Below are 57671 nucleotides of genomic sequence, written 5' to 3'. Positions count from 1 at the left end.
TAGAAGACAATTTTTCACAAAAATTAAAACGCAATAGCCGTGGTATTAAACAAGCAAGTTTATGGGTTATGCATAATACTTATATGCCAAGTGTTTTGGTAGAACTAGGCTTTCTAACGGCAAAAAGTGAAGGCGCTTACCTAAATAGTAAAAAAGGTCAAAGTGAAATGGCCAAGGCTTTAGAAACAGCGTTATTAGAGTATAAGAAAACCCTAGACATTAACGTTGGCACCAATATTTCAAATAGCATACAAAAGGCTAAAGAAGTAACGAAAGAGAGAATTGCTGCCAATAGCGGTATAGAATTTAAAGTTCAAATAGCGGCGAGCTCAAAAAATTTAGACATCAAACCTTATAATTTTAAAGGGCTCGATAAAATTAGTAAAGATAAAATAGGAAACTTATACAAGTATTATTACGGCACAGCAATCGAGCATTCAGATGCTGAAAAGTTATTAAAGATAGCACATTCAAAAGGTTATAAATCAGCATTTATTGTAGCATTTAAAGACGGTAATCAGATGAGTTTGGACGAAGCTTTAAAATCAACTTTAAATTAAAGATTCTTTATTATTTTATTCCTAAATTTGTCTCAAATCATTAAAAAATAATCAACATTGAAAATCTCACGAGAAATTAAAGCCGCCATTCTGGTAATTTCAGGTATTTTTCTTTTCATATATTTATTCAGCTTTTTAAAAGGTGAAGATTTATTTTCATCTTCAAACACTTACTACACCGAATTTGATTACAATGCGTTAAGCACTGCCTCATCAGTAACCATAAAAGGAAATAGTGTAGGTAAGGTTACCGAAATAAAGTATATGTTTGAAACCGGTAAAACACGGGTTGCCTTTACTGTCGATCCGAAATTACAATTTTCTAAAAACAGTATTATTAGACTTTATGAAACTGGTTTAATGGGTGGCAATGCATTAGCCGTTATTACGGCAAACGATTATGATTATGCCAAGGATGGCGACATTCTTGAATCGGAAATACAACCAGGCTTAATAACGTCATTAAAACAAAATTTTACGGGCCTGAGTTCCGATTTGGATAGCTCAATTAGGTCGGCAGATACGTTATTTGTAAATTTAAATGAATTAATATCTGATAATTCTGAAAGAGGAATTAAACAAACCATCGCTGAATTAAACACTACCTTAAAGTCTTTTAGAGCTTTATCAGAATCAATTCAATCAGTAGTTCGACAAAATGACGATAAAATCACATTGTTGGTTGATAATTTTGGGACCACTAGTGAAAATTTAAAACTACTGTCTGAAGATTTACAAAACGTCCAAATTTCTAAGACAATCAATAATCTAGACAGTACATTAGTTGCCATGAATGCCATCATTTCCTCCCTGGAACGCGGTGAAGGATCGGTAGGTAAATTGCTAAAAGACGATAACTTGTACGATAATTTACAAGGTGCATCTTTGCAATTGGAACAGCTTCTTGAAGATATGAAACTCAACCCCAAACGTTATGTGCATTTTTCTTTATTCGGAAAGAGAGCTAAACAATATGATGCGCAAGGAAATGAGGTTCAAGAATCCGATAATTAATATATAATGCAGTATTTACCCAATATTTTATTTGCAATTGCGCTCCTTTTAGGGCTTGGCTATTTTGGAAACAACGTTAAAAAACTTATCCGAAATATCAAATTAGGTCGCGATGTGGATGTTAGTGACCATAAAAAACAGCGTTTCAATAACATGGCTCGTATTGCTTTAGGTCAAAGTAAAATGGTTGTACGACCTGTAGCCGGAATAATGCATATCATTGTTTATGTTGGTTTTGTAATTATAAATCTTGAGGTTTTAGAAATTATAATAGATGGACTTTTCGGAACGCATCGTATTTTTTTAGGTGTTTTGGGCGAAACGCTTTACGGGGTGTTTATAGCCTCGTTTGAGGTACTTGCCGTATTAGTCTTATTAGCGGTGATTGTATTTTGGCTTAGAAGAAACATTATAAAACTAAAACGTTTTATGAGTGCCGAAATGAAGGGTTGGCCTGAAAACGACGGCAATATCATTTTATATTTTGAAGTTGTATTAATGTGTTTATTTCTTACAATGAATGCAACAGATATTCCTTTTCAGGAAATGAATTCAGGTAACCTTGTAAGTCAATTTATAGCACATTGGTTTAGCGGTTTTTCTGAAGGTACCATTCATATAATCGAACGCTCTGCTTGGTGGCTGCACATCATAGGTATTTTAATCTTTTTAAATTATCTATACTTTTCAAAACACTTGCACATTTTGTTAGCGTTTCCTAATACTTATTTTGGAAACTTAAAACCAAAAGGAGAGCTCGACAATTTAGAGTCAGTAACTGCCGAAGTAAAGTTAATGATGGATCCTAATGCCGATCCATTTGCCGCACCAGCAAATCCAGACGCCGTACCTGCAAAATTTGGCGCAAGTGATGTTTCCGACTTGAACTGGGTACAATTACTCAATGCATACACCTGCACTGAATGTGGCCGATGCACCAGTGAATGTCCGGCTAACCAAACTGGTAAAAAATTATCGCCTAGAAAAATAATGATGGATACGCGTGATAGGCTAGAGGAAGTAGGTAAGAATATCGATGCCAATGGTGGTACATTTAAAGACGATGGTAAACAATTACTCAACGATTATATTACACCTGAAGAATTATGGGCTTGCACCAGTTGCAATGCCTGCGTCGAAGCTTGTCCGGTAAGTATTAATCCGTTATCTATAATTATAGACATGCGCAGATATTTAGTGATGGAACAAAGTGCGGCACCAATGGAATTAAACAATATGATGACCAATGTTGAGAACAACGGTGCTCCATGGCCATACAACCAAATGGACAGGCTGAATTGGGCAAACGAAAATTAGAAAATTAAAAAACCAACCTAAAATCATTACAAGAGCAAGCGATTATGAAAAGAGAAGAAGCAGACAAATTATTACACGAAAAAGTTGAAAAAGGCGAAAAGGTAAGTCCGGTTTTACCTAAAGGCATCAAAAATTATCTAATTGATATCGATGGTACAATTGGAGAAGACATTCCAAATGAGGAACCAGAACGCATGCTTACCGCCGAAGTTTATCCAGATGCTTTAGCAACCTGCAACAAGTGGTACGACGAAGGTCACATGATTTGTTTCTTCACCTCAAGAACAGAAGCACATCGAGAGTACACTGAAATTTGGTTGAACAAACACGGTTTTAAATATCATAGTTTGTTAATGGGTAAACCGAGAGGTGGCAATTACCATTGGATTGATAATCACCTAGTGAAAGCAACGAGATATAAAGGAAAATTCACAGATTTAGTAGATAAAAATGTGACCATTCAAGTGTTTGATGATGGTCAGCACGATTAAATAAAATTACGCATGAGCGAACAATTAAAAGTGCCAACTATGGCGCAACTTATGGCCGAAGGTAAGCAACCTGAAGTCCTTTTTTGGGTTGGTTGCGCAGGAAGTTTTGATGATAGAGCTAAAAAAATTACCAAAGCATTTGTGAAGTTACTCAATCGCGCCAATGTAAATTTCGCGGTACTCGGTACTGAGGAAAGTTGCACTGGAGATCCAGCCAAACGTTCTGGCAACGAGTTTTTATTCCAAATGCAAGCCGTCACCAATATTGAAGTGTTAAACGCTTACAAAATTAAAACTGTTGTAACTACCTGTCCGCATTGTTTTAATACCTTAAAAAACGAATATCCTTCGCTTGGTGGTGAATACAAGGTGATGCACCACACGCAATTTTTAAAGAATTTGTTAGACGAAGGCAGACTAACCATAGAAGGTGGCCAATTTAAAGGCAAGCGCATTACTTTTCACGATCCGTGTTATTTGGGTCGAGCCAACAATGTTTATGAAGCACCACGCGATTTAATAAGAAAGTTAGATGCCGAATTGGTTGAAATGAAATCCTGCAAAAGTCGCGGTTTGTGCTGTGGCGCTGGCGGAGCTCAAATGTTTAAAGATGCCGAACCTGGTAATAAAGAAGTCAATATAGAACGAACCGAACAAGCTTTAGAAATTCAACCTGATATTATTGCCGCTGGTTGCCCATTTTGCAACACCATGATGACCGATGGTGTAAAAAACAAGGAAAAAGAAGGCCAAATTAAAGTGATGGATGTTGCGGAGTTAATTGCGAATGCGCAGGATTTATGAAAACCCAAGAACAAAAAGATATTATTAAAAAATCCCTGTTGTCTGAAATTATCACTGGATTAGTCGCAACCATAGTTCTAATGTTTTTTGATTATTTAATTTATGAAGATTTTAAATTTTTAAATATTAAATATCTTATTTTTTTATTTGTAATGGGATTTGTATTCTTCTTTCTCTCAAAAAGGAAATTGACAGCTAAAAAGAATTGAAAATCTCATATTTTCAATTCATAACATGACAATTGCTTTGCAAGTAAACTTTTGTTGAGTAAAAAATTTTTAACAACACCTATGTTTAACAATCCACAAATAGATGCCCTTTCGATACCAAATATTGATAACCTCAATTTAGAAAAGGTTGAACGTTCGTATTTGTATATCTTATTATTTAATAGATTACTTGGGTTTTTGTTTCCTTTAATTGCAGTAATCACTATCGGTTTTATAACCAATTTCGAAGGTTGGATGTTTTATTTCTGGACAGCCATCGCGACTTTGATAGCACTTCTTGTTATTAGTTGTATATATACGTTTTTGAGTTTTCCTAAACGGCGTTACGCATTGCGTGAACACGATATCATATACACCGAGGGTTTATTGCTGAATTCTTTTACAACCGTACCTTTTGTTAGAATTCAACACACCGAGATTTCCTGTAGCTTTTTAGAACGAAAACTACAACTATCTACCCTTAAAATTTACACCGCTGGTGCCACAGGTAGCGATTTGTTTATAAGTGGCTTATCTAAAGAAACTGCACAAAAAATTAATGCGTTTTTAACTACAAAGATCAATGACCAACTTTGATTTTTCAACGCCAATAAGACAATCTGTTAAAGGAATTGTTATAATTTTTGGGTTTCAATTATTTAAATTTTTAAGGCAAAGTTTTGCGCTCTTTATTGTAATCGGCGTTGGAATTGTAAGGAAAGGTAGTATTTTGGGGTTGAGTGCAGTTCAGCTTATTTTATACTTATTGGCCTTACTGCTGTTCTTTCTAGTATTTTCAATTTTAAAGTATTGGTATTTTAAATTTTATGTGTCTTCAGAAGGCTTTCATCTGGACAAAGGAATTCTTAATAAAGAAAGCATTTTAATACCAAATTCTAAAATTCAGAACATTCACATAAAACAAAATTTACTGCAACAATTTATTAACGTGGTTTCATTTTCAATAGAAACGGCTGGCGATGACCAATCCGAAATCGAGATAAAAGCACTCAGCAGACCTATGGCTTTGGCATTAAAAAAAGCATTGTTATCTGAGATTTCCGAAACCTTTGAAAGCATTCCAGAATCTCGTGTTTACTACAAAGTATCAGCAAAAAAATTACTTTTGGAAGGCATCGGGCAAAACCACCTAAAAAGTCTGGCTATTATTTTAGCCTTTATATCAGGTATTTATTTTCAGTTTAAAGACCTTTTTAACGATTTGGAAATAGAAAATGAATTTATTGACAATATAGAGACGCAATCCGCAGCTGTTTTTTCCATCATTCTATTTAATATTTTAATTCTGATAGTTTTTCTGTTGTTAGCTTTTTTCTTTTCGCTGCTAAAAACACTTGTTGTCAACTTCAATTTACAAGTGATTGAACACGACAAAACAATAGAAATATCCAAAGGTTTACTCAACAAAATTTCGCTCAACCTTTCACCAAGCAGAATTCAAAAAGTTATCATCACCAACAACCGACTAAAGCGGTATTTTGGATTGAATACATTGGAGGTAAAGCAAGCTATGATTGATAAAAAAAAGGCACAGAACCTTTCTATTATTGCCTTAGATAAAACCCAGCTCTGGTATTTGGTCAATAAAATTTACACGAGCTATTCCACGATTGCCGATCAATTTAAACCAACATTTTACTTCGTGCGAGTTAAAGCAATCAGAAGTGTTATCATTTTGTTGATTTTAAACTTACTAGTGTATTTCGCTGAATTCCTTAATTTATGGTTCGTGAACATTTTAGGAGCTTTAATCGTATTAGCCTTTTTAAAAATTTCATACAGAAAGGCTTTTTATAGTATTGACGACCAATATTTAGTAGTGGGTAGCGGATTTATTGAAACCAAAACTGAGATCGTTCAACACCATAAAATCCAGTCGGTTGAAATGAGGCAGTCCATATTTATGAAACGGCGTAAAGTGGCTAGTGTGCTTGTTTATACTGCATCAGGAAAGATTTCAATTTCCTATATTGAACAAGAGCGCGCCAAAGCAATATTAAATTATTTGATTTACAGAGTTGAAACGAGTGGTAAAAATTGGATGTAGTTTCTGCAGGTATGTATATTGGATTTAGGCCGGCATGTTACCATTCGATATTGACGGTGGCAGGGTCAAAATTATTTGTTTAATGAGTTCACAATTTTTGTCAGGATATTTTTTATAGCACGACTTTTGATTAATTTAATAATAGTATAAAACCATCCTATATGTTAGTAGAATTTAGTTCCCTTCCAGAAACATCACGAGTTTGGATTTACCAAGCCAACCGATCATTTAATGAACAAGAGATTGAAGAAATATCGCTCAAACTGAATGATTTCATCACCCAATGGACTGCGCATGGCAGTGACTTGCATTCGGGCTATACTATTAAATATAAAAGATTTATAGTTATTGGTTTAAACCAAAACTTCAATAAAGCAACTGGTTGTTCAATCGATGCATCCATTAAATTTATACAACAATTAGAACAAGACTATCAAGTAGATTTATTAGATAAAATGAATGTGTCGTATAAACAAGGTGAATTTGTGGCTTACAAATCGTTAATCGATTTTAGGCAAATGGCAAAAGATAAAGCTGTTGGTCCAAACACCATTGTGTTTAATAATTTAGTAAACAATATTGCAGAGTTTAACGACAGTTGGGAAGTGCCAGCCAAGGAGAGTTGGCATAACCGTTTTATCAAGTAGTTTGTTGATGAAGTTCTTTATAAATCTATCATAAATGTCATATTAATAACTCTCATTTATACTAATTTGCAAGTATTATTAGTTAATTCATCAAAAGCCATTTATACAGTGATAAATCATAAACCCCTTATTTTATTTATAACTTTTTTCTTTTCAATTATCGCCTTTAGTCAAAACAATCCATTGTTTGCAAAAGATATTGAAGCGCAAAGGACTTGGGTAGATAGCACATATAAATCTATGACCTTAGAAGAAAAAATTGGCCAACTATTCATGGTTCAAGTCTTTTCTGATAAGAATGAATCGCATAAATCTGAAATTTTAAAGCAAATAAAAGAACAGCATATTGGTGGCGTTATTTTTTCAAAAGGCGGACCAATGCGTCAGGCAAAACTCAATAATGAATTGCAAGCGGCTTCAAAAATTCCCTTATTAGTTGGTATGGATGCCGAATGGGGTTTGAGCATGCGTTTAGATTCAACTTACGCCTTTCCATGGAATATGACCTTAGGAGCCATTAAAGACGATGCCTTAATAGAACAAACTGGAAAACATATTGGAGAACACTGTAAACGTTTAGGTGTACATTTCAATTTTGCTCCGGTGGTTGATATCAATACCAATCCAAATAATCCTATTATAGGAAACCGATCTTTTGGTGAAGATCGCGATAGAATCACCAAGCAGTCTTTAGCCTTTATGAAAGGTATGCAAGGCGCTGGAGTTATGGCCAATGCCAAACATTTTCCTGGTCATGGCGATACTGATACCGATTCACATAAAACCTTACCAACTATAAATTTTAGTGCACAACGTATCGATTCTGTTGAGCTGTATCCCTATAGAAAACTTATAAAAGAAGGCTTGTCGAGTGTTATGGTAGCACATTTAAATGTGCCGGCTTTGGAAGCGCGTTCGGGTTATCCATCATCTATATCGAAACATATTGTCACCAACATTCTTAAAGATACCTTAGGATTTGAGGGGTTGATTTTTACCGATGCCCTTAATATGAAAGGCGCTTCTAATTTTAGCGCTCCGGGAGATATTGATTTGGCAGCGTTTTTGGCAGGAAATGACGTTTTATTGATTTCAGAAAACGTGAAATTAGCAGTCACTAAAATAGCCGAGGCTTTAAATAATAAATTATTTACCGAAGAACGACTAGCGCATTCAGTTAAAAAGATTTTGAGTTCTAAATATAAACTAGGTTTAAATGACTACAAACCAGTAGATACCAAAAATTTGATTGGTGATTTAAACCGAATAGAAGACGACTTACTTTATGAAAAGTTGATGGAGAACGCCATCACTGTTGTAAAAAACACCAATCAGAATCTACCCATTCGTCAATTGGAAACAAAAAAAATCGCCTATATAAAATTTGGTAATGATGATGGAACCCCATTTTTGGAAACCTTAAAAAAATACACAAAAATTCACGAAATAAAAGCAGATAAGTTAGATGAACTTCTTCTTCAGCTTAAAAACTACAATATAGTTATTATAAGTCTACATAAAACTAGCGATAATCCTTGGCGCAGTTATAAATTTACAGACCGAGAATTGGTTTGGTTGTATGAAATTTCGCGTACTAATAACGTTATTCTTAATGTGTTTTCTAATCCTTACAGCTTATTGGACCTAAAAACTACTGAAAATATTGAAAGTATTGTGGTAAGTTATCAAAATAGTAAAATAGCACAAGAAAAATCAGCACAACTTATTTTTGGTGCTATCCCGGCAAAAGGCACCTTGCCAGTGAGCAGCGGAATCCAGTTTCCTATGGGTATTGGTTTTCAATATAATGCCTTAAGTAGTTTAAGTTACGGTTTGGCAGAAAGTGTTGGGATGGATTCTAAAAAATTACATAAAATTGATTCATTAGCAAGAGTAGCAATTGCGAAAGGCACAACGCCTGGAATTCAAATAGTAGTTGCCCGTAAAGGCAAAGTGTTTTACAATAAAAGTTTTGGCTTTCATACCTATAATAATAAAATCCCTGTAAAAGATTCGGATTTATTTGATATCGCTTCATTAACCAAAATAATGGCAACGGTACCGCTCATCATGGAATTACATGAAGAGGGAATTATAACTCTAGACACAAAAATTTCAGAATTACTTCCTGAATACAAAGGCACCAATAAGGCCAATATAACATTGAAAACAATGTTATCGCATTTTGCGCAATTAAAACCTTGGATTCCTTTTTACACGGCTACTCTCGATGCCAATAAGAAACCTTCACAGAAGTATTACAGAAATCAAAAGGATGATGTTTTTAATGTTGAAATAAGTCAAGATCTATTTATGCGTGGTGATTATCAAGATACCATATATGATATTGTTAGAAATACCGATTTATTAGGCAGGGTTCAATACCGATATAGCGACTTACCATATTTTATTCTGAAAAAATATTTAGAAAAACATTACGAAAAATCTATGGCAGTTGTTATTCAGGATCGTTTTTATCGACCTTTAGGTGCTAATTTTACCACTTATAACCCAACCGAAAAATTTAGCAAAAGCATGATTTTACCAACCGAAGAAGACGACTATTATCGATACCAAACTGTTCATGGTTATGTTCACGATATGGGTGCTGCAATGCAGAATGGCGTTGGCGGTCATGCTGGTGTATTTAGCAATGCCAATGATATGGCAAAAATTATGCAGATGTATTTACAAAAGGGCTTTTACGGTGGGAGAAGGTACTTTACACCTGAAACGATGGACGAATTTAACAAATGTCATTTTTGCATTAATAATAACCGACGCGGTATTGGATTCGACAAGCCACAACTTGGCGATGCTGGTCCAACCTGTGGATGTTTGTCAATGACAAGTTTTGGTCATTCTGGATTTACAGGTACTTACGCTTGGGCGGATCCAGATGAGGAAATAGTTTATATTTTTATGGCCAATAGAACCTATCCTAAAGCAACAACCAATTTACTGTTAAAAGAAAACATAAGAACCAATATTCAACAGTATATTTACGATGCGATAATTAAATAATTAAAAAAATTAAAATGCGGGTAGGTATTGTATGTTATCCAACCTTTGGCGGTAGTGGTGTTGTGGCAACTGAGTTAGGTTTGGAACTTTCAAAAAAAGGTCACGAAATTCATTTTATTACCTATAATTTACCAGTACGTCTAGACTTATTAAACAAGAATGTGCATTTTCACGAAGTTCACGTTCCTGAATATCCCTTATTTCATTACCAGCCTTATGAATTGGCTTTATCGAGTAAGATAGTGGATATGGTGAAATTACATGGAATTGAATTATTACACGTGCATTATGCCATACCGCATGCCTATGCAGCCTATATGGCCAAACAAATGCTTAAAGAAGAAGGTATTCAATTACCCATTGTTACCACATTACATGGCACCGATATAACCTTGGTTGGAAGTCATCCATTTTACAAACCCGCTGTGACATTCAGCATTAATAAATCCGATGCTGTCACCTCAGTTTCAGATGATTTAAAAGCCCATACGCTGAGAATTTTCGATATAAAAAACGACATTGATGTGATTCCGAATTTTATCGATTTAGAAAAACACAAACACGTTTATACAGATTGTCAGCGCGGTTTAATGGCAGAAGATCATGAACGCATCATAACGCACATCAGTAATTTTAGAGAAGTAAAACAAATACCTGACGTTATTAAAATATTTAATAATATTCAAAAAGTATTGCCTGCGAAATTAATGATGGTAGGCGAAGGTCCAGAGAAAGAAAAGGCTGAAAATCTTTGTGATAAGTTAGGTATCAGCGACCGAGTTATTTTTCTAGGTAATAGTAACGAGATTGATAAAATTCTTTGTTTCAGTGATCTGTTCCTATTACCATCAAGAAGCGAGAGTTTTGGTTTGGCTGCTTTAGAAGCAATGGCTTCTGGTGTTCCAGTTATTTCAACTAATACAGGTGGTTTACCTGAGGTTAATAAGCATAAGTTTTCAGGTTTTTTAAGCAATGTAAATGATGTAGAAGATATGAGTAACAACGCTTTGAAAATTTTAAGTGATCTTAAAAATTTAGAAAAATTCAAGCAAAATGCCATAATTCAAGCTCAGCAATTTGACATACATCAAATAGTTCCAATGTATGAACGTGTTTATGGAAAAGCGCTTGGCAAAGTAAAATCTTTAAAATAAAAAAAGCCTGCAAATTCATGCAGGCTTTTACTCATAAGAATGTACAGCCTAAAATTGATATCTTACCCCTAAGGCAATATCAAAGTTTACGTCGTCATTAAAATTTCCAAAACCAAGTTCAGGTCTAAAATCTAATGAAATCATTAATGGTATATCGAAATTGTATTCAATACCTATATTACCAGCGGCAACTGCAAAAGTTTCACTATTATTATCGTTGCGATCATTGTCATATGATCCTAAACCGCCACCAACACCAGCATACCAATTGAAATTTCCTTCAATCGCCCAAACCCATTGGTATAGGCCAATAAGCTTAAAACCGTCGAAATCATTTCCACTTCTCCAGCCAAGATCAAGTTCCAATCTGTTATTTCCACCTAAGGCACGTTGATAAGATACCTCAGTACCAAAGCCGTTACCGCCACCAAGTCTCAAACCTAGAGCATTATCAGCAATTTCCTGTGAATTTGCAGAAAAAGAAAACCCAATTACAATTAGGCTCAATAAAATTAGTTTTTTCATAATGTAAATTTAAAAATTAAGTTAGCATAGTTAATTTAACGCACTGTAATGCGTTTCTATTATATATAAGTCAATTATAGTGCCAGTAAATTAATATCTTTAAAGCGTACAAAATTAAAATATCATTTTGCATGAGAATAAACCTTAACCAGTTAAAATTACAGCTAGAAGGTGAACTATTTTTTGATGAATTATTTAAAGCAATTTATGCTACAGATGCCTCTGTTTACAGACAGTTACCGCTAGCAATTGCCTATCCCAAGAATAAAAAGGACATTCAGATTCTAATCAATTTTGCAAATAATAACAATACGTCATTAATCCCCAGAACAGCTGGAACATCTTTGTCAGGTCAGTGCGTTGGTGAGGGTATTATTGTAGATGTTTCTAAATATTTTAATAAGATAGTTCATTTTGATTTAATAGAAAAAACAGTAACTGTAGAACCTGGTGTGGTTAGAGATGTACTAAATATTTTTTTAAAACCGCACGGCCTATTTTTTGGCCCCAACACATCAACCTCTAATCGCTGCATGATTGGGGGTATGGTTGGAAATAATTCTTCAGGAACAACTTCTATAAAGTATGGCGTTACCAGAGATAAAGTAATAAAACTTGAAACCATTTTAAGTGATGGTTCTGAAGTGATTTTCGAAGCATTGACCTCAGACGCATTTCAAAATAAACGACATCTACCAACCTTGGAAGGTGAAATTTACCGTACTATTTATCAACAACTGCATTCCAAAGAAGTACAAAATCAAATCAAAGATAATTTTCCCAAAGCTCAAATTCACCGGCGCAATACGGGCTATGCTATAGACCAACTTATCGATTGCCAGGAGTTTGATCAAAGTTCTTTCAAACCTTTTAATATGTGTGAATTGCTCAGTGGTAGCGAAGGTACTTTGGCTTTTACAACGCAAATAACTCTAAAACTAGATGACTTACCACCAATTGAGCAAGCAATTATCGCTTTGCATTTTAAGAGTATAGAAGACTGTATGAATGCGGTAACCACGGTTATGCAGCACGACTTATACAGTTGTGAAATGATGGATGACACCATTTTAAATCTTACCATTCACAACAAAGCCCAACAAGAAAACAGATTCTTTATTGAAGGTAACCCGAAAGCTATTTTACTTTGTGAGCTAAGATCATCTTCTAAAGAAGATTTAAACATTCAAATTAACAATTTTTTAAATAGCGTTAAGAATCTCAATATTTGCTATGCTTTTCCTGTATTAATGGGTGAAGCCATTGATAGCGCTTTTGAATTGCGCAAAGCAGGTTTAGGTTTACTCGGCAACATAATTGGTGATAATAAAACTGTTGCTTGTATTGAAGATACAGCGGTGGCAGTTGAGGATTTAGCTGGTTACATTCGTGAATTTACAGCACTAATGGCGACGTATAATCAAAATGCCGTTTATTATGCCCATGCTGGTGCCGGAGAGTTGCATTTACGTCCTATTCTAAATTTGAAAGAGAAAAAAGATGTTCAATTATTCCGAAAAATCACAACTGATGTTGCCAAATTAGTTAAAAAATATCAAGGTTCGATGAGTGGTGAACATGGCGATGGAATTGTAAGATCAGAATTTATCCCATTAATGATTGGTGAGTCCAATTACAAAATTCTTAAAGCCGTTAAAACTGCATTCGACCCGAATAACATTTTTAATCCAGGTAAAATTGTAGATCCAATTCCAATGGATATTAACTTAAGGTATTCATCCGAAATAAAGCACCCCGAAATTAAGACGCTTCTTAGCTTTGATAATTCGCAAGGTATTCTTCGCGAAGCAGAGAAGTGCAATGGTAGTGGTGATTGCAGGAAACTCCCTGAATTTGGCGGTACTATGTGTCCTAGTTACCGTGCGCCCCGTAATGAAAAGGACAGCACTCGGGCACGTGCCAATGCCTTGAGAGAAATTCTAACCCATTCCACCGAAACAAATAGATTTAACAACGAGGCACTTAAAGAAGTTTTCGATTTATGCTTAAGTTGTAAAGCTTGCGCCAGTGAATGCCCAAGTAGTGTGGATGTGGCAGCATTAAAAGCCGAGTTCCAATATCAATATCAAAAAGAAAATGGTGTACCCTTTAGAGCTAAATTGTTTGCTTATAACAATGCCATCAATAAATATTTAAGTAAAGCGCCAAGTGTCTCAAACTTCATTTTATCAAATAGAACTAGTTCAAGTATTATAAAAAAATTCAGCGGAATTGCCTCTGAAAGGAGCTTGCCGTTAGTTTCAAGTAAAAGTTTAAATAAAATATATCAAAATATTGAAATACAGAATAATATAAAATTTATTAAAACTGTATTTCTATTTAATGATGAGTTTACAAATTATCTAGATGGCGACATTGGCAGCGATGTTATTGAGCTACTATTAAGACTAAATTATCAAGTAAAAATAGTTTCAAATGCCGAATCTGGTCGTGCAATGCTATCTAAAGGTTTACTTGAACAAGCAAAAAAATTGGCTAATAAAAACGTTTCAATCTTTAAAGATATAATAACGGAAACCAAACCATTAATAGGAATTGAACCTTCGTCGATTTTAAGTTTTAGAGACGATTATCTCAGATTAGTGGACGATAAAGTATCTGCTCAAAAAATCGCAAAAAACGCCTTTTTAGTTGAGGAGTTTATTCAAAAGGAAATAGAATTGGGTAACATTAAGTCGGAGCAATTTCATCAAGAGTCCAAAACAATAAAAATTCATACCCATTGTTACCAAAAGGCTATTGCCAACCAACTGTCAACTTTTCAAATACTTAATTTACCCGCGAATTACAAGGTTACTATTATACCAAGTGGTTGTTGTGGTATGGCCGGCAGCTTTGGTTATGAAAAAGAACACTATAAAATTAGTATGCAAATTGGCGAGCAAACGTTATTTCCTGCAGTTAGAAAAGCTTCAGAAGACACTATAATTGCCGCTAATGGCACGAGTTGCAGACATCAAATTTTAGATGGCACCGGCAAAGTAGCTGTGCATCCCGCTACTATTTTAAGAGAGGCGTTAGTCTGATTTTTTAGGGTTGGAAGGATTAAAAATAGTAATGGCCGCTATTAAATCTTTAACTTCCATTTCTTTAAATTCTTCGTCGGCATAGAATGGCAGCAATTTATCGCTGTTGTAGTTGTAAATTTTCCAACGTTTAAACTGATATTCTAAGGCTGTAAAGTTTTCTATCCAATCACCAGAGTTCATATAAATTGTTGAACCATTTTTGTTTTCTTTAACCAACATTTTAGGCTGATGAATGTGCCCGCAAATTACATAGTCGTAACCTTTATCAATAGCTAAATCGGCTGCTACATTTTCAAAATCACTGATGTATTTAATAGCCGATTTTACGCTGTTTTTAATTTTTTTAGACAAAGAATAGCGTTCGCGACCTAATTTTTCTAGGCACCAATTAACCAGGCTATTCATAAGGATTAATAAATCGTAACCGTAACCACCAAGTTTTGCAAGCCATTTGGCGTTTTGGATAGAGAGATCAAAAACATCACCATGGAAAATCCATGCTTTCTTTTTATTATCTAATTCAAGTACAACCTTATCAACTATTGAAATATTACCAATGGTAGTGTCGCTAAATTTTCGTAACATTTCATCGTGATTCCCAGTAATATAAATTACTTCAGTACCATCGGCAGCCATATCGATGATTTTTTTTATCACACGTAAATGTGATTTTGGGAAGTAGCGTTTGCTGAATTGCCAAATGTCTACAATATCACCGTTCAGTACCAATTTTTTAGGCTCAATGCTATTGAGGTAGGTAAGTAGATGTTTCGCCTGACAACCATAAGTACCAAGATGTACATCGGAAATTACAGCAATTTCAACTTTTCGTTTTAGATTAAAGGACAATGTAAAAAATTTATTACAAATAACAGATGCTTAGATTACTTAATGATTAATTGTTAATTAAGATATTGTGAGTAATGCGTTAAGTTTATGTTATCTAAAAATTCTATTTATGAAATAGAATTATGATTTCAATTTTTGTTTCTGTGATAATACATTTACTTTAGCATTAAATTCTAAGAAATGGCAGGAAATTCCTATGGAAAATTATATACACTTACCACTTTTGGTGAGTCGCACGGTACTTCAATTGGTGGTATTATTGATGGTTGTCCGTCAGGGATAGTCATCGATTTAGAAAAAATTCAATATGAACTCAACCGTCGTAAACCAGGTCAATCTGAAATTGTTACCCAACGCAAAGAGCCTGACGAAGTCGAATTTTTATCAGGAATATTTGAAGGCGTTACCACAGGTACCCCCATCGCATTTCAAATTACAAATACCAATCAAAAATCTAAAGACTATTCCCATATAAAAGATGTTTACAGGCCGAGCCACGCCGATTACACCTACGATCAAAAATATGGAGTTCGCGATTACCGCGGAGGCGGTCGCAGCTCAGCCAGAGAAACTGCCAGTAGAGTAGTAGCTGGAGCTATTGCCAAACAATTATTAAAGGATATTAAAATTACGGCCTATACAAGTTCTGTGGGAGATATTGAATTGTTAAAACCTTATCAAGATCTCAATTTTGAGGAAATTGAAAACAATGACGTGCGTTGTCCAGATGCCGAATTGGCCCAGCAAATGAAAGATAAAATCAAAGCTATAAGAAAAGAGGGCGATACCATCGGTGGCACGGTAAGTTGTGTTATTCAAAATGTTCCCGTTGGTTTAGGCGAACCAGTTTTTGACAAATTACATGCCGAATTAGGCAAAGCCATGTTGTCAATTAATGCTGTTAAAGGTTTTGAATACGGCAGTGGATTTCACGGAACCAAAATGAAAGGTAGTGAACACAACGATTTGTTTAATAACGATGGAAGTACGAAAACTAACAATTCAGGAGGAATTCAAGGTGGTATTAGTAATGGCATGGATATTTATTTTAAAGTAGCTTTTAAACCTGTTGCTACGGTTATTCAAAAACAAGATGCCTTAGACGCTAACGGAAATATTGTTGAAATGCAGGGCAAAGGGCGTCACGATCCTTGTGTGGTTCCCAGAGCGGTGCCCATTGTTGAGGCTATGGCGGCATTGGTGATAGCAGATTACACACTCTTGCGCAGGCAGGAGTCTAAGGTTTGGTAGTGTTTCTATTTGAGATAAATCTACCAATTTATAAAACTAAATAAATAATTACGAGATTCCTGCCTTCGCAGGAATATATGGCTTATGAAAAAACTAGCATTACACTGGAAGATTATCATCGGAATGGTTTTGGGTATTATTTGGGCCTTAGTCTCAAGTTCCTTAGGTTGGAGCGCCTTTACCATCAACTGGATTGATCCGTTTGGTACGATTTTCATCAATTTACTTAAACTGATTGCCGTACCGTTGGTTTTATTTTCCATTATTAGTGGTGTGGCCAATATTGGCGATCCTTCTAGTTTGGGGAGAATGGGAGGTAAAACTTTGCTGATTTATTTACTGACAACCGTAATGGCTATCGGATTAGGACTGCTACTTGTAAACATTATAAAACCTGGAAAATTAATAGATGAGCAAAGCCGAATAGACAATAGGATTAGTTACGAAATATGGGCATCCTCGCAAGGATATGAGGTGAAAGATGGTATTAACTACCTTCAAGATCCTGACTTTTTTGAGCGGGCTCAAGAAATTTCGAAACTCACCAAAAGCGAATTAAAGGAAGCTTCCATTTCCGAAAAATTAGATACGGCAACCAAACGCAAAGATGTAACGCCACTACAACCTTTGGTAGATATTGTTCCTGACAACTTTTTTTATTCTTTGTCTAACAATGGTTTAATGCTTCAAATTATATTCTTTGCAATATTTTTCGGGGTCTGTTTGCTTTTTATACCAGATCAAAAGTCGCAACCGGTGTTAAATTTGGTAGATGGCATAAATGAAGTCTTTTTAAAGATGGTTGATTTAGTCATGCAGGCTGCACCATTTTTTGTTTTTGCCTTATTGGCCGGAGTTGTCAGCAAAATGGCAGGTAATGATGTAGGTAAAGTTATAGAAATATTTAAAGGATTAAGTTGGTATTCACTAACTGTTTTAGGAGGATTGTTGCTAATGATTTTTGCCGTTTACCCACTTATACTTAAAACCTTCGTGAAGAAAATTCCCTATGCCGGCTTCTTCAAAGCAATGAGCCCTGCACAAACCTTAGCATTTTCAACTTCCAGCAGTGCGGCAACATTACCAGTTACAATGGAATGTGTTGAAAATAACCTAGGCGTAAGCAAAAAAATCAGCAGTTTTGTTCTGCCTATAGGCGCGACAGTAAACATGGATGGTACGAGTTTGTACCAAGCCATTGCGGTTGTGTTTTTGGCTCAAATGCACATGATTGATTTAACTCTAGGTCAGCAATTAACCGTAGTTTTAACGGCTACTTTGGCGTCTATTGGATCCGCCGCGGTGCCAAGTGCCGGACTGGTTATGTTAATAATAGTTTTAGATTCTGTTGGTTTAAATCCAGCTTGGATTGCCATAATCTTTCCTGTAGATAGAATTTTGGATATGTTTAGAACGGTAGTTAATGTTACTGGTGATGCTACTGTTTGTTCTATTATTGCCGATGGTGAAAATATGATGGATTATGACCCCTCTAAAAATCCTACCGAAACGTTCGATTTAGACTCTTAAATTCTTCATTGTTAACATATTTATTTTATATTTAAACGAATTAAAATTAATCAGATGAATATTTGTTTTATAATGTATCCTTGGGACACAATCGATGCAGAAAATGATACCAGTTTAGCACTTATTAAAGAATGTGTTAGACGTGATCATGGTGTTGCCATGTGTACGCCTGCCAATCTTACGATTAGAGATAGTGTTACCAATGCATTTTGTAATGTTATCACAAGAATGGATAAGGTGCCAAGCGGACTAAAAACATTCTATAATAAAGTTACTCTGCGCGAAGAAATGCTACCATTGGCTGGTTTTGATGCTATTTTCTTTAGAGCCAATCCACCGTTAGATCCTATTATGCTTAATTTTTTAGATTCTGTAAAAGACGATGTATTTATTGTAAACTCCTTGGAAGGTATGCGTGAAGCCAATAACAAGCTATATACCGCTGCTTTTGGCGATGCACACAGCAATATTATTCCGAATACTCATGTCTCCAAAAACAAAAAGTATCTGATCAAGCAAATTAGAGATTCTAAAGCAGACAAAATGATTCTGAAACCACTTAATGGCTATGGTGGTTCAGGTGTAATTTTAATTGAGAAATCGGCGATGAGTAATATCAATTCGCTACTAGATTTTTATATCTCAAATTCTGATGGCTCTTCCAACTACGTCATTTTACAAGATTATATTGAAGGTGCCGATCAAGGAGATGTTCGAATTCTTCTTCTAAACGGCGAACCGATTGGTGCTATGCGACGTATTCCAGGCAATGATGATCATAGGTCAAATGTATCGGCTGGCGGAAGCATTGCCAAACACGTTTTATCTAAGGAAGAGAAGGACTTATGTAAACAAATAGGTCCTAAATTAGTGAAAGACGGTTTATACTTTGTGGGTATCGACGTTATTGGAGGTAAATTAGTTGAAGTAAATGTGATGTCACCGGGCGGTATAACTTATATTAATAAGGTTTATAAACCAAAGGTGAAAGTTGAAGAACGTGTTATAGATTTTGTTGAAAGCAAAGTTCTGGACAAGCTTCAAAAATTCGACCGTCGTGCCAGACTGAGAAAAACTGTTGAAGACGCTTAAAAATTCTTAATCATGCATTGGACAAAAAACGAGTTAATAGCTTATATACTTCTATTTGCGGCGCATTCAGATTTTAATGAATCGAATGAGGAACGCAATGCGATCATTTCAAAGGTAAACATGCAAACTTTCCAGAAGATTCATGACGAATTTAAGTCAGATAATGATTATCAATGCTTAGAGAAAATTCAAAAAGGATTAGATCATTACAATTTTACTTCTAAACAAATTGATACATTACTGCTTGAAATCAAACAGATGTTTCAAGCTGATCACGATTATAATATTCTTGAGCGCAACATGATGTTGTTTTTGAAAAAAATTTTAAAATAGATGATGCAAAAACTATCTGTTGACGAAATTATTTCCAAAATTGATAAAGCTAAAACTTTTTATGCAGTATCTAACGATTATAGCTTCACTTTAAAAATTGATACTTACGTTCCTTACTTATGTGCTGCCATTCATGATGGCCATCAGTTTAGAAAAGAACTGTGGGAAGCTTGTTTGCACACCGAATACGATCGTTGGTACGAAGAAGACCCCGAAACCAAACGCATGATAGATACCCAACCAATTGTGTTGGCTTCTATGGATTCACGATTTGAATACGATTTAAATAGAACACCTGAAGAAGCGGTTTTTATTACAGCATGGGGAAAACAACTTTGGAAAACACCGCTATCTAAAGAACAAAAACAACGAAGTATTACAAAACATCAAAATTTCTACAATGTAGTGGATGCACTATTAAACCAATTAGAACACCAGTTCAAACATTGCGTAGTATATGATATGCACAGTTATAATTGGCAACGTTGGGATAGGGAAGTGCCAACATGGAATTTAGGTACCACAAATATCAACAACGATAAATTTGGCAATCAAGTTGAATTATGGCGGAAAAGTCTATCCGAAATTAAACTACCAAATAATATTCAACAGACGGCTAAAATTAACGACACCTTTTGTGGCAATGGATATTTTTTAAAACATATAAGTTTTAATTTTGAAAATACCTTAGTTTTGGCAACCGAAATCGCAAAAGTGTATTGTGATGAATACCAACAAATTATTTATCCAGAAGTTGTAGCCGCTGTGCGAAATGAACTGAAAAATAGAATTCCAAAACACGCCAAAGAATTTATAAAGGCTTTTAGTAATTAAATAAAATGTCTCAAATAAAAACTACCGACGAATTTCAACACTTATTTGAAATCGATGCCAATCTCAACCGATTGGTTAAAAATATTGAATTGCTTAATTATATCAATCCGCAAAATATTGAAAGCGAAAAAAAGCAATTTTTCAGTTCAAAATATACCTACGAACCAAAACTTAAATACCCGAAAATCAAATTCAATGGGTACAAATTACACCGATTGTTTTTTTCGCAGCGACTTGAGCGCATTCAGGATGAAGACATTAAACAGCTTTACGAAGACATTATTTACGAATATTCTGGTTTAGTTGAGTGCATTCAAACCATTGGCCAAGGACGAAAATTTTATTACAACAGCTTAAAAAGCTTTGGTTCGCCAACCCAACGCAGTATTGACAACGCTAATTTTATACTGCGCTTTAGTGATTCTGAATTTGATGAAGATTTACTGCCTCTATATAATGTGTACGATGCAAAGGCTTATTTTGAGGATTTTTCCGAGCGATACGATTTCAATTACACGGTAAAATTATCAAATAACCTATCAGCCGCCGCTATGGTATTGAGTAATTCAAAAATGCTGGTATTACGAAAAAATCATAAGTTTAGCAAAAACCAACTCAAGGTTTTGGCCAATCATGAAATTGGTGTTCACTTAGTAACAACCTTTAATGCTTTTGAGCAGCCTTTAAAAATATTTGCGAACGGCTTTCCGAATAATGTAGAAACGCAAGAAGGCTTAGCAGTCTATTCCGAATTTATGAGCGGTTGCTTAACCATTGAACGATTAAAAGAATTGTCGTACCGCGTAATTGCTGTTGACAGTTTACACAAAGGATTTACTTTCGCTGATACTTTCGATTTGCTTTATAGTCAGCATAAGCTAAATAAAGATAAGGCTTTTGGCATTACGCTTCGGGTGCATCGCGGTGGCGGTTTTACCAAAGACCACTTATATTTATCTGGTTTAACTACTGTATATAATTATGCCAAAAATGGTGGTGATTTGGGATTATTACTAACAGGCAAGTCTTCAATAGAATATTTGGAAACTATCAAGAAACTACAAACCCTAGGTCTAGCTATTAAGCCTAAACATTATACCGATGCTTATTTTACAAATGATAACGCCAACAATAATTTGGAGTTTATTTTGAAAAGCTTGAAATAAAATAGTTACATTAAGTTGTTATACAACCCATTAATGAGTGCATTTTATAGAAGAATTCTGCATAAGGATTTTATTCAACAATTATTTAGCGCCATATATCGAGAATCTTGCTTTCAAATTAAACACTTGAAGTACATTTACAATATCAATATAATGTGCTATTAATCAATATTATTCCCTCAATAATATTTCAACAAATTTTTATTTTGAATAGGTTAAATTAGTTTTTAAGTTAGTTGTTAAATTAGAAAAAGCCCTTTACTCGAGGGCTTTTTTTATGGAAGAAACTTTTCTTTTAATTCCGGGGTAGGTATCATACAATTGTCTTGTTTGCCATACCATTGGTAACGATTTTTCGCTATATAATCATACACCCAATTTCGAATAAACGCTGGAACAATTAAAAACACAGCCAATAAATTTATAGGAAAACCCATTTTGGACGCAATTTTCAAAGCGGCAGTTGATTTTAAAGAAACACCTCTAGCTGGCTCATACAATATGATGGAGTCTATTTTACTGTTGTCAATTCTAAATTCTTTTAAAACAGCTGTGGCCGTTTCTCCTTGTAAGGCCGTGAAAAGAAACTTATTCTTTTTATCGCGTTTAATTACAAACTGCACACTGTTATTACAGAGGTTGCAAACACCGTCAAATAATATAAGATTTTTATGTTTTGGAATATATGCCATTCTAACTTTTTACCACTAGTTCTAATAATTCAAGATTTACATTGGTTGTAAACATACCATAATTTACTATAGCCTTATTTTTTTCAATAGTGTCTATGCTGCCAACCGCTTTTCCGTCATGCATACGTACACGATCGCCTACTTTTAAAACAGGTTTTGGTGGCTCTGGTTTATTTGCTAATTTAATTTTAGCCTCTTTTTTCTGTTTGCGTATAAGGTCTACCTTTTGTTCCGCTTCACGTTTAACAATGGTTTCTTTATCCTTTTGTACTTGCCGTTGTTTGACAGAAATTTTTTCTCGCTTTGAATTTTCAACTTGAACCAATTTAAACAAATCGTCCATCAATTCGCGTTTGCGTTTGTTGTTAAAAAACTTATCTGCAATATCATTAAATTTTTGACCAAGATAAATGAGCCGTTGGTTGCTGTCATAAAGTTCTTGGTAACTCTCCAATTTTTTTTGAATCTTTATATTAGTTTCCTCCAGCTTATCGGCTTCAATTTGCTTTTTTCGTTCGTTTTCCTTGAGAGATTGCTCAGTTTTTTCAAGCTTACTGCGTTCTTTCTGAAGCTTGGCTATGGTGGCATCAAAACGCACTTTACCGCGCTCGATTTTCTTTTTGGCACGATTTACCAAACTAAAAGGAATCCCGTTTTTTTGAGCCACTTCAAAAGTGAAAGAACTGCCAGCTTGACCTAAGGCGAGCTTGTAAATGGGCTCCAGACTTTTCTCGTCAAACATCATATTGGCATTCAACATGGCAGGCAATTCATTCGCTAGTACTTTTAGATTGGAATAGTGGGTTGTGATAATTCCGTAGGCATTGCGATGGTAAAACTCTTCTAAAAAAGTTTCAGCCAAAGCGCCACCTAGTTCTGGGTCGCTTCCCGTGCCAAATTCGTCAATTAAAAACAAGGTTTTGTCGTTGCATTTTTTCAAAAAATAATTCATTTGTTTGAGTCGGTAACTATAAGTACTCAAATGATTTTCAATAGATTGGTTATCGCCTATGTCCGTGAGAATTCTTTCAAAAAAACAAACGTTACTACGTTCATGCACCGGAATAAGTAAACCACTTTGAAGCATCACCTGCAACAAACCAACCGTTTTTAAAGTAATGCTTTTACCACCAGCATTTGGTCCAGAAATTACAATAATTCTATTTTCTTCATGTAGCTTAATAGATTGTGGATAGGTTTTTTGATTTTGCTTTTTATTAGAAACTAACAATAAAGGGTGATAGGCATCTATAAGCGACAATTCCATATGCTGATTGCGTTCTGGCAAAACAGCATTGATACTATTAGCATATTTAGCCTTGCTATAAATTGTATCGATACTTGTTAGAAAAGTTTGATAATCCTTAAGAAGTGCAATAAACGGTCTTAAAAAATTGGTTAATTGTTTTAAAATCCGCTCTATTTCTTCTTTAATGTCATACTCCAAATTTTGAAGTTCTCTTGTATATCTAAAAGTTGCTTCAGGTTCGATGTAAACAATGCTTCCCGTTTTGCTATTGCCCATAATACTGCCTTTCACTTTGCGACGATGCATAGATTTCACGGCTAAAACACGACGGTTGTCAACCACACTTTCTTTTATTTCATCTAAATAATCACTGGCATTGCTTGTAGTAAGCGCTACATTAAAACTCTGATTAATTTTTCCTTTAATGCTATTGGCAGCGCGACGCAATTGATATAGGGTATCCGAGGCACGGTCCTTCACATCACCGTATTTATCTATAATCGCGTCAATTTCGGTTATAATTTCCTTTGTAACTTCAACACTTTGAGAAAATTCAAAAAGGTTAGGGTAGTAGTCTTTAAATTTTTCAAGGAATTTAATTAAGGTATTTGATGTTTCTGAAATGGCCGATATTTTTCTAAAACTCTGGGTTTCTAAAAATGAGTTTTCAATATTTAAGAGTTTTATTTCGTGAGAAATTGGTTCAAACCCGTGGTTTGGAATGCGATTATCATTGGCAAATGAAGCTAGATATTCGTTCGTGAGAAGTAGTGATTGCTCTAATAAATTTATATCGGAAATAGGTTCAATACCTAAAACTTCTGCCTTACCTAAAGATGTTATACTATACTCGGAAACTTGATTGAGTACGGTATGAAACTCAATGTCTTCAAGCGTTTTTGAATGGATGTTAATCATGGTTTAATAAAAAGCATTTTTTTACAAATTTAGGCAATAGAACATAAATTCATGTTGTAATTAGTAATTGTGTTAACAGTATTATTATTTTTGAATTTTAAGAACAATATGAAGGTCAACATCAATGTATCGTGGCAACCCTATATCAAAGACGAATTTACCAAACCGTATTTTCTGCAGCTTGTAGAATTTGTAAAAACTGAATACCAATATCATACTTGCTTTCCGAAGGGGACGCATATTTTCAATGCATTTGAACAATGTGAATTTGATAATCTTAAAGTCGTTATTATAGGTCAAGATCCCTATCACGGCGCGGGACAAGCAAACGGATTGTGTTTTTCTGTAAACGATGGCATCGCGCATCCACCGTCTTTGATAAACATATTTAAAGAATTGGAGAGCGATCTACATGTTCCATATCCGAAATCCGGAAATTTGGAACCTTGGGCCAAACAAGGTGTATTGCTTTTAAACGCAACTTTAACGGTGCGAAGTAGTGCCGCCGGAAGTCATCAAAATAAAGGTTGGGAGCAATTTACCGATACCGTTATTAAATTGATAAGCGAACACAAAAAGAATATTGTTTTTTTACTCTGGGGGAATTTTGCTAAGCGAAAAGCGACTTTAATTGAAGTGAATAACCATCACATCTTAACCTCGGGGCATCCTTCGCCATTAAGTGCTAATAGAGGGTTATGGTTTGGCAATAAGCATTTTAGTAAGACTAACTCCCTGTTGGAGCAAGCTGCTCTTGATAAGATTGATTGGTCGTTGTAACACGATTTTCTGAAAATAAAACTTTTGGGGGTTTTGAAACTGATTTTACGTTTGATTTGTTGCAGCTAAAGGCTAATAAAAAGAAATTAAAGGCTACTAGAACCGATAAAATGAGAGTAATTGTTATGACCATAAATTTTATTATTTTGTTCTTATCAGAAATTCGGGTTAACAAATGTAATAAAATTGTTGAATTGTAGATACTTATATTTAAAAAAAGTTAATGATTTCTTAAAAAAATTCTACTAAAAACTCTTTTTTTCGGTTAATTTCAGTTTTATTTCTTAATCTAGAGTGCAAAAGTATGAACAAAGTCTTGGTATGACTTCTCCTCTGAAATTAGACCTAACGACTTTAATTTATCTTGAACTCTGTAAATTTGATCTTGAGTAATTTGTTTTTGTGACCATTCGGTAAGGCTCAACCATTCTTGTATATCTATGAGTTTTTGATGATATCGATTGGCTAAAGTTTGATCTATACTAGGAATGGATTTAAACTCAACCGTCGTATTATTTATGATTTGTAAAATAATTTTCAACGAACCACTCTGATTTTCAATAAAATTTTTGCTTGCTGCTATCACAAAACATGGCCATGGGGTTGGACAACTTTCAATCAGTTTAAAGGTATTGTCATCAACTAAAGGCTTGGTTGTAAATTTTTCCCACATAAAATAGTCCGCTTTACCTTCAGTAAGGCTTTCAACAGCACCATCGAGATTTTTTATTACCTCAAATTGTAAATCCGTGTTTATATCCCAACCATTATTTTCGGCATTTACAAAAGCCATTAAATGCGAACCAGAACCATATCTACTGATGGCTGCCTTTTTACCTTTTAAATCTTCAAGGGTTGACAAATGTGAATTTCCCGCAGCATGAATGCCCCAAATCAATGGTGACTTCACAAATACTTGAACGATTTTACTTGAATTTCCTTCTACTATATCTTTAACGATGCCTTCAGTCAGAATAACGGCTAAATCCAAAGTTCCGTTTCGTAAGTCTTTGGCCATCTCACCCGTACCGCCAAAATAGTCGCGCCATCTTAGGTTAATACCTTCTTTTTTATATTCGCCGTTTTTTAAGGTTAAATACCAAGGGAGATTAAAATGTTCTGGAACGCCACCAATATTTACTAAATTCATGATAATACTAAAAAGTTATAATTGTAACATTTTTTCCAAAGCATAAACAATTAAATTATTTACCGTCTGTCTTGGATCTTTGCTAAATGTGCCATTGGCTCGATTCGCGATTATGGCATTCAAAGACAAGGCATTATGTCCTAATAATTTTGAAAGTCCGTAGATTGCAGAAGTTTCCATTTCTAGATTTGCAATCCTTAAGTCTTTATATTGGAAATTATCCATTTTTAGGTTTAATTCCGGATCTTGTAATGGCAAGCGTAACACACGTCCTTGTGGACCGTAAAAGCCACCAGCAGTTGCTGTCATTCCTTTGTGTATGAAATCGTCCGTAAACAAAGATTCTAAATAGTTGCTGTTTTCAACAATTATTGGTCTGGCTTTTTGCGGACTCCAATTGGTATGATTTATAAATGCATCTTCAATTTCTTTGCTGGCAATAGGTTCAATTTGATAAAAATGCATCATCCCATTGATGTCTAAACCATGAGTGCTTAATACAAACGCATCAACAGGAATGTCTTTTTGTAAGGATCCAGAAGTTCCAATTCTGATAATATTCAGACTTTTCAATTCGCTTTTTGGTAGGCGCGATTTTAAGTCTATATTAACCAAAGCATCCAATTCGTTTAACACAATATCTATGTTATCTGGACCAATTCCTGTTGAAATAACGGAAATTCGTTTTCCTCTATAATAACCAGTTTGTGTTTTAAATTCCCTTTTTTGAATTGAAAACTCTATGGATTCGAAATGCGATGTAATGCGTTCAACCCGATCTTGATCACCTACAAATATCACGTTATCTGCAATATGTTTGGGTAAAAGATTGAGGTGATAGACACTGCCATCTGGATTAAGTATGAGTTCTGAGGCTTTTATAGACATTTAATAAATTTAGTAATTAGTTTTTAAAAGGAAATTCAACCGCCAACGCGTTTTACCTTAAATCCTTTTTCTTTGAGCATGCTCATGATTTGGTCGCGGTAATCGCCTTGAAGAATAATTTCGTCATTTTTAAAACTACCACCAACACTTAGCTTGGTCTTTAGTTCCTTGGCTAATTTTTTAAAATCTTCATCGGCACCGGTGTAACCAGCAATTATGGTAGTTGGCTTTCCTTTTCGCTTTTCGTATTTGCAAAGTAAAGGCTCATCTTGTAACCATATTTGATTTTCGTCAGAAATCTCTTGTTCTGGTTCTGATGAAACATGATCTGGAAATAAGTTTTTTAACTGATTTTGTAAATCCATAATATTTATAAATTTCAAAAAAATAAATTCCAAATTCCAAAAGACTACAGGTGTTATATTGGAATTTGGAATTTTTAAAATTGGTAATTATTTATTTTACTTTTTAACCAACCCTAATTCAACCAGACGCTCATGTAAGAATTCACCCGCTGTAATGTCCTCGAATTGTTTAGGTTTATTATCATCTATGCATTTATCGAGTACATCTAATTTCATATCACTAATAGGGTGCATAAAAAACGGGATAGAGTACCGTGATGTTCCCCATAATTCTCTTGGAGGATTAACCACGCGATGTATGGTAGATTTTAATTTATTATTGGTATGTCTAGACAACATATCGCCAACGTTTATCATGAGTTCGTCTGGTTGGGCAATAGCGTCAATCCATTCGCCTTTGTGATTTTGAACCTGTAAACCTTTGCCTTGTGCGCCCATTAAAAGCGTAATCAGATTAATATCTCCGTGGGCTGCAGCTCTAACAGCATCTTTTGGTTCTTGTGTGATTGGCGGATAATGAATAGGTCTTAAAATAGAATTGCCGTTATGAATAAAATTATCAAAATAAGTTTCTTCTAAACCTAAATGTAGCGCCAAGGCACGAAGCACATATTTGGCTGTTTTTTCGAGCATTCGGTAAGCTTCTTTGCCAACTTTATTAAATTCAGGAAGTTCTTTAACTACAACATTTGCAGGATATTCTATTTCTAATGCTGGGTTATTTTCAACGTACTGACCAAAATGCCAAAACTCTTTTAAATCGCCTTCCTTTTTGCCTTTAGCGCTTTCTTTTCCAAAGGAAACATAACCACGCTGACCACCAATTCCTGGAATTTCGTATTTACGTTTGATATCAACAGGAAGGTTGAAAAAATTCTTTACTTCAGCATATAATTTATCTACCAAAGCGGTATCTAAAAAATGGCCACTTAGGGCTACGAAACCAATTTCTTCGTAGGCTTTACCGATTTCATCAATAAATCGTTGTTTAGATTCAGCATCGCCTGATACAAAATCATTCAAATTAACACTAGGAATTACGTTCATGGAAGTTTATTATAAATTTTCAATACTTACAAATGTAAAGAATTCTCATTAATTACACATTTGTTGCAATTGATTTGAAAAATTATCAGCTCTTAAAATATTTGGGCTAATTTTAATTACTTTTACCCAATCAACTATTAACTCGCATCATTTTTATGCAGACTACTGCTAAATCTCAAATTATTTACGATACCAGAAATTTTTCTAATTCTCTTTTGCTTTCGCTTTATAGAAATATGCTGAAGCCAAGGCTAATTGAAGAAAAAATGTTGATTCTTTTGCGCCAAGGCAAAATATCCAAATGGTTTTCTGGCATTGGTCAAGAAGCAATTTCGGTGGGTGTAACCATGGCTTTAAACGACGACGAATACATTTTACCAATGCATCGAAATTTAGGCGTATTTACCACTAGAAATATACCATTAAATAGATTGTTTAGTCAATGGCAAGGAAAGTCTAACGGTTTTACTAATGGTCGTGATCGTTCTTTTCATTTTGGTACTCAGGAATATAAAATTGTTGGTATGATTTCGCATTTGGGTCCGCAGCTTGGTGTAGCCGATGGTATTGCCTTGGCAAGTTTAATCAAAAAAGAAAAAAAAGTAACAGCAGTTTTTACGGGTGAAGGTGGTACAAGCGAAGGTGATTTTCATGAGGCACTAAATGTTGCTTCGGTTTGGGATTTGCCTGTTTTGTTTTGCATTGAAAATAATGGCTACGGATTGTCTACACCAACCAATGAACAATATAACTGTAAAGATTTAGCCGATAGAGGTAAAGCCTACGGTATGGATTCATTTATAATTGATGGCAATAATATTTTGGAGGTATACTATTTGGTTCAAAAACTTGTCGAAAGTATGCGTAAACAACCACGGCCTATTTTGCTAGAATTTAAAACGTTTAGACGCCGAGGTCATGAAGAAGCTAGCGGTACAAAATACGTTCCCGACGATTTAATGAAAGCTTGGGAACAGAAAGACCCGCTAGATAATTACAAACAGTTTTTGTTGGAAAAACAGATTTTAACGGAAACGCAACATCAGCAATTAGTTGATGAATTCAAATCTGAAATTGACTTAAACTACAAGTTAGCCGATGAAGAGCCCGCAATTATTCCAAATTTAAGTAAAGAATTAAGTGATGTTTACAAACCATATAATATTGAAGTGATTAAGTCTGATTCTAAAACACAAGAGATTAGATTTATTGATGCTATTTCCGACAGTTTAAGATTGAGTATGAAACGACATAAAGACCTTGTAATTATGGGTCAAGATATTGCTGAATACGGTGGCGTTTTCAAAATCACTGATGGTTTTTTAAAACAATTCGGAAAGGAAAGAGTTCTAAACACACCAATATGCGAATCGGCAATAGTAGAAGTTGGAATGGGTTTGAGTATTAAAGGGATAAAAAGTGTTGTAGAAATGCAATTTGCCGATTTTGCAACCTCTGGTTTTAATCCTATTGTCAACTATTTAGCAAAATCTTATTACCGCTGGAATCAAAACGCCGATGTAGTGGTACGTATGCCTTGTGGTGCTGGTGTTGCGGCTGGCCCGTTTCACTCCCAAACCAACGAAGCTTGGTTTACGAAAACACCTGGTTTAAAGGTAGTATATCCGGCTTTTCCTGCCGATGCCAAAGGCTTGCTAGCAACTGCAATTAACGATCCGAATCCGGTTATGTTTTTTGAGCACAAGGCCTTGTATAGAAGTATCAAACAAGAAGTACCAATTGATTATTTCACCATTCCATTTGGTGAAGCTTCACTATTGAAAACTGGCAATCACGTTACCATAATCACCTATGGAGCAGGCGTACATTGGGCCTTAGACACCTTAGATAAAAACCCAGAAATTGAAGCAGATTTAATTGATTTAAGAACGCTTCAACCCTTAGATACTGAAACCATTTTCAAGTCGGTAAACAAAACAGGTAAAGCCATTATTTTGCAAGAAGATTCTCTTTTTGGCGGCATTGCTTCTGATATTTCGGCATTAATTATAGAAAATTGTTTTGAGCATTTAGACGCACCAGTACATCGAGTTGGCAGTTTAGAAACACCAATTCCCTTTATCAATGCTTTGGAAGACCAATATTTAGCAAAAGGAAAGTTTGAAACCGAACTAAAAAAACTTTCGGCTTACTAAATTCATCATTAAAAATAAAATTGAAATATGCTGTCACGCAGAACTAAATATGGTATAAAAGCCCTTACCTATATGGGAAAGCTTGATTTTGGTTCTAAAGTTCAAATTGCTGTTATTTCTAAAGAAGAAAATATATCACATAAATTTTTGGAATCTATTTTGTTAAGCTTAAGAAAAGCTGGCTATTTAGGCTCTAAAAAAGGAAAGGGTGGAGGCTACCACCTTTTAAAACCAGCCAATGAAATTTGGATGATTGACGTCATCCGTTTACTCGAAGGTCCCATTGCAATGCTCCCTTGTGTAAGTCTGAATTTTTATGAAAAATGCGACGATTGTCCAGACGAAGCCAAATGTGCCATCCATAGATTAATGTTAGAAGTTCGCGATAGCACTTTAGCGGTGCTGCGTCCAAAAACGCTTCAAGATCTGGTTGACGCCGTTAAATAATTTTTTTTCTGCTTGATAAAGTGTAAATATTTCGGGTAGAATTGTTATTACCATCATAAACATTACTTTTTTTTGCTTTTTGCTTGTTTATTCAGAATATCATTTTAGATTTGTACCCTACAACTCCGATAGGGAATATATTTAAATTGAAGAATTATGGCTTTACAGACATTATTTAATTCAAAATCAGGACAGAATATTTCAATATCTAAAACAGAAATGAGTCGATGTTGTTGTTGTATTAAATCATCAACGCGAAGAAGATTGGTCAATCTATTTCCCATAATGTATTGCATGGCGCTATAAATCGTACCAAAACAATACTCTTTAAAAGCATTTGTAAAATACATTTTTTTTATTCACGCATTTAAAGCCTTGAAACCAAAAAGTCATTTTACAATATTAAATCATTACAATCATGAATCTTTCACAAATAAACAAACAATTAAAAGGTATAGATCCATTAGAAATAATTGAATATAGTCTTTCCAACACAAAAAAACCTGTTATTACCACTAATTTCCGACCCTACGAAGTTGTAATTATACATGCGGTAACACAGGTAAAACCAGACATTAAAGTTATCTGGTGCGATACCAGTTATAATACACGAGACACGTATAAACATGCACAGTACTTAATAGATACACTAAAATTAAATATTGATATTTATGTACCCAAGCTATCGGCTGGCTTTCGCGATGTGCTACTTGGTATTCCTGAAGTAGACACAAAAGCACATCAAATATTTACTGAGCAGGTGAAACTTGAACCGTTTAAAAGAGCCATGAAAGAACATCAGCCAGACTTGTGGTTTACGAACTTAAGAAAGGGCCAAACGGCATTTAGAGATAGTATAGATATTTTTTCCAAAGGCAGCGATGGTGTTTTAAAAGTGAGTCCTTTTTATTATTACAGCGATACCCAATTAGATGTTTACATTGAACAACATAAACTTTTAAACGAACATCGTTACTACGATCCAACCAAGGTCTTGTCTAACAGAGAATGTGGTCTTCATGTCTAGCAAATATTTTCTTTAAAAAAATAAAAATGAGAAGTTTTAGAACAGAAATAGAAAACCCTATTGTTGAACAAGACATCATCGATTTGCAACGCAAAATCCAACTTTTTAAAGATGGTAAAATTGATGAAGAACGATTTAGAAGTTTACGATTAGCGCGTGGCGTATATGGTCAGCGTCAATCAGGCGTTCAAATGATACGCATAAAAATTCCTTATGGAAGATTAACCAGTGCCAAATTGCACCAAATTGCTGATGTAAGTGACGAATATTCTACTGGACGACTCCATATTACGACACGGCAAGACATTCAAATTCATTATGTAAGCTTAGACAGAACACCTGAACTTTGGGCAGAACTTGAAAAAGAAGAAGTGACACTAAGAGAAGCATGTGGCAATACAGTTAGAAATGTTACCGCCTCAGAATTAGCAGGCATAGATCCAGATGAACATTTTGATGTAACTCCCTATGCCGATGCCTTATTCCGATATTTTTTGCGCAATCCTGTTTGTCAGGAAATGGGTCGAAAATTTAAGATAGCTATTTCTGGTTCTGAAAAAGACGATGCACTAACTTTTATGCACGATTTGGGCTTTATTGCACAAGTTGATTCATTTCAAAACAAGGGCTTTAAGGTAGTTCTTGGTGGTGGCCTAGGCTCGCAACCAAAAGAAGCGGATGTTATTTTCAATTTCTTAGCGGCCGATGAGATTATTCCATTCACCGAAGCTGTTCTTCGAATATTTGACCGTCATGGCGAACGCAAACGTCGTTTGAAAGCACGTCTGAAATTTTTGATTACCGATATTGGATTAGATACATTTTTGGCTGAATTGAACCTAGAAAAAAAAGCCTTAGCCCATCAAACGTTTAAAGTTGAATACGAAGAAATTGAAATTATCAAGAATCAGATCGAAGTACCAACTGATGTTTCGGTTGATGAAAATTTTATTCATTGGAAAGCCACCAATCTCATTCAGCAAAAGCAAAATGGATTATTCGCAATTGGAATCAAGGTAAAATTGGGAGATTTTTATACCAAACAAGCACGATTCCTAGCAGATTTGGCGCGTCAATATGCAACTTCTGAAATTAGATTGACCTTAAGACAAAACATTATTATTCCGCATGTTCGGGAAGATTTATTACCATTTTTCTACCAAGAACTAAAAAAAATAGGATTGGCTGATATCGGTTTTAACAGCACTGCCGATATCACGGCATGTCCTGGAACCGACACTTGTAATTTAGGTATTGCCAGCAGCACAGGTATTGCGAAAGTTTTAGAGGAAGTTCTTCAAAATGAATATCCACAATATTTAAACAATAAGGAGATTCTTATTAAAATAAGTGGATGTATGAATGCTTGTGGTCAGCACAATATGGCACATATCGGATTTCAAGGTATGACCATTAAGGTTGGTCAGCAAGTGGCACCCGCTTTACAAGTATTACTAGGTGGCGCTGTTTTAGGAGATGGCAAAGGTAGGTTTTCTGATAAATTGATTAAAATTCCTAGCAAACGCGGACCAGAAGCCTTGCGTTTGATATTGAATGATTATGAAACCCACGGTAAATCGCATGATTTTATAAGTTATTATGATCAACAAGGCACTACTTATTTCTATGATTTGCTAAAACCACTTGCCAATACGGATAATTTAATTCCATCAGATTATATAGACTGGGGACATGAAGAAAACTATCAAAAATTAATAGGTGTAGGAGAGTGTGCAGGTGTGGTTATTGACTTAGTAGCCACTTTATTGTTTGAATCTGAAGAAAAATTAGACGCTTCAAGTAAAGCTTTGAAAAATTTCCAATTCGCAGATGCTATATACCATGCCTACAACGTTTTTGTAAATGTTGCCAAGGCACTTTTAACGGCCGATTCTATTGCCTGTAATACACAAGCGAATATTATAGAGGCTTTTGATGAGCATTTTATACAATCAAATAGAATTCACTTAGAAAGTTCGTTTGCCGAATTGGTTTATCAAATTCGCGATAACAAACCAAATGCTGAATTTGCTGAGGCCTATGTATTAAAGGCAAAACATTTTTATAATCTTACTTTCAAATTTTATTCCGAACAATTAAAATCGCCTACATCATGAATACACAACCAAAACTTACGCTTGTTGGCGCTGGACCAGGCGATCCCGAACTTATAACACTTAAAGGTGTTAAGGCTTTGCGGAATGCGCAAGTAATTCTGTACGACGCTTTGGTAAATACAACCTTGTTAGACTACGCTCCGAATGCATTAAAGATTTACGTGGGAAAACGTGCGAATAAACACACCTTCACACAAGATGTAATCCATCAAATGATAGTGCAATACGCTTATAAATACGGTCACGTAGTGCGGCTTAAAGGAGGTGATTCATTTGTTTTTGGAAGAGGTTCGGAAGAAATTAATTACGCCAAACTTTTTTGTATAAAAACCGAAGTAATACCTGGTATTTCATCGGCCTTTAGTGTGCCAGCCAGCATTGGCATTCCAGCAACTGAACGCGGTGTTTCCGAAGGTGTTTGGGTGATAACTGGCACCACCACAAAGCGTGACATATCAAAGGATATTCATCTTGCAGCCCAGTCTAATAGCACCATTGTGATTTTAATGGGTATTAAAAACTTATCCAATATAGTGAAAGCTTTCAAAAATGAAGGCAAAATTAACTTGCCTATTGCCATCATTCAAAATGGAACCTTACCACAACAGCGTGAAGTTATTGGAACCATTTCAAACATTGAACAGCAAGCTAACGAAGCGAATATTGGTGCTCCTGCTATTATAATTATTGGTGAGGTTGTAAATAGCAATGTTGCTTTGCGAACCGTAATTGAACAACAAATATCATTTAACTAATGGAACGCAACGAGCTGTACCCCGTATTTTTAAAAACAGATAAAATTCAGTTGCTAATTATTGGTGGAGGCGAAGTAGCGCACGAAAAGTTAAGCTTTCTTTTGAAGTCAAGTCCTAATACTCAGGTGAAGCTGGTTGCTACATTTTTCCGTGAGCAAACTATGGATATTATCAACTCATTCAATTTAACGTATAGTGTAAAAGCTTATGATGAGTCGGATTTAAACAAGGTTAATATCGTTATTGCAGCCACTGATTCAATAGCTGTCAACAAACAAATTTATGCCGATGCCAAAGCGCAAGGCATACTCGTAAATGTTGCCGATACACCTGAATATTGTGATTTTTACCTCGGTGGTATTGTAACAAAAGGTCATGTGAAAATTGCCATTTCAACCAACGGAAAATCGCCGACCATGGCCAAACGACTTCGTCAATTTTTTGAAGAGGTCTTGCCAGAAAACATGAATGAATTAGTGCTAAACATTAACGACTACAGAAAAAAACTCAAAGGTGATTTTGAGGAAAAAGTACACGCTTTAAATGAGCTAACAAAAGAATTTGTAGAACAAAAAAATAACGATGATTAAAACAGATATCTTAATTATAGGTGCCGGTCCGGTAGGTTTATTTACAGTATTTGAAGCAGGCTTGATGAATTTGCGATGCCATTTAATAGATGCCTTACCACAGCCTGGCGGACAATGCTCTGAGATTTATCCGAAAAAACCTATTTACGATATTCCCGGTATTCCTGAGGTATTGGCTGGTGAGTTGGTGAATAATTTAATGGAACAAATTTCACCCTTTCAACCTGGTTTTACCCTTGGCGAGCGCGCCGAAACACTTGAAAAATTAGAAGACGAAAGTTTTATAGTTACCACCAATTTCGGAACCCAACATCATGCAACAGTTGTGGTAATAGCAGGTGGATTGGGTTCGTTTGAACCGCGTAAACCGCCGATTTCAAATATTACATCGTATGAAAATGGAAAAGGCATTCATTACTTCATAAAAGACCCTGAGGTATTTAGAGATAGAAAGGTGGTGATTTCAGGTGGTGGCGATTCAGCATTAGACTGGTCTATATTTCTTTCAAATATTGCCTCAGAATTAACGCTTATTCACAGACGAAACGAATTTAGAGGTGCCTTAGATTCGGTTGAAAAAGTTAGAAAATTAACTTCCGAAGGAAACATCAAGCTTATAACAGAAGCCGAGGTTATTGCTCTTGAAGGAGAACGTCATTTAAAAGCGATTGTAATTAAGCACAATAACGAAACACTTGAAATTAAACAAACGGACGATTTTGTGCCATTATTTGGATTGTCTCCAAAATTAGGTCCTATAGGATCTTGGGGATTAGAAATTGAAAAAAATGCTATAAGAGTGAACAACGCTTTAGACTATCAAACCAATATTCCAGGTGTTTTTGCAGTGGGCGATGTCAATACTTATCCCGGTAAGCTCAAATTAATTTTATGCGGCTTTCACGAAGCAGCGGTGATGGTTCAATACGCCTACGCAATCATTCATCCAGATAAAAAGTTTAATATGAAATACACCACTGTTAATGGTGTGCAAGGTTTTAATGGCACTGTTAAACAAGCTCAAAAGGCCGAAATAATTGCTATATAATTAGTTAGATTGAAAAGTTTTGGAAACTGCTTCGACTTCGTCTAAAACGCGCAATAAGTTTCCGCTCCAGAGCATTGCTATTTGATTTTCGGTATAACCTCGTTTCACCAATTCTAAGGTCACGTTGAAGGTTTCGGAGGCGTCAGTCCAGCCTTCAACACCGCCACCACCATCAAAATCACTACTAATACCAACATGTTCTATTCCCATTTTTTCAACTAAATAGTCGATATGATCCACAAAATCTGAGACATTAACGGCTTCCGGAATTTCCGGATTTGATGCAGCTTTTTTATCTGCAAGTGTTAAAATCTGATTTCGATAATCTCTAAAAATCTCTTTTTCTGTTTCGCTTAAAGCTCTAAATTCATTTCGGTTGTACCATTTCACACCCAAGGAATCGGCAACCGCTTTTCTTATTTCAGTAATGGCTTCATTTCTTGCGTTATACTTATCGGTATTCAAATAAGATTGGAATGCTACGGTTTGCACCACGCCACCATTATCTTTCATCCATTCTAATTGTTCATCATCTAAATTTCTACTGTGATTGCAAAGTGCTCTTGCAGAGGAATGTGAGGCAATAATTGGCGCCTTCGTTAGCGCAATCATTTGGCGCATCGCTTCTTTGGAGGGATGCGACACATCAATCATCATTCCTACGCGATTCATTTCAATAACCACTTCTTTGCCCAATTCACTCACTCCGTCGTGCAGCCATTCGCCATCTGCCTCACCAGTATTACTGTCGCATAACTGACTATGCCCGTTGTGAGATAAAGACATGTAACGTGCACCCAGATTATAAAACTTTTCCACATTACCAATATCAGTACCAATGGGATAACCATTTTCAATGCCTATCATGGCCACTTTTTTACCAGATGCAACAATGCGCCTTACCTCATTTGAATTGGTAGCCAATTCAATTTGATCGGGAGCAAAGTCATTGACTAACCTGTGAATAGCATCAAATTTAGATATCGCGTTGTCGTAGGCCTTTGCATAACCTTCGGCCGTTAAGGTATCTTGACCAGTGTAAACAATAAACCATGCTACATCCAGTCCGCCGGCTTTCATGTTTGGTAAATTGACCTGCGAATCGGTTTGTTGGGTATAATTAATGGAATCTGTAAAGTTTTTAATATTAATATCGCAATGGGTATCAAGTGTAATTACTTTTTTATGAATGGATTTCGCCAATTCAATTATTGCTAAAGAATCTTTTGCAGTGGACGAATCAGTGTTGTTTTTGTGATCATTACAAGAGTTCAACATAAAAATTGAAATAAATAAGGTGATAATTAACTTCATTATAAATGGTTTGAATATTTGTGAAAATACAACAATGCATTTAATATTGAAAATTTGCTGTGTTTTGTTTAATTTTAATTTATGAAAAAAGTTCTTATTATCTTTTTTGTTATGACTTTGTTTCAAGCTTGTAATAAAACTGAAAGCGATTTTGATGAGTCTAAATATCATTGGCATGCCTTAACCGTAACAGCAACAGCCTATAATTCTTTAGCAAATCAAACTGATTCCAACCCAAATATTACTGCTTTTGGGGATAGTATTTATCCTGGATTATCTTATATAGCAGTTTCTAGAGATTTGTATCGTAAAGGATTAAAGCGGGATACACCTGTGAAAATTGAAGGTTTTGATTCTATTTATTGGGTGAAAGATCGGATGCACCCACGTTGGAAAAACAAAATCGATATTTATATGGGAGAAGATGTAAAAGCAGCCAGAAAATGGGGTAGAAGGAAGGTAGAAATTGAATATGGTGTATTAATTAATGATACTATAGCCAACATAAAAAAAACCGGTAAGTGATGAGTTTACCAGTTGTTAAAAGGCTGCACGATTAAATGAATTTTTTTTCATTTTCCCAATCTTCATTTTGATTGGTATCGGAATCGATAATTTTTGAAAGTGTTTTCATGATAGGTTCGTTTTTTGATTGATTGTAGGTTTTGAATTAAGCTCTGAAACGTCTTTTGTTGTTCCAAGCATAACTTTTAGTATTTGGGTTGGAATTGCTAATTTGGTTGCTGTTTAAAGTTCTCATGATTTCTATTTATTTAATGTTTATACAAGATAGACGCCTGTGTTGAACTTTTGTTACAGTACTATGCATAACAAAGTAATGATTTAACAAATTTTAACAATAATTTATTTAGTTTACAGTACTTTATCATCTATTGCTTTTGATTCAATTCTATTAAATTAAAAGGGTAGGCCTCTTGAACAGTCCTTAAATCATAGGAACTTAAAGCATTTAGCGGTGTATCAAATTTGTTTTCTGCATACTTTAAACGCATCTCATAATAAGCCTGAGTGATTTCATCCTGAACAGCTATAAAAGATTTATAATTAGAACTTCTGTTAGTTTGTAATCCGATATATGCTTTTTTTGGATGTTCAGACGATTCTAATGTCCGATTTCCGCTGCAGTAATTACAGTTGCCGCCTCCGTTGTTATCTACAAAATCAATAATTAATTGCTTTAATTGCTGTAATTCAGTTTTTTTATGATTGACCATCAATTCGTTGTTGGCATTCAAAATTATAGATAGGGTATTTCTTTCTTCTCTAAAGCTAGTGCAGTCTGAATTGTCCAGGCAAGGTTTTGGTAACTGTCTCATAATACCTTTATCGGTGGAAATGGTGGTGGTAACCAAAAAGAATATTAATAATAAAAATGCAATGTCGGCCATTGACCCAGCATTCACAGCGTTAACGGTTCTTCTAAAAGTTTTCATTTAATTGCGGTTTAATGTTGTTATTTTAAGTTTTTATTAACAAATCAATAACAATACCAAACTCCTAATAAAGAGATCATCAAATAAACAGTTTTTGAGTCATTTTTTTTATAAATCCCTATAAGCGTGAATTCATAAAAATGTCAAAATGACCTTTATAACTGTAAAATTGACAGTTTTCCAAAAATATTTTCCAATGGTATTTTTTTTGTTATATGGTAAGTGAATTAAATGTTTAACTTAAAATTTGATTAACATGAGCACTTTAGTAACAATGCCAAAAAATGGTAATGACCTTTCAAAAAAACGAAACGTATCAACCTTACCAAGTTTATCATCTTGGGTTGACAATTTTTTTGAAAATAGTTTAGGAACAGAATTTATGTCGAATTTTAACACAGGAATCACTTTACCTGCGGTTAATATTAAAGAAACCAACGATCAGTATGTGTTAGAATTGGCAATTCCTGGAATGAAAAAATCTGATTTTTCAATTGAAGTGGACAACAAGATTTTGTCTATTTCTTCTGAAGTAAAAACAGAAAATCAAACAGAAGAAAGTAATTACACCAGAAGAGAATTTGGTTATTCTTCCTTTAAAAGAACTTTTACCTTGCCAGATACCGTTGAGTCCGATAGGGTAAATGCCAATTATAATGATGGTATTTTACTGGTTATGCTTCCAAAGCGAGAAGAAGCCAAACAAAAGCCACCAAAGCGCATAGAAGTTAAATAAAAACCTTATTGATTGCCTAAAAAAGAGAAATCAAAAGCCTTGGTTTCTCTTTTTTTATTAATTCTTTTCAACAATAGACTTATATAACCCTTATTTAAGCTTAATTTTGTGGGAATTTTTTCAATAAAAAGTGTTTATGCCTGTTTCAGCAACTTCTCAAACTTCAGATGCAACCAAAAAACGATTGTACGACTACCAGTCGGCCGATTTGTATCGCATTTTTGACGTTTTAGAAAATGCTCCAAAGAATTTTAATCTGCTTTATCAATTGCCAACTGGTGGTGGAAAAACAGTGGTTTTCTCCGAAATTGTGCGACGTTACATCAAATATTACGATAAAAAAGTTGTCATATTAACGCATCGTGTCGAGCTCTGCAAGCAAACCTCTAAAGTACTTTCTGGTTTCAAGGTTAAAAATAAAATAATTAACAGCGAGGTTAAAACCCTACCAGACCAAGACGAATTTAAGTGTTTTGTTGCCATGGTTGAAACCTTGAACAACCGATTGAACGACGATCAATTCACTTTAGAAAATATTGGACTAGTGATCATAGATGAAGCCCATTACAATTCATTTAGAAAATTGTTCAAATTTTTTCAGCATTGTTTTATTTTGGGTGTTACTGCAACACCTTTAAGCTCTAATATCAAACTTCCAATGAAAGACAACTACAATAAACTAATTGTAGGAGACGACATTGGAACTTTAATCAAAAACGGATATTTGGCCAAAGCTAAAACCTATTCATATGATGTGTCGCTTAACACTTTAAAAGTTGGTATTAATGGTGACTATACGGTAAAATCGTCGGAAGCTTTGTACTCAAATAGTTTAATGCTGAACAAATTAATTTACGCTTACGAAGAAGTTTCCAAAGGAAAAAAAACACTCATTTTTAATAATGGTATCAACACCTCTAAAGATGTTTACCACGCCTTTCATCGGGCGGGCTATAATATTCGCCATCTAGACAATACCTGCAACAAGCAAGAACGCAAGGAAATTCTTAAATGGTTTAAAAATACCAAAGACGGAATTTTAACTTCTGTAAGTATTTTAACCACAGGTTTTGACGAACCTACTGTTGAAACTATCATTTTAAATCGTGCTACGAGATCGCTAACCTTATACTTTCAAATGATTGGTAGAGGTTCGCGAATTTTAGACGATAAATCAAGCTTTCAAGTGGTAGACCTTGGTAATAATTTGGCACGATTCGGTCCATGGGATCAAATGGTAGATTGGCAACATATATTTAAGTATCCTGATTTTTACCTAGACAACATTAGAGACGATGAAACCATCGAGCGCGAATTTGTTTACGTCATGCCCGATGTGCTCAGATCTCAATTTAATAAATCTGAAAGCCTTGATTTTGATATGAAAGCGGTTTACAAAGAAGTGGTAGCCGAAGGTAAAAAATCGTTCATGGCAATCGAAAAGTCTATTGCACAACACGCCGATATTTGTATAGAAAATAGCGAAGATGTTTTTGAAGCTAGGGCTTTGGCAAAACTGTTAATGGACGAAATTGACTATCGTATCAAGCAATATTGCTATTGTATGATGAACAGCACTCAAAACTACAAAGACTGGCTATTTGAAGAGTACAACCGACGCTTACGCTTGAGTTTCAACGGGAAGTTTTAACGTTTTATTTTACACTAATTACATATAATTTCGTTTACTTTAGTTTTAGGTATGATTTTTGAAAATGTAAATCATTAAAACAACCATGGTGAATTTTAAATACTTACTACTTTTAGTCTTTTTAGGCTATCAAATTAACGTGATGGCTCAGGTTGATAGTAGAAATAAGTCTATAAAAATTCCTGCTATTAAAACTGAAGAAAAAAAAGACACCACTAAACTTGATTTAAAAGCCGAATCTAAGGTTAAACAAGGAGAAAAAATTACACCTCAAAATAAAATTAGTGGTATCAATACTCCCGATAAAAGTTTTGATTTAAATGTACCAAAAAAGCCCTTTTCCATGCTTGATGATAATAGTCTGCGCAACCCCGGCGAACTATTTGAAGAGCGCTGGAGAAAAAAAGCTGAAGATGAAGGCATCAAGCCCAAATCAATGGAAGACCAATTTATGGGTGAGTTTAGAATCTATTCAAAAAATGTAAATTTATTGGTCAGAGATCATAAATTTCCTGATGGCGATATTGTGAGAATTCTTTTAAATGAAGAGGTCATTGCTGCTAATGTACTCTTAACTGGAACTTATAAAACCATTTCTGTAAATTTAGCAGATGGTCTTAATAAAATTGATTTCCAAGCTTTGAACCAAGGTGATTCAGGTCCGAATACCGCAGAATTAATTATCTATGACGACAAAGGGAATTTGGTATCTTCAAAAGAATGGAATTTACTTACCGGCGTTAAAGCAACCATCGTTTTTATTAATGAAAAACCTTTAGGCTACAAGGAAGAACCTAAAAAAGTCAAGGAATCCAAAGAAAATTAATCCTTATAAACTTGTTGGGTTGGTCGACAGGCTATTAAACAGTTTCGCCTTTGCTTCGTAATATTTATTTTGAACTTCTATCGCTTTCAATTCGGCGTCAATTAGATTGACTTCCCGAGCGTTTAGTAAAAATATCGAACTTTCACCAAAACTAAATTTTCGTTCCTCGGCTTGAAGCATTAGGCGGTTATCGTTAACAATACCTTCAATTAATTCATTTTGTTTTTCAAAAGATTCTAAGGCATTAAAAATGGTAATCACTTTATTTTGAATTTCAATTTCGGTATTCAATAATTCAAATTTAGCATCTTGAACTTTAATCCGAGCCAGTTTTAAGTCGCCTCTTTCTTTCCGTAAAAATAACGGCAGTTGAAAACTAATACCGCCTTTGTAGTTGTTGGTATTTAAACTTCTGGCAATTTCTGGCGTTTCCGTTAAAAAGTTATAGTTGGCATCTAATCGTGGTAACAATCTATTAGCCATCAATCGCCTGTCCACATCTAAACTTTCAATTTTAAAATTTAAAGACTGTAGCATCGGATGGTTTTCAATATTAAATTGATCTAGCGTTAATCCCATTATTTCAAAACTGCTGTCAATATCTAATGCTAAATTAATATCAGGAATAACATTGTCTTGTAATTCAACTGGAATATCATCATTAAGCCACAAGAAATTAGACAATCGAAGCTTTCGCTCTATTAGGTTTAAATTGGCTTGCTCTAAACTCAATTTTCTATTTTGAACAGCAATTTTCGCTTCCACTGTATCGATAGCCGCAATTTCGCCTTCGATGGCATTTCGCTTTATACCGTTAAATCTTGTTTCAGCATTGCTTAAAAAATCTTTGTAAATGGTTACTTCTTGAAAGGCTTGCAACCAATTGAAATAGGCTACTGCGGCGTTGTAAAGAATTTGATTGACAAGAATATCTCTATCGGCTTTTGTTTGTTCTCTAAAAAATTTAGCCTTTTTAAGATCTGCCATTCTATCGTTCATTAATAAACCTTGTAACAGCGAAGCTGAAATACCAGCGCTGTACAAACCATCATCGGGCATGGTCATTCTTGGATTTAAAAATTCGCCTCTGTTATTTTCATAGTTAGCATTGAGTTCAATACCATACCAAGTCGGAATTTTAAAGGTTGAATAGAGTTCGTTATAATATTCAGAATCCTTAAATTCTTTTCTATTGTAATCAACTTCAACCTTAGGATCAAAACCGCCACGGGCCTTCATGAGCGTCGCTTGACCTATACCAATTGTAAGTTCGGCTTGTTTGGCAACAGGATGGAATTTCTTCACATAACCTAAGTATTCTTTAAAATTAAATATAAGGGTATCCTGAATCTGTTGTCCATAAAATTGGTTAGATATCAGAAACAACATTATGTAAATGACTCTCTTCATTTTACTTACTGCCTACTTTGGCATCTAAATTATTGGGTTGGTAGTAATTTGGGGGAAAGCCATTAAGCTTACGCCACAATTCGAACCAAATTGGCACATCTTCAAGTAACGCCATGGTAAAGGCGCCCGAACCGACACGCACATCAGTTGGCCATTCTTCAGCTTCAGGATCTGGAGCGATTAAAACACGATATTTACCATTGTCACTAATAAAATTTTCAATCGCTACTACTTTTCCACCATAAGTTCCGTAGGATACATTTGGCCATCCACTAAATACAATAGCTGGCCAACCATCAAATTGAATACGTACTTTGGCATCTGGATAAATTAAAGGCAAGTCTATTGGTGCTACAAAAGTTTCCACCGCCATATCATAACCAGCCGGCATAATGCCGACAAGTCTTTCACCTTCCTTAAAGGTTTCTCCAATACCACCACGGATAGCGCTATTGATAATACCGTTTTGTGGCGCTCTCAAATAATACATTTCGGTACGCATTTCATAGTTACTGCGTTCGTTTTCAAGTTTGGTTACTTGTGCACTGGTATCAAATTGATTGGACTGCGCCGTGAACATTTCACTTTGAGCTTTAGAAACTTTATCTGCATATTCAGCGGATATGCGATTTATTTCTATCTCAGCATTAATAACCTCGTTAATGGAAGTGAGAAGTTTATTCTCTTGTGATATTAATTTAGCCTGTGTTTCTTGTAATTTAAGACGTTTCTCTTCAACGTCGGTAATGGCTTTAAGTCCTTCTTTTTCTAGAGTTACAACACGCTCGTATTGACGCTCAGCAATACCGATATTGGTTTTGGCCGCTTCCAAATCTATACTATCACTCTCAACCTTTAATTTAGATTGAAGAAGTTTGTTACGCGCTTGACTCAGTTTTAATTGACGTTCAGTATTTAAAGCGTTTATTTGTGTGTTAAGTGCCTTTACTTTTTCCTCGTATGATTTAACCGACATGTTTTTGGCATCAATTTGCTGGCCTGTTCGGCTCACTAATAGAGGATCGAAATATTCATTTTTAATTTCTGAAATATGAAGAATGGTGTCGCCTTTATTAACATATTCACCTTCTTTTACATACCATTTTTCAATCCTTCCAGGGATTGGCGATTGAATTGTTTGCGGTCGTTGGTCGGGTGTGAGTGTGGTAACATTACCTTCACCAGAAACAATCTGAGTCCAAGGTAAAAATAATATAATCAATAACACCAAAGCAAATACAGCTAAGAATCTGTTGTACTGCTTGTAATGCTCTCTGTGAAAAACACGTTGACTATTGGTGTATTTTGATAGGTCAACCGTTTTATTAATGGGTTTCTTTGAAATATTAAGCATGACGACTATCTTTTATTAAATTACCATTTTCTAGTTCGATAATTCTTTCACATTTTTCTCTCCAATGTTTTTGTTCACCAACTACTATAAGTGTCCATTTATTGTTTTTATCTAGAATAAAGTCAATAATTTTGTTAGCTTCTTCTGTATCAAATTGCTCTAAAGCGTCTTCCAAAATTAAAAGCGAAGGTTTTTTAACAATAGCACGCGCTAACAAGATTTTTTTTGCAACTGTCTCAGATATTTGTTTACCCTCAGGATAAATCATTGTTTTAATGCCTTTCGGTTGGTGTTTTACAAATTCTCTTAATCCGGTTTTTCCAACTGCCCAATTCACAGTTTCCTCAGAAATGGCAGCGTCACCGAAGGTGATATTTTCAAGAATAGTACCTTCAAAAGGTGTTTCACCTGAAAGCGAATGTCCAATTTGCGCACGATAATGATTGAGATAAATACCTTTTAATGAAACATCATTAATATATATGTCGCCTCTTGATGGTTCTAGTACTCCAGCAATAATGCGAAGTAAAGTTGATTTTCCTGCGCCACTGGCTCCTTGAATGAGCAAACTTGATTTAGGTTCCACTACAAAACTAATATCACTAAGAATTGGATAATCTCTCTTCGGAGTGGTATAACAAACTTTTTCTAGACTAATTTTAAAACATTCATTCTCTTTAAATGGTTTCTCTCCTATTTGACTTTCAAGATCTTTGTCGACCACTTGACCGATTTTCTCAAGAGAAGTCAAAACATCATACATGGTTTCTAAACTGATAATAAGTTTTTCCACAGAACCGATAACCAATAAAATAATGATTTCGGCGGCCACAAATTGGCCTATATTCATTTGCTGATTGAGTACTAATAAACCGCCTATTAGCAGCAATCCAGCTGTTACTAGTACCTTAAAGCCAATCATTTGAATATACTGGATTACCAAAATGCGGAAATGGTTTTCCCTTGCTGATAGATAATCTTTTACTAAAACATCGTTTTTTTGAAGTGCTAACGAGGTTTTACCCGACAATTTAAAACTAATAATAGATCGTGCAATTTCTTGTATCCAATGTGCAACTTTATATTTATACTTAGATTCTAAAAGACTCGTTTCTAAACCTCTGGTAATTGTAAATTTGAATACTAAATAAATTAATATAATTAAAAACAAGCCATATATTATAAAGAAAGGATGATAAAAAGAAAGTAGTAATAAACCAAATATAATTTGCAATAGTGATGCAGGAATATCTAGTAGTAATTTTGAAACGCCTTTTTGAACCATGAGCGTATCAAAAAATCTGTTAGCCAATTCAGGTGGATAATAATTATGCAGTTCACTCATTTTAATTTTCGGGAAACGATAGGCGAACTCGATTGACGATTTTGTAAATATTTTCTGCTGAAGGTTTTCTACAATACGTAACTGCATTAATTGCAATGTTCCAGTAAAAGCGACACTTAAAGTCACCAAAACCACCAAAACAATCCATGAAGTACTAACTTGCGCACCTTGGATTAGATTAATAATTGCTTGGATACCCAATGGTAAAATTAAACTGAGACCACCAGCAAAAATGGCATAATACAAAATTTGAAGAACATCTTTTCGTTCCATTCTAAGTAGGTTGATAAGACGTTGCCAAGAGGTGATTAGTTGTTTTGTCATTTATTTAACTGGATTTAAATTGTTCACTACCAAATCGGTTACAAACTGCAGCGGACTCACGTCATCATTACAATTGGTGATACTTAAAAAATGTTGCTTTAAAAACTGTTGGTGTAAAACCGACTCAACAGCGGTACTAGCTAAACTTTGCGGATAGATATAATTTGGATCAACTTCCGATATCATGTCACCAATACGTTTCACCAAACGCTTATAAATCATAAAATAACCTTCTTTATTTTCGGCATCAACTTCTTTTGTTAAATATGATTTTGAAGACTCACTAATAATGATTTGATGTAGCAAAATTTCGTTAATATGTTGAAATCCAAAATCCATTACATTTTCCTGTGCGACTACCTCTAACCCTCTTTTTAGTTTTTCAAACGGATTGGAAATACTATTTGTATTGAGTAACAATTGATATTCTATCCATGCCCAATACCATGAAGTAAGGTATATGAGTAATTTGTGTTTATTGTCGAAATATCGATAAATAGAACTTTCATTAGAACCAATGTGCTCACCCAATTTTTTGAAGGTAAAGGCATCAAATCCTATCTCGTGTATGAGGATGATACTGTGCTCAATAATTTTTTTACCTAATTCTGACGATTCAGGATCCTTATTAAATACCTGATTGTTAACGTTTACTTTAATATTTGATAGTAAGTGTTTCATAACTTAACATATAATTGCGCAAATCTAATAGTGTTACTATTAACTTCAAATAGCTTTAACAAGATTTTATTAAAATAAATAAAGCTAGAATTATAAATTAGCCTAATACATCGGAAATGGCCACTTCCTGAAGAAACGATTCTTTGTAATCTTTTAAACTAAAATTACCGATCCTAGTGCGCACCAATCTTAACGTAGGAAATCCAATTTTAGCAGTCATTTTACGGATTTGTCTAAATTTACCTTCGGTCACAATGATACACAACCACGAGGTTTCTCCGTGTTTTGAATCTCTCACAAATCTTTTTGGTATGTTTTTCGGACTTTGAATAGGGTAGGACACACAGGGCTGCGTTATATAAAGTCCTGAATCGGTTGCAATTTCAACACCTTTATTTAGCATTTCACAATCCTGTTTTGAAATAACTCCATCAACCATCACCCAGTATTCTTTTTCAACAGAAATGCTTCTAATATATTCGCTTACTTTACCATCGGTTGTGAGCATTAAAAGTCCTTCAGATTTTTCATCAAGTCTGCCAATTGCCATGCAACCGTCAGGAACCTGATATAAAGGGCCCAAAAGCTTTTTATTGCGTCGTTTATTTTGATTGTTAACAAACTGACTCAAATAGCCGTACGGTTTGTAAATAACAAAATGTTGATGCGTCATGACCACCAGATTATAAAATATTTTTGAATCACACCATTTGGATGTTTGATCCAAACTAAAGGAGAAAATTCACGATCTATAAATTCTTTAATATTGAAGATGGCTTTTTCATAAATAACCCAGTCCACATTGCTGTGTGGGATCACCAGCCAATCGTATTTATCAGGTATAAAGAATTTACAATCTCTGAATTTATTAAAAAAAATATAATGAATGTATCGACCAGCAATACAAGCTTCATTCAAACCTTCATAATCGACATCATCTAAAGCTTCAGGTAAAAATAATTGCGCTTTAAATAACACCCGTTGCACAATAACATTGATTTCAATTTGTTTGGTTTTTAAATAATTAATACATTCAGGCTGATGGAGTAGTGGCAACTGGTGATTTTTGAGTCGGTTTAACTTTTCTATTAAACTATCTTTTTTATTGGGTCCTATCCACGCACCTAATCCCTTGCCATAATCCGGCACATAAAGGTAAAACTTATAAACAATTTCTAAGTGTGTTAGCTGTCCATTCATTTTTAAAATACAGTCTAATTCACCCAAGGTTATTTTTTCACGCTGTATTTGAACATTATTTGCGATTAATTCAATTTGCGACTGTTGCGATAGGTTACTTAAAGCAAAATACTCAACACGTTTACCTAGTCTTAAGCGCTCAGGAATAATTCCATTAAATGTTTTTAGCACATTATTATCTAACTCAAAGTATTTCAAACCTCCTAATAAGCTACCATGCCATAATAACGGTGTGTAAAAATATCCTTCGTATTGAGATTGCAAATTGATAATTAAGCTATTTTTTTGTAAATATATTTCAAAAGGGGGCCATTTTAGTATTAAAAAAGCTCCTTATTTTTAAATTCTATTATTGTAAATCCAACGCGCTTAAATTTAATTCCAAATTTGGAATTATGTCAATTTTATCTACAAACTACACTTTTATTAAAATTTTCTTACAAATTTTTTTCAAAATGTTACATATGTGATAGCATTTGTTACATATGTGATAGTCAGTTTCCTATCACGGAGCTAGTTTTACCATTAAATATTCTTAGTAATAATAGTGCCGCTTTATCAATTTAATTTTATAAAAGTGAGTTGTACTATGATCTTACGAAGTGAAAAAATATACATATTTAAAACATTTAATCAAAAAGCTATGGCAACCAACCTAAAACACTTCCTAATCAAATCTAAAACTACAGATTTTAAACTATTAAAAATTAAAGACAGCTTATCAATTTTGAAAACACCGAAACAAGTATTAATAAGATTCTTTTTTTGCTTGATGTCTTTTTTCGCAATGACGCATGCATCATTTTCTCAACTTAATGGAGCTTACACGATTGGATCAGGGGGTGATTATACCACATTTAACGATGCAGTTTCTGCCCTTACTACAAACGGTGTTTCAGGTCCTGTAGTTTTTAACATTCAAACTGGATTATATACCGAGCAAGTGGTTCTAAATCCTATAACTGGCGCATCAGAAACCAACACGATTACTTTTCAGAGTCAATCAGGTAATGATGAAGACGTGGAACTTAGATTTAATTCTGGCCCTGCGGCTATCTACACTGTCAATCTTGTTGGAGCATCACATTTAAGGTTTAAAAACATACGACTAACCTCACTAAATTCTTCCAATTCAAGAATTCTAACCGGAACAGGTATTATAAATAATCTTATAGTTGAAAATGTTATTTTTTCAGCGCCAAATACATCTAGCACCCTTAACTCTAGAGCTTTAATTTACATGGAACTTGCATCTTCCTCAAACTTGCAGTTTTTGAGGAATTCATTTTCTGGTGGTAGTACTGCCATGATTTTGATTGGGTCAAATGACATTAATAATCCTGCAGAAGGTTATTTAATTTCTGAAAATACGTTTCGCAACCATCATTTCGGTGCACTGGATCTCAGCAGATTATTGGCGCCTAGAATTGAAGAAAATGACGTATTAATAAATAGTTCTGCTGGAAATTCATCATCGCTGATTCTAACTGATTCAAGAGGAACAGTTCAAATTCTAAAAAATAAATTTATTGGTTCTACTTTATATGGCATGAGATTGACAAATGTAGTTAATACCTCAGGTACAAAGAGTCTAGTGGCTAATAACTTTGTAGCAGGTACCTCTAACGGCTCTATTCATATCGTTAGATTAGATCTAGTCTCACAACTCAACTTTTATCATAACACTTTGAATAATTATGGTTTTGGAAACGGGATTTATTTCGCAGGACTTTCTGGAAGTGGTGTAAGTATTGTCAACAATCTAATCCAAACTATTGGGGGGCAAGTGTTGGATTTAGATAGTGGTTTAGATGGTTTAGATAATCTTGATTATAATGGATATTATAATACTGGAAGCAATTTAGTTCGGATAAACACTGGCTTCCCATTTACATTATATTCTTCACTCGAGTCATGGCAAAATGAATCAGGAACTTTCGATCAGAACTCACTTTTTGGAAATCCGTTTTTTGACTCAGATACTGATTTACGACCAACTTCAACGCTTTTTGAAACTTCAGGGGCAACTTTATCCGAGGTGGTAACAGATATCGATGGGGAAACTAGAAGTGCTACACCGAGCATCGGTGCCGTTGAATATATTGGTATTCCTCAAGCTCCTTTGGCTGGGACATACACTGTTGATTTTAATGGTTCAGGAGACAGAAACTTTATATCGGTACTGGAGGCTGCAACGGCTTTAAATTTAAATGGAATTTCTGCTCCTGTAATATTTCAGATAGCAAACCGCACTTACTCAGGGCAAATTGAACTTGCTAATATAGAAGGAAGTTCAGCCGATAATACAATTACCTTTGAGTCAGCCTCAGGTAATAACACTGATGTTATTATTTCTATCACTCCAAGTGCCGTAAAAAATTTCGTATGGTCTCTAAACAATACTTCTCATTTAAGAATTAGAAACCTCACAATTTCAGTAAATGGCTCCAGCAGTACGATAGGAAGAAATTTAGTAGGATTTGGTAGTATTAATGACTTTCAAGCAGAAAACGTTAGGTTTCTTGGCGGTAATATGTCAGGAACAAATACAAATAGAACCAACGTTTATTTTAATCTTCAAGATTCTAACGATATCAAATTCATTAATTGTGAGTTTATAGGTGGGTTTCAAGGGTTGGCTATAACAAGGACATCGAATGAAAACATAATCTCAGGGATCACGGTTAGGGGCAATACTTTTCGAAATACTAATCATACAGGTATTAGCCTTTCGGGTGTATCAGATGTAATTATAGAAGATAATGATGTGCTCCTTACAACAACGGTTGCAAACACAAGACCAATTACAGCAGGAAATATAACTGGCATTATTAAAATCACTGCAAACAAGTTTATTGGAGGTGCAGGAGGAGCGGGAAGTTTTCAAATTTTAACAGCAACCAGTCAAAACAAAGGTCTTATTGCTAACAACTTTTTCTCATCAGATGCTGCTTTAAGCGTTGACTTGGGAAATCTGACCAACATTAATTTTTATCATAACAGTATCTTAAATTCAGGAGCTGGATTAGGCCTCCAATCAGCAGGGGGAATAGAGGGAATAGGAGGACTTAGGGTAATTAATAACCTTATAAAAACGGGTTCAGGCGCTGCTATAAGAATTGCCAATTCAAATTCTATTGAAGACTGGAACTACAATGGTTATTTTACCACAGGAACTGCCTTGGGTATTTTGGTTAGTACCGAAATTGGAAGTTTGGAGGAGTGGCAAACTGCCTCAGGATTTGACGCTAATACTTTGAATTTCGATCCTCAGTTTGTCACTACTACCGATCTTCATGCCAATGCACCAGCTTATGCTTCATCTGGAATAGGACTTCCAGAAGTAACTGAAGATATTGATGGTGAGGTTAGAAACGCGGTTAATCCAAGCAGGGGTGCAGATGAATTTACCGCGCCACCACTGGTACCTATGTCTGGAGAATATACCATTAATTCAGAACTTACAGAGGAACGAAATTTCCAATCCTTCAGTGCCGCAGTTAATGCCATGGTTAGTAATAGTATAGTTGGTCCTGTTGTTTTTAAAGTTGCCAGCGGAACCTACGACGAGCAAATTGTAATCCCATCTATATTAGGAGCTTCCAATGCTAATACCATCCGATTTGAATCTCAGACAGCCAATTCCAATGATGTGATATTGCAATGGTTGGCTACCAGTACTGCTACGAATTATGTAGTTCGTTTTGACAATGCCAAGCACATATATTTTAAAGATATGACCATCGCTTCCACAAGTATTTCATCTGTTGGTCGGGTTTTGGAGGCTTACAATACTATTTCAAACCTTAGTTTTGAAAATTGTCAAATTTTGGGAAATGACAACGCAGGCACTTCACTTTCATGGGCGGTTGTTTTTTTTAATCCCATATCAGCAGATAATATCCAATTTATCAATAACAAGATCCAAGGAGGATCTCATGGAATTTATTTCAGATTGAATGATGTTTTTACGCCATTAACGAATTTACGCATTGAAGACAACGAGATTAAATCCTGGAGATTGGAAGGAATTAATATATCTCCCATCTACGGCGGTATAATTAAGAGAAATACTATCCATACTTTATCTACCAGCGCTTCGAGAAAAGCTTTATCGCTCAATGTTATATATAATGGGTTGGTATTTGAGGGAAATAGAATATTTGGTGCTAGAGCTGAATTTACCAATGGAATATCAAATACTGTGGAAAACCCTGTATTGATTACTAATAACTTTTTTACGAATACGAATACCTCAGCTGCTCTTTTAATTTCTAATACTTCGCACTTCCAAATTTTTCACAATAACATTTTGGGCACGGAGACAACAGGACCTTCGATTGAATACTCCGGAGGATCATCCAGTGTTGGAAATAAAATCAAAAACAACATTTTTAAATCCAGCACCGGCTATGCCATTCGTGTAAACAATACCAATGGACTGGAGGAAATCAACCATAACGGCTACTTCACCTCAGGGCCTAGTTTAGCCCGATGGCTTTCAACTGATGCGACGGATCTAGACGCTTGGTTTACTTTGACTGGTGGAATAGACTTCAACAGTTTAAATGTGGATCCTCTATTTACTTCCGATGAAGCACTGTATACCACTGCAACCGCATACGAAAACGCAGGGATATTTCTACCTCAAGTAACAGTGGACATCGATGGTCTGCTTAGAAATCAACCACCAAGTATTGGAGCAAATGAAGTAAATGTCAGTGATCCTTGTGCTACTGTTACTTGTCCTCCAGGACAAACATGCATTGGTGGAGACTGTATTCCTGTACCTTGCCAAAGTTCTTTATCTAACTTACAAGTCAGCCCAATAATAGGCACAAGCGATACTGAATATACGTTTACCATAACCTACACCGATCCAAGTAATACCAGCTTGTTAATTGGCTATCCCAGGCTAGAACTTGATGCCAATAATAACGGATCCGCAGAAGATCCTGGAGATTTGATTTTGGCAATGACTGAAATTGACCCTAGTGATTTAGATTTTACCGATGGGAAAGTTTATCAAGTTACTGTTACAGGACTAAGTGATAATACCATATGGAATGCACGTGTTGTAACTGAAAATGAATTTAATTGCCAAGCAAATACGGAATTTGTCAACCAACCAATTGTATCGGTTAGTAATCTTGATGTGGCCATTTTCGCCAACAATATCACTTTCACGAATGATAATCCAAGTACCAACGAGACCATTACAATTTTTGCAAGGGTGAGAAATATTTCCGATTTTCCTGCTAATAATTTTGTGGTTTCAGCTTATGATGGCGAAACTCAAATTTTCACAACTATTGTCGATAATCTTCAGCCAAATTCCCACATCGATCTGTCTTGGTCATACAGTTTTGCTGCGCCTGGTTTCTATCCTATCAAAGTAGTTATAGACGAAACAGATGTTTTATTGGAAATTAACGAGCTTAATAACTTTGCTATTAGACCAGTGATTGCGGGCAACTATGTGCTGCCTGGTGGCATTCAGTCCACAGCTGCTCCCAATACTACCACCGTTTATGCTGGTGGTTTTGTCACCATATCTGGATACGCTTCTTATTTCGGAATTGATGAAGATATAAACCCTGATGCAGCCGGAGTAAATGTGTCTTTTAGTTATGAAAATAATAACTTCCAAACCACCACTAGCTCAAATGGTACTTTCATCCGTTCAGTACAAATGCCAAATACGCCTGGAATTTATACATTTACTGGTAGTGTTACTGATTATACTTTAACGGGTGACATACCTTCCTTTCAAGTAGAAGTAATACCGCTACCTACCAAAGCAGATCTTATGGCCAGTATATCTTTAGACCAAATCGCAGTGGAAGTTGGTGAAGAAATTACGGGAGTGGCAACCGTAACCAATATTGGAGAACTTACTGCAAATAACTTCACATTCCGCTACAACTCTTGTGAAGGAATCATAGCAGAAGTTGTTATAAACTCTTTAGCCCCTGGTGAATCTTTATCTTATAATTTTGTGGTTACGATTGTTTCTGATATTGGAAGTTGTTTCGATAAAAATAATTGTTCATTTTTTGCAATTGCGGATGTATTAAATGTGGTAGATGATAGAAATCGAGACAACAATACTGCAATTAAAAAAGCAACTATCTACCCAGATCTTCCCGATTTAACACCAGAACTGTCTCTAATTAGTGGTAGTTCAACGATGGTCCAACCATTTAGTTTCACAGTTAGGGTTGATAATATTGCAGCAGCTATTTCAGCTGAAACTTTTAACATTAACGTTTATTTGGATAACGTTCTCATCGATACTAGAAGCTATGATAATCTTAATCGATGTGGCATCATTACTTATCCGCTAACTGTTGAATTTGCCACACAGGAAGACCACGAAATCCGAATTAAAGTTGATGAACCCTTGGGGTCAGGAACTATTATAGAATACAATGAAAATAACAATGAATTTGCAAGACTGGTGCGCTTTATTCCGCCAAAATCAAACCTTTTTATAACCAAAACCTACCTGTCTGTAGATCCTGGACTTCCCTGGGAAGGAGAAAACTTTCTAATAAAAGCTAGAGTAAGAAACACTGGTCAGGCCTCTATTCAAGAATCTTTTGATGTGGATTTTCAAATTACTGAGGATGGAGTTATTAGATCTGAGGCTGTCACAGTAAGTACGGGCTTGGCAGCGAATTCCGAAGTGCTGTTGGAATACGAAACAAGTTTGGCTACCTATGGAAACCACTCAGTCTTAGTAGACCTCGATCCGCTTAATTTAATTGTTGAATCTTCAGAGCTTGACAATAAGGCCAGTATGCCGCTATGCGTTGATTTTGAAGTAGGACAACTAGAACCTGTCTTGATTAGTGGATTTATTATCGATACGGAATATACTCTTTCTGGCCGGGTTAGAAACCTTGGCTTGTTCACAGCTACAAATGTTGAAATTGATTTTCTTTTGGATGGCGAGGTAATAGGATCTACCATCATACCAGAGCTTAATCCAACCTATAATAATATTGGTTTTTTTGTATCTATTCCTTACACTTTCACAAATTTAGGAACCTTTCAATTGGAAATGGTGGCCGATCGCGATAATGTTTATATAGAATGTGATGAGACCAATAACACTATTTCAGAAACCATTTTGGTAAGAGCACCGCAACCAGATTTAAGAATCTTATCGGAATATATCTCACCAACCAGTCTCAATCCTGAAATAAATGAAGCAATTGATCTGTTTATTTCCTATGAAAATATTGGCGCGAATACCACAACGCCATTTAAAATTCGAGTAACGGTTGATGATGTGCCTTTAGGTGAGGATATCCAAGTTCAAGGATTGGGCGCCGGACAATTAGCTACGGTTCCTGTAGTAACGCCATACAGCAGTTCAACTCCTGGTGTAAAAATAGTTCGAGGCTTTGTAGATGTAGATCAGGAAGCTGACGATTTTAACTATTTCAATAACGAAGCAACTAGGGCTGTGATAGTAGGGGCAGCACCTAATCTTCTCTTTACTCAGATAGATTTTAGTACGTATTGCCCGCAGGTGGGCGAATTAGTCCAAATTAATGTTGAGATTCAAAATGAAGGTGAATTAAGTGCCGATGCAGAAGTTCACTTCTATTATGTTACCGAAAACAATACGGTGCCAATTGACATGGTGCCAATATTTGCTGACGCACAAAGTTTAACTTCTACGTCCATCACATATACTGTGATAAACCCTGAATATCAAATTTTAGCTGAAATCAAAAATTCTACCGTACAAGAATTTAATGATTTAGATAATGACATAATAGGGGAGTTTAAAGATACTATAGCACCAAATCTTTCTATCCCAACAAATTTAACAATTAACGGGAGTAGCTGTGAGCCTAGCGAGATAAATCTTGGTCAGGCCAGTGCCACCGATAATTGCAGCGACGTCACCATCAGCAACAACGCACCTGAATTTTTTCCAATTGGTGAAACAGAAGTTACTTGGACCGCAATTGATGCATCTGGAAATACAACTCAATTGATTCAATTGGTAACGCTTATAGACGATGGCGATGGTACACCACTCGACACCAGCATTACTCAAGTATCCGGTGCTTTGATCTCAAATCAAGCTGGTGCAACCTACCAGTGGTATCGATGTCCAAACACCTTACTTTCTGAAGAAACCAATCAGAGTTTTACACCAACCGAGGATGGAGATTATAAGGTCGAAATCATATTGGGTGATTGTATTGT

Annotated in this window: 46 protein-coding genes (1 of these 46 running past the window's edge); 30 read left to right on the top strand and 16 right to left on the bottom strand. The window is 35.1% G+C overall.

Going from position 1 to position 57671, the window contains the following annotated elements:
* The 10 genes from V7Z48_RS04000 to bshA all read left to right on the top strand — a co-directional run.
* Positions 1-560, top strand: partial view of an N-acetylmuramoyl-L-alanine amidase family protein gene (locus tag V7Z48_RS04000; protein WP_334112104.1) — the final stretch only. 565 nt of this gene lie to the left of the window's left edge; the window shows 560 of its 1125 coding nt (coding positions 566-1125); its start codon lies beyond the left edge, outside the window; it ends in the stop codon at positions 558-560.
* Between the two features lie 57 nt (positions 561-617).
* Positions 618-1574: an MlaD family protein gene (locus V7Z48_RS03995; RefSeq protein WP_334112103.1), complete on the top strand. Its 957-nt coding sequence runs from the start codon at positions 618-620 to the stop codon at positions 1572-1574.
* A 6-nt stretch (positions 1575-1580) separates the two neighbouring features.
* Positions 1581-2891 (top strand): (Fe-S)-binding protein, encoded by a 1311-nt coding sequence (locus V7Z48_RS03990; RefSeq protein WP_334112102.1) that lies wholly within the window; start codon positions 1581-1583, stop codon positions 2889-2891.
* A gap of 44 nt (positions 2892-2935) precedes the next feature.
* Positions 2936-3382, top strand: a complete 447-nt coding sequence (locus V7Z48_RS03985; RefSeq protein ID WP_334112101.1) for an LNS2 domain-containing protein — start codon at positions 2936-2938, stop codon at positions 3380-3382.
* Positions 3383-3394: 12 nt separating this feature from the next.
* Positions 3395-4186 (top strand): (Fe-S)-binding protein, encoded by a 792-nt coding sequence (locus V7Z48_RS03980; protein ID WP_334112100.1) that lies wholly within the window; start codon positions 3395-3397, stop codon positions 4184-4186.
* 290 nt (positions 4187-4476) lie between these two features.
* Positions 4477-4992 (top strand): PH domain-containing protein, encoded by a 516-nt coding sequence (locus V7Z48_RS03975; protein ID WP_334112099.1) that lies wholly within the window; start codon positions 4477-4479, stop codon positions 4990-4992.
* Positions 4979-6463 carry a PH domain-containing protein gene (locus tag V7Z48_RS03970; protein WP_334112098.1) on the top strand — a complete coding sequence of 495 codons (1485 nt, stop codon included), beginning with the start codon at positions 4979-4981 and terminating at the stop codon, positions 6461-6463. Before V7Z48_RS03975 ends, V7Z48_RS03970 begins: the two co-directional genes overlap by 14 nt.
* 161 nt (positions 6464-6624) lie before the next feature.
* Positions 6625-7110, top strand: coding sequence for an ABC transporter ATPase (locus V7Z48_RS03965; RefSeq protein ID WP_334112097.1), 486 nt, complete (start codon positions 6625-6627; stop codon positions 7108-7110).
* A 108-nt stretch (positions 7111-7218) separates the two neighbouring features.
* On the top strand, positions 7219-10134 hold the full coding sequence (locus tag V7Z48_RS03960) for a glycoside hydrolase family 3 N-terminal domain-containing protein (RefSeq protein ID WP_442954707.1): 2916 nt from the start codon (positions 7219-7221) through the stop codon (positions 10132-10134).
* 14 nt (positions 10135-10148) lie between these two features.
* Entirely contained in the window at positions 10149-11288 is a 1140-nt protein-coding gene (bshA, locus tag V7Z48_RS03955; RefSeq protein WP_334112096.1) for an N-acetyl-alpha-D-glucosaminyl L-malate synthase BshA, read from the top strand.
* A gap of 48 nt (positions 11289-11336) precedes the next feature.
* On the opposite strand, the gene V7Z48_RS03950 is transcribed toward bshA, so the two are convergent.
* Positions 11337-11813: a hypothetical protein gene (locus V7Z48_RS03950; RefSeq protein WP_334112095.1), complete on the bottom strand. Its 477-nt coding sequence runs from the start codon at positions 11811-11813 to the stop codon at positions 11337-11339.
* Between the two features lie 131 nt (positions 11814-11944).
* On the opposite strand from V7Z48_RS03950, the gene V7Z48_RS03945 reads away from it, so the two are divergent.
* On the top strand, positions 11945-14860 hold the full coding sequence (locus V7Z48_RS03945; RefSeq protein ID WP_334112094.1) for an FAD-binding and (Fe-S)-binding domain-containing protein: 2916 nt from the start codon (positions 11945-11947) through the stop codon (positions 14858-14860).
* Here the strand turns inward: V7Z48_RS03945 and V7Z48_RS03940 are convergent.
* Positions 14852-15712, bottom strand: a complete 861-nt coding sequence (locus V7Z48_RS03940; protein ID WP_334112093.1) for a UDP-2,3-diacylglucosamine diphosphatase — start codon at positions 15710-15712, stop codon at positions 14852-14854. The genes V7Z48_RS03945 and V7Z48_RS03940 overlap by 9 nt on opposite strands.
* Before the next feature lie 180 nt (positions 15713-15892).
* Between V7Z48_RS03940 and aroC the strand changes: the two genes are divergently transcribed.
* From aroC to V7Z48_RS03910, 6 genes are all read left to right on the top strand, one after another.
* The gene (gene aroC, locus V7Z48_RS03935) at positions 15893-16963 is read left to right on the top strand and encodes a chorismate synthase (RefSeq protein WP_334112092.1); all 1071 of its coding nucleotides are present in this window, start codon (positions 15893-15895) and stop codon (positions 16961-16963) included.
* An 84-nt stretch (positions 16964-17047) separates the two neighbouring features.
* Entirely contained in the window at positions 17048-18493 is a 1446-nt protein-coding gene (locus V7Z48_RS03930; RefSeq protein ID WP_334112091.1) for a dicarboxylate/amino acid:cation symporter, read from the top strand.
* A 54-nt stretch (positions 18494-18547) separates the two neighbouring features.
* Complete coding sequence (gene gshB / locus V7Z48_RS03925; RefSeq protein WP_334112090.1) at positions 18548-19585, top strand: glutathione synthase; 1038 nt, start codon at positions 18548-18550, stop codon at positions 19583-19585.
* 12 nt (positions 19586-19597) lie between these two features.
* A complete protein-coding gene (locus tag V7Z48_RS03920; RefSeq protein WP_334112089.1) occupies positions 19598-19918 on the top strand; it encodes a hypothetical protein in 321 nt (106 codons plus the stop codon).
* 3 nt (positions 19919-19921) lie between these two features.
* Entirely contained in the window at positions 19922-20752 is an 831-nt protein-coding gene (locus V7Z48_RS03915; RefSeq protein WP_334112140.1) for an N-formylglutamate amidohydrolase, read from the top strand.
* Between the two features lie 5 nt (positions 20753-20757).
* Positions 20758-21918 carry a flavohemoglobin expression-modulating QEGLA motif protein gene (locus tag V7Z48_RS03910; protein ID WP_334112088.1) on the top strand — a complete coding sequence of 387 codons (1161 nt, stop codon included), beginning with the start codon at positions 20758-20760 and terminating at the stop codon, positions 21916-21918.
* 275 nt (positions 21919-22193) lie between these two features.
* On the opposite strand, the gene V7Z48_RS03905 is transcribed toward V7Z48_RS03910, so the two are convergent.
* Both V7Z48_RS03905 and V7Z48_RS03900 read right to left on the bottom strand, forming a co-directional pair.
* A complete protein-coding gene (locus tag V7Z48_RS03905; RefSeq protein ID WP_334112087.1) occupies positions 22194-22610 on the bottom strand; it encodes a thiol-disulfide oxidoreductase DCC family protein in 417 nt (138 codons plus the stop codon).
* A gap of 1 nt (position 22611) precedes the next feature.
* Positions 22612-24777: an endonuclease MutS2 gene (locus tag V7Z48_RS03900; RefSeq protein WP_334112086.1), complete on the bottom strand. Its 2166-nt coding sequence runs from the start codon at positions 24775-24777 to the stop codon at positions 22612-22614.
* A gap of 108 nt (positions 24778-24885) precedes the next feature.
* Between V7Z48_RS03900 and ung the strand changes: the two genes are divergently transcribed.
* On the top strand, positions 24886-25557 hold the full coding sequence (ung, locus tag V7Z48_RS03895) for a uracil-DNA glycosylase (protein WP_334112085.1): 672 nt from the start codon (positions 24886-24888) through the stop codon (positions 25555-25557).
* A gap of 289 nt (positions 25558-25846) precedes the next feature.
* Here ung and V7Z48_RS03890 read toward each other — a convergent pair whose 3' ends face one another.
* The 4 genes from V7Z48_RS03890 to V7Z48_RS03875 form a co-directional block, all read right to left on the bottom strand.
* Positions 25847-26707, bottom strand: coding sequence for a substrate-binding domain-containing protein (locus tag V7Z48_RS03890; protein WP_334112084.1), 861 nt, complete (start codon positions 26705-26707; stop codon positions 25847-25849).
* 15 nt (positions 26708-26722) lie between these two features.
* Positions 26723-27595 (bottom strand): nucleoside phosphorylase, encoded by an 873-nt coding sequence (locus V7Z48_RS03885; protein ID WP_334112083.1) that lies wholly within the window; start codon positions 27593-27595, stop codon positions 26723-26725.
* A gap of 35 nt (positions 27596-27630) precedes the next feature.
* Positions 27631-27960, bottom strand: a complete 330-nt coding sequence (locus V7Z48_RS03880; RefSeq protein ID WP_334112082.1) for a translation initiation factor — start codon at positions 27958-27960, stop codon at positions 27631-27633.
* Between the two features lie 96 nt (positions 27961-28056).
* The gene (locus V7Z48_RS03875) at positions 28057-29007 is read right to left on the bottom strand and encodes an isopenicillin N synthase family dioxygenase (RefSeq protein ID WP_334112081.1); all 951 of its coding nucleotides are present in this window, start codon (positions 29005-29007) and stop codon (positions 28057-28059) included.
* Positions 29008-29162: 155 nt separating this feature from the next.
* Here V7Z48_RS03875 and V7Z48_RS03870 point away from each other — a divergent pair, with 155 nt between their 5' ends.
* The 7 genes from V7Z48_RS03870 to V7Z48_RS03840 all read left to right on the top strand — a co-directional run bounded on the left by V7Z48_RS03870 (position 29163) and on the right by V7Z48_RS03840 (position 37147).
* Positions 29163-31163, top strand: coding sequence for an alpha-ketoacid dehydrogenase subunit alpha/beta (locus V7Z48_RS03870; protein ID WP_334112080.1), 2001 nt, complete (start codon positions 29163-29165; stop codon positions 31161-31163).
* 27 nt (positions 31164-31190) lie between these two features.
* A complete protein-coding gene (locus V7Z48_RS03865; protein ID WP_334112079.1) occupies positions 31191-31610 on the top strand; it encodes an RrF2 family transcriptional regulator in 420 nt (139 codons plus the stop codon).
* Between the two features lie 418 nt (positions 31611-32028).
* Positions 32029-32637, top strand: coding sequence for a phosphoadenosine phosphosulfate reductase domain-containing protein (locus tag V7Z48_RS03860; RefSeq protein WP_334112078.1), 609 nt, complete (start codon positions 32029-32031; stop codon positions 32635-32637).
* A gap of 26 nt (positions 32638-32663) precedes the next feature.
* Complete coding sequence (locus tag V7Z48_RS03855; RefSeq protein WP_334112077.1) at positions 32664-34754, top strand: nitrite reductase; 2091 nt, start codon at positions 32664-32666, stop codon at positions 34752-34754.
* Positions 34751-35509 (top strand): uroporphyrinogen-III C-methyltransferase, encoded by a 759-nt coding sequence (cobA, locus tag V7Z48_RS03850; RefSeq protein ID WP_334112076.1) that lies wholly within the window; start codon positions 34751-34753, stop codon positions 35507-35509. The genes V7Z48_RS03855 and cobA overlap by 4 nt, the downstream gene beginning before the upstream one ends.
* A complete protein-coding gene (locus V7Z48_RS03845; protein WP_334112075.1) occupies positions 35509-36099 on the top strand; it encodes a precorrin-2 dehydrogenase/sirohydrochlorin ferrochelatase family protein in 591 nt (196 codons plus the stop codon). The genes cobA and V7Z48_RS03845 overlap by 1 nt, the downstream gene beginning before the upstream one ends.
* Entirely contained in the window at positions 36092-37147 is a 1056-nt protein-coding gene (locus tag V7Z48_RS03840; RefSeq protein ID WP_334112074.1) for an NAD(P)/FAD-dependent oxidoreductase, read from the top strand. The genes V7Z48_RS03845 and V7Z48_RS03840 overlap by 8 nt, the downstream gene beginning before the upstream one ends.
* Here V7Z48_RS03840 and V7Z48_RS03835 read toward each other — a convergent pair whose 3' ends face one another.
* The gene (locus tag V7Z48_RS03835; protein WP_334112073.1) at positions 37148-38461 is read right to left on the bottom strand and encodes a dipeptidase; all 1314 of its coding nucleotides are present in this window, start codon (positions 38459-38461) and stop codon (positions 37148-37150) included.
* An 81-nt stretch (positions 38462-38542) separates the two neighbouring features.
* Between V7Z48_RS03835 and V7Z48_RS03830 the strand changes: the two genes are divergently transcribed.
* Positions 38543-38986 carry a 3D domain-containing protein gene (locus V7Z48_RS03830; RefSeq protein WP_334112072.1) on the top strand — a complete coding sequence of 148 codons (444 nt, stop codon included), beginning with the start codon at positions 38543-38545 and terminating at the stop codon, positions 38984-38986.
* A 365-nt stretch (positions 38987-39351) separates the two neighbouring features.
* Here V7Z48_RS03830 and V7Z48_RS03825 read toward each other — a convergent pair whose 3' ends face one another.
* Positions 39352-39915, bottom strand: coding sequence for an ExbD/TolR family protein (locus V7Z48_RS03825; RefSeq protein ID WP_334112071.1), 564 nt, complete (start codon positions 39913-39915; stop codon positions 39352-39354).
* 256 nt (positions 39916-40171) lie between these two features.
* Here V7Z48_RS03825 and V7Z48_RS03820 point away from each other — a divergent pair, with 256 nt between their 5' ends.
* The 3 genes from V7Z48_RS03820 (at position 40172) to V7Z48_RS03810 (ending at position 43128) form a co-directional block, all read left to right on the top strand.
* Entirely contained in the window at positions 40172-40651 is a 480-nt protein-coding gene (locus V7Z48_RS03820) for an Hsp20/alpha crystallin family protein (RefSeq protein WP_334112070.1), read from the top strand.
* Between the two features lie 136 nt (positions 40652-40787).
* On the top strand, positions 40788-42302 hold the full coding sequence (locus tag V7Z48_RS03815; RefSeq protein WP_334112069.1) for a DEAD/DEAH box helicase: 1515 nt from the start codon (positions 40788-40790) through the stop codon (positions 42300-42302).
* An 85-nt stretch (positions 42303-42387) separates the two neighbouring features.
* On the top strand, positions 42388-43128 hold the full coding sequence (locus tag V7Z48_RS03810) for a hypothetical protein (protein WP_334112068.1): 741 nt from the start codon (positions 42388-42390) through the stop codon (positions 43126-43128).
* Positions 43129-43131: 3 nt separating this feature from the next.
* Here the strand turns inward: V7Z48_RS03810 and V7Z48_RS03805 are convergent, their stop codons facing one another.
* The 6 genes from V7Z48_RS03805 to V7Z48_RS03780 form a co-directional block, all read right to left on the bottom strand.
* The gene (locus V7Z48_RS03805) at positions 43132-44538 is read right to left on the bottom strand and encodes a TolC family protein (protein WP_334112067.1); all 1407 of its coding nucleotides are present in this window, start codon (positions 44536-44538) and stop codon (positions 43132-43134) included.
* Between the two features lies 1 nt (position 44539).
* Positions 44540-45892: an HlyD family secretion protein gene (locus V7Z48_RS03800; protein WP_334112066.1), complete on the bottom strand. Its 1353-nt coding sequence runs from the start codon at positions 45890-45892 to the stop codon at positions 44540-44542.
* Positions 45885-47561, bottom strand: coding sequence for a peptidase domain-containing ABC transporter (locus V7Z48_RS03795; RefSeq protein ID WP_334112065.1), 1677 nt, complete (start codon positions 47559-47561; stop codon positions 45885-45887). Before V7Z48_RS03795 ends, V7Z48_RS03800 begins: the two co-directional genes overlap by 8 nt.
* A complete protein-coding gene (locus tag V7Z48_RS03790; protein WP_334112064.1) occupies positions 47562-48242 on the bottom strand; it encodes a TetR/AcrR family transcriptional regulator in 681 nt (226 codons plus the stop codon). It abuts the gene before it with no gap.
* 97 nt (positions 48243-48339) lie between these two features.
* On the bottom strand, positions 48340-48915 hold the full coding sequence (locus tag V7Z48_RS03785; protein WP_334112063.1) for a pseudouridine synthase: 576 nt from the start codon (positions 48913-48915) through the stop codon (positions 48340-48342).
* Positions 48912-49706, bottom strand: a complete 795-nt coding sequence (locus V7Z48_RS03780; RefSeq protein ID WP_334112062.1) for a DUF1853 family protein — start codon at positions 49704-49706, stop codon at positions 48912-48914. The genes V7Z48_RS03785 and V7Z48_RS03780 overlap by 4 nt, the downstream gene beginning before the upstream one ends.
* Positions 49707-50085: 379 nt before the next feature.
* Between V7Z48_RS03780 and V7Z48_RS03775 the strand changes: the two genes are divergently transcribed.
* Positions 50086-57671, top strand: a 7586-nt coding sequence (locus V7Z48_RS03775) for a CARDB domain-containing protein (protein ID WP_334112061.1), incomplete at its 3' end; no start/stop codon positions are given.

This window comes from Paucihalobacter sp. (assembly GCF_036825875.1).
Lineage (GTDB): Bacteria > Bacteroidota > Bacteroidia > Flavobacteriales > Flavobacteriaceae > Paucihalobacter.
Note: the sequence above shows the minus strand (reverse complement) of the source record. Positions and strands in the feature narration are given on the sequence as shown.

Excerpts from the sequence above, each read along its gene's own strand:
- V7Z48_RS03865 (WP_334112079.1), top strand. The coding sequence starts at position 31,191 with ATGCTGTCACGCAGAACTAAATATGGTATAAAAGCCCTTACCTATATG.
- V7Z48_RS03975 (WP_334112099.1), top strand. The coding sequence starts at position 4,477 with ATGTTTAACAATCCACAAATAGATGCCCTTTCGATACCAAATATTGAT.
- V7Z48_RS03860 (WP_334112078.1), top strand. The coding sequence starts at position 32,029 with ATGAATCTTTCACAAATAAACAAACAATTAAAAGGTATAGATCCATTA.
- ung (WP_334112085.1), top strand. The coding sequence starts at position 24,886 with ATGAAGGTCAACATCAATGTATCGTGGCAACCCTATATCAAAGACGAA.
- V7Z48_RS03970 (WP_334112098.1), top strand. The coding sequence starts at position 4,979 with ATGACCAACTTTGATTTTTCAACGCCAATAAGACAATCTGTTAAAGGA.
- V7Z48_RS03985 (WP_334112101.1), top strand. The coding sequence starts at position 2,936 with ATGAAAAGAGAAGAAGCAGACAAATTATTACACGAAAAAGTTGAAAAA.
- V7Z48_RS03990 (WP_334112102.1), top strand. The coding sequence starts at position 1,581 with ATGCAGTATTTACCCAATATTTTATTTGCAATTGCGCTCCTTTTAGGG.
- V7Z48_RS03790 (WP_334112064.1), bottom strand. The coding sequence starts at position 48,242 with ATGAAACACTTACTATCAAATATTAAAGTAAACGTTAACAATCAGGTA.
- V7Z48_RS03900 (WP_334112086.1), bottom strand. The coding sequence starts at position 24,777 with ATGATTAACATCCATTCAAAAACGCTTGAAGACATTGAGTTTCATACC.
- V7Z48_RS03835 (WP_334112073.1), bottom strand. The coding sequence starts at position 38,461 with ATGAAGTTAATTATCACCTTATTTATTTCAATTTTTATGTTGAACTCT.
- bshA (WP_334112096.1), top strand. The coding sequence starts at position 10,149 with ATGCGGGTAGGTATTGTATGTTATCCAACCTTTGGCGGTAGTGGTGTT.
- V7Z48_RS03875 (WP_334112081.1), bottom strand. The coding sequence starts at position 29,007 with ATGAACGTAATTCCTAGTGTTAATTTGAATGATTTTGTATCAGGCGAT.
- V7Z48_RS03965 (WP_334112097.1), top strand. The coding sequence starts at position 6,625 with ATGTTAGTAGAATTTAGTTCCCTTCCAGAAACATCACGAGTTTGGATT.
- V7Z48_RS03980 (WP_334112100.1), top strand. The coding sequence starts at position 3,395 with ATGAGCGAACAATTAAAAGTGCCAACTATGGCGCAACTTATGGCCGAA.
- V7Z48_RS03800 (WP_334112066.1), bottom strand. The coding sequence starts at position 45,892 with ATGCTTAATATTTCAAAGAAACCCATTAATAAAACGGTTGACCTATCA.
- V7Z48_RS03905 (WP_334112087.1), bottom strand. The coding sequence starts at position 22,610 with ATGGCATATATTCCAAAACATAAAAATCTTATATTATTTGACGGTGTT.
- V7Z48_RS03785 (WP_334112063.1), bottom strand. The coding sequence starts at position 48,915 with ATGACGCATCAACATTTTGTTATTTACAAACCGTACGGCTATTTGAGT.
- V7Z48_RS03820 (WP_334112070.1), top strand. The coding sequence starts at position 40,172 with ATGAGCACTTTAGTAACAATGCCAAAAAATGGTAATGACCTTTCAAAA.
- V7Z48_RS03915 (WP_334112140.1), top strand. The coding sequence starts at position 19,922 with ATGCAAAAACTATCTGTTGACGAAATTATTTCCAAAATTGATAAAGCT.
- aroC (WP_334112092.1), top strand. The coding sequence starts at position 15,893 with ATGGCAGGAAATTCCTATGGAAAATTATATACACTTACCACTTTTGGT.
- V7Z48_RS03830 (WP_334112072.1), top strand. The coding sequence starts at position 38,543 with ATGAAAAAAGTTCTTATTATCTTTTTTGTTATGACTTTGTTTCAAGCT.
- V7Z48_RS03870 (WP_334112080.1), top strand. The coding sequence starts at position 29,163 with ATGCAGACTACTGCTAAATCTCAAATTATTTACGATACCAGAAATTTT.
- V7Z48_RS03810 (WP_334112068.1), top strand. The coding sequence starts at position 42,388 with ATGGTGAATTTTAAATACTTACTACTTTTAGTCTTTTTAGGCTATCAA.
- V7Z48_RS03885 (WP_334112083.1), bottom strand. The coding sequence starts at position 27,595 with ATGTCTATAAAAGCCTCAGAACTCATACTTAATCCAGATGGCAGTGTC.
- cobA (WP_334112076.1), top strand. The coding sequence starts at position 34,751 with ATGAATACACAACCAAAACTTACGCTTGTTGGCGCTGGACCAGGCGAT.
- V7Z48_RS03840 (WP_334112074.1), top strand. The coding sequence starts at position 36,092 with ATGATTAAAACAGATATCTTAATTATAGGTGCCGGTCCGGTAGGTTTA.
- V7Z48_RS03815 (WP_334112069.1), top strand. The coding sequence starts at position 40,788 with ATGCCTGTTTCAGCAACTTCTCAAACTTCAGATGCAACCAAAAAACGA.
- V7Z48_RS03890 (WP_334112084.1), bottom strand. The coding sequence starts at position 26,707 with ATGAATTTAGTAAATATTGGTGGCGTTCCAGAACATTTTAATCTCCCT.
- V7Z48_RS03845 (WP_334112075.1), top strand. The coding sequence starts at position 35,509 with ATGGAACGCAACGAGCTGTACCCCGTATTTTTAAAAACAGATAAAATT.
- V7Z48_RS03855 (WP_334112077.1), top strand. The coding sequence starts at position 32,664 with ATGAGAAGTTTTAGAACAGAAATAGAAAACCCTATTGTTGAACAAGAC.
- V7Z48_RS03950 (WP_334112095.1), bottom strand. The coding sequence starts at position 11,813 with ATGAAAAAACTAATTTTATTGAGCCTAATTGTAATTGGGTTTTCTTTT.
- V7Z48_RS03930 (WP_334112091.1), top strand. The coding sequence starts at position 17,048 with ATGAAAAAACTAGCATTACACTGGAAGATTATCATCGGAATGGTTTTG.
- V7Z48_RS03795 (WP_334112065.1), bottom strand. The coding sequence starts at position 47,561 with ATGACAAAACAACTAATCACCTCTTGGCAACGTCTTATCAACCTACTT.
- V7Z48_RS03880 (WP_334112082.1), bottom strand. The coding sequence starts at position 27,960 with ATGGATTTACAAAATCAGTTAAAAAACTTATTTCCAGATCATGTTTCA.
- V7Z48_RS03920 (WP_334112089.1), top strand. The coding sequence starts at position 19,598 with ATGCATTGGACAAAAAACGAGTTAATAGCTTATATACTTCTATTTGCG.
- V7Z48_RS03825 (WP_334112071.1), bottom strand. The coding sequence starts at position 39,915 with ATGAAAACTTTTAGAAGAACCGTTAACGCTGTGAATGCTGGGTCAATG.
- V7Z48_RS03805 (WP_334112067.1), bottom strand. The coding sequence starts at position 44,538 with ATGAAGAGAGTCATTTACATAATGTTGTTTCTGATATCTAACCAATTT.
- V7Z48_RS03910 (WP_334112088.1), top strand. The coding sequence starts at position 20,758 with ATGTCTCAAATAAAAACTACCGACGAATTTCAACACTTATTTGAAATC.
- gshB (WP_334112090.1), top strand. The coding sequence starts at position 18,548 with ATGAATATTTGTTTTATAATGTATCCTTGGGACACAATCGATGCAGAA.
- V7Z48_RS03945 (WP_334112094.1), top strand. The coding sequence starts at position 11,945 with ATGAGAATAAACCTTAACCAGTTAAAATTACAGCTAGAAGGTGAACTA.